The 57,671-nt window shown below is 73.1% G+C and carries 39 protein-coding genes (1 of these 39 running past the window's edge); 16 read left to right on the forward strand and 23 right to left on the reverse strand.

Features of this window, described 5'->3' with window-relative positions; all coding sequences use genetic code 11:
* Window positions 1-156 precede the first annotated feature (156 nt).
* From AB0P07_RS13195 to AB0P07_RS13215, 5 genes are all read right to left on the reverse strand, one after another.
* Window positions 157-1,467 carry a DUF58 domain-containing protein gene (locus AB0P07_RS13195; RefSeq protein WP_365549299.1) on the reverse strand — a complete coding sequence of 437 codons (1,311 nt, stop codon included), beginning with the start codon at window positions 1,465-1,467 and terminating at the stop codon, window positions 157-159.
* Window positions 1,467-2,456: a MoxR family ATPase gene (locus tag AB0P07_RS13200; protein WP_365550295.1), complete on the reverse strand. Its 990-nt coding sequence runs from the start codon at window positions 2,454-2,456 to the stop codon at window positions 1,467-1,469. Before AB0P07_RS13200 ends, AB0P07_RS13195 begins: the two co-directional genes overlap by 1 nt.
* Window positions 2,456-3,673, reverse strand: coding sequence for a DUF4350 domain-containing protein (locus AB0P07_RS13205; RefSeq protein WP_365549302.1), 1,218 nt, complete (start codon window positions 3,671-3,673; stop codon window positions 2,456-2,458). Before AB0P07_RS13205 ends, AB0P07_RS13200 begins: the two co-directional genes overlap by 1 nt.
* Window positions 3,670-4,401 (reverse strand): DUF4129 domain-containing protein, encoded by a 732-nt coding sequence (locus tag AB0P07_RS13210; RefSeq protein ID WP_365550298.1) that lies wholly within the window; start codon window positions 4,399-4,401, stop codon window positions 3,670-3,672. The genes AB0P07_RS13205 and AB0P07_RS13210 overlap by 4 nt, the downstream gene beginning before the upstream one ends.
* 61 nt (window positions 4,402-4,462) lie before the next feature.
* Window positions 4,463-5,845, reverse strand: a complete 1,383-nt coding sequence (locus AB0P07_RS13215; protein WP_365549305.1) for a glycerophosphoryl diester phosphodiesterase membrane domain-containing protein — start codon at window positions 5,843-5,845, stop codon at window positions 4,463-4,465.
* A 140-nt stretch (window positions 5,846-5,985) separates the two neighbouring features.
* Here AB0P07_RS13215 and mtnA point away from each other — a divergent pair, with 140 nt between their 5' ends.
* The 7 genes from mtnA to AB0P07_RS13250 all read left to right on the forward strand — a co-directional run bounded on the left by mtnA (window position 5,986) and on the right by AB0P07_RS13250 (window position 14,890).
* Complete coding sequence (mtnA, locus tag AB0P07_RS13220) at window positions 5,986-7,128, forward strand: S-methyl-5-thioribose-1-phosphate isomerase (RefSeq protein ID WP_365549308.1); 1,143 nt, start codon at window positions 5,986-5,988, stop codon at window positions 7,126-7,128.
* A 4-nt stretch (window positions 7,129-7,132) separates the two neighbouring features.
* Window positions 7,133-7,822 (forward strand): two-component system response regulator MtrA, encoded by a 690-nt coding sequence (mtrA, locus tag AB0P07_RS13225; RefSeq protein ID WP_003975799.1) that lies wholly within the window; start codon window positions 7,133-7,135, stop codon window positions 7,820-7,822.
* A 1-nt stretch (window position 7,823) separates the two neighbouring features.
* Window positions 7,824-9,917 (forward strand): MtrAB system histidine kinase MtrB, encoded by a 2,094-nt coding sequence (mtrB, locus tag AB0P07_RS13230; protein ID WP_365549311.1) that lies wholly within the window; start codon window positions 7,824-7,826, stop codon window positions 9,915-9,917.
* Window positions 9,907-11,754 (forward strand): LpqB family beta-propeller domain-containing protein, encoded by a 1,848-nt coding sequence (locus AB0P07_RS13235; protein WP_365549313.1) that lies wholly within the window; start codon window positions 9,907-9,909, stop codon window positions 11,752-11,754. The genes mtrB and AB0P07_RS13235 overlap by 11 nt, the downstream gene beginning before the upstream one ends.
* 177 nt (window positions 11,755-11,931) lie before the next feature.
* Window positions 11,932-12,891 carry a ComF family protein gene (locus AB0P07_RS13240; protein ID WP_365549315.1) on the forward strand — a complete coding sequence of 320 codons (960 nt, stop codon included), beginning with the start codon at window positions 11,932-11,934 and terminating at the stop codon, window positions 12,889-12,891.
* 313 nt (window positions 12,892-13,204) lie between these two features.
* On the forward strand, window positions 13,205-13,897 hold the full coding sequence (raiA, locus tag AB0P07_RS13245; protein WP_365549318.1) for a ribosome-associated translation inhibitor RaiA: 693 nt from the start codon (window positions 13,205-13,207) through the stop codon (window positions 13,895-13,897).
* A 228-nt stretch (window positions 13,898-14,125) separates the two neighbouring features.
* On the forward strand, window positions 14,126-14,890 hold the full coding sequence (locus AB0P07_RS13250) for a response regulator transcription factor (RefSeq protein WP_125631129.1): 765 nt from the start codon (window positions 14,126-14,128) through the stop codon (window positions 14,888-14,890).
* 34 nt (window positions 14,891-14,924) lie between these two features.
* On the opposite strand, the gene AB0P07_RS13255 is transcribed toward AB0P07_RS13250, so the two are convergent.
* Both AB0P07_RS13255 and AB0P07_RS13260 read right to left on the reverse strand, forming a co-directional pair.
* Complete coding sequence (locus tag AB0P07_RS13255; RefSeq protein WP_365549321.1) at window positions 14,925-16,100, reverse strand: crosslink repair DNA glycosylase YcaQ family protein; 1,176 nt, start codon at window positions 16,098-16,100, stop codon at window positions 14,925-14,927.
* 263 nt (window positions 16,101-16,363) lie between these two features.
* The gene (locus tag AB0P07_RS13260) at window positions 16,364-16,933 is read right to left on the reverse strand and encodes a GNAT family N-acetyltransferase (RefSeq protein ID WP_365549324.1); all 570 of its coding nucleotides are present in this window, start codon (window positions 16,931-16,933) and stop codon (window positions 16,364-16,366) included.
* Between the two features lie 281 nt (window positions 16,934-17,214).
* On the opposite strand from AB0P07_RS13260, the gene secA reads away from it, so the two are divergent.
* Window positions 17,215-20,058, forward strand: a complete 2,844-nt coding sequence (gene secA / locus AB0P07_RS13265; protein WP_365549327.1) for a preprotein translocase subunit SecA — start codon at window positions 17,215-17,217, stop codon at window positions 20,056-20,058.
* 106 nt (window positions 20,059-20,164) lie between these two features.
* Here the strand turns inward: secA and AB0P07_RS13270 are convergent, their stop codons facing one another.
* Entirely contained in the window at window positions 20,165-20,647 is a 483-nt protein-coding gene (locus AB0P07_RS13270; RefSeq protein ID WP_365549330.1) for an Rv3235 family protein, read from the reverse strand.
* 810 nt (window positions 20,648-21,457) lie between these two features.
* Between AB0P07_RS13270 and AB0P07_RS13275 the strand changes: the two genes are divergently transcribed.
* The 3 genes from AB0P07_RS13275 (at window position 21,458) to AB0P07_RS13285 (ending at window position 28,134) form a co-directional block, all read left to right on the forward strand.
* The gene (locus AB0P07_RS13275) at window positions 21,458-21,961 is read left to right on the forward strand and encodes a hypothetical protein (protein ID WP_365549333.1); all 504 of its coding nucleotides are present in this window, start codon (window positions 21,458-21,460) and stop codon (window positions 21,959-21,961) included.
* Window positions 21,962-22,019: 58 nt separating this feature from the next.
* Complete coding sequence (locus AB0P07_RS13280) at window positions 22,020-22,691, forward strand: HAD family hydrolase (RefSeq protein WP_365549336.1); 672 nt, start codon at window positions 22,020-22,022, stop codon at window positions 22,689-22,691.
* A gap of 472 nt (window positions 22,692-23,163) precedes the next feature.
* Window positions 23,164-28,134 (forward strand): NAD-glutamate dehydrogenase, encoded by a 4,971-nt coding sequence (locus tag AB0P07_RS13285; RefSeq protein WP_365549339.1) that lies wholly within the window; start codon window positions 23,164-23,166, stop codon window positions 28,132-28,134.
* 337 nt (window positions 28,135-28,471) lie between these two features.
* On the opposite strand, the gene AB0P07_RS13290 is transcribed toward AB0P07_RS13285, so the two are convergent.
* The 4 genes from AB0P07_RS13290 to AB0P07_RS13305 all read right to left on the reverse strand — a co-directional run bounded on the left by AB0P07_RS13290 (window position 28,472) and on the right by AB0P07_RS13305 (window position 34,406).
* Window positions 28,472-30,187: a glycosyltransferase family 2 protein gene (locus AB0P07_RS13290; protein WP_365549342.1), complete on the reverse strand. Its 1,716-nt coding sequence runs from the start codon at window positions 30,185-30,187 to the stop codon at window positions 28,472-28,474.
* Window positions 30,184-32,424, reverse strand: coding sequence for a CDP-glycerol glycerophosphotransferase family protein (locus AB0P07_RS13295; protein WP_365549345.1), 2,241 nt, complete (start codon window positions 32,422-32,424; stop codon window positions 30,184-30,186). Before AB0P07_RS13295 ends, AB0P07_RS13290 begins: the two co-directional genes overlap by 4 nt.
* Before the next feature lie 163 nt (window positions 32,425-32,587).
* Window positions 32,588-33,469: an ABC transporter ATP-binding protein gene (locus AB0P07_RS13300; RefSeq protein WP_365549348.1), complete on the reverse strand. Its 882-nt coding sequence runs from the start codon at window positions 33,467-33,469 to the stop codon at window positions 32,588-32,590.
* Window positions 33,462-34,406 carry an ABC transporter permease gene (locus tag AB0P07_RS13305; RefSeq protein ID WP_365549351.1) on the reverse strand — a complete coding sequence of 315 codons (945 nt, stop codon included), beginning with the start codon at window positions 34,404-34,406 and terminating at the stop codon, window positions 33,462-33,464. Before AB0P07_RS13305 ends, AB0P07_RS13300 begins: the two co-directional genes overlap by 8 nt.
* 172 nt (window positions 34,407-34,578) lie before the next feature.
* Here AB0P07_RS13305 and AB0P07_RS13310 point away from each other — a divergent pair, with 172 nt between their 5' ends.
* Genes AB0P07_RS13310 through AB0P07_RS13320 form a run of 3 tightly spaced genes read left to right on the forward strand, consistent with a single transcriptional unit; the run spans window position 34,579 to window position 36,162 of the window.
* Entirely contained in the window at window positions 34,579-35,211 is a 633-nt protein-coding gene (locus AB0P07_RS13310) for a TetR/AcrR family transcriptional regulator (protein ID WP_365549353.1), read from the forward strand.
* A gap of 41 nt (window positions 35,212-35,252) precedes the next feature.
* The gene (locus tag AB0P07_RS13315) at window positions 35,253-35,675 is read left to right on the forward strand and encodes a nuclear transport factor 2 family protein (protein ID WP_365549356.1); all 423 of its coding nucleotides are present in this window, start codon (window positions 35,253-35,255) and stop codon (window positions 35,673-35,675) included.
* Window positions 35,676-35,724: 49 nt separating this feature from the next.
* Complete coding sequence (locus tag AB0P07_RS13320) at window positions 35,725-36,162, forward strand: glutaredoxin domain-containing protein (protein WP_365549359.1); 438 nt, start codon at window positions 35,725-35,727, stop codon at window positions 36,160-36,162.
* Window positions 36,163-36,249: 87 nt separating this feature from the next.
* Here AB0P07_RS13320 and galE read toward each other — a convergent pair whose 3' ends face one another.
* Complete coding sequence (gene galE, locus AB0P07_RS13325; protein WP_365549361.1) at window positions 36,250-37,230, reverse strand: UDP-glucose 4-epimerase GalE; 981 nt, start codon at window positions 37,228-37,230, stop codon at window positions 36,250-36,252.
* Window positions 37,231-37,307: 77 nt separating this feature from the next.
* A complete protein-coding gene (locus AB0P07_RS13330) occupies window positions 37,308-37,790 on the reverse strand; it encodes a MarR family transcriptional regulator (protein ID WP_365549364.1) in 483 nt (160 codons plus the stop codon).
* A gap of 117 nt (window positions 37,791-37,907) precedes the next feature.
* Between AB0P07_RS13330 and AB0P07_RS13335 the strand changes: the two genes are divergently transcribed.
* Window positions 37,908-38,321 carry an organic hydroperoxide resistance protein gene (locus AB0P07_RS13335; RefSeq protein ID WP_125631158.1) on the forward strand — a complete coding sequence of 138 codons (414 nt, stop codon included), beginning with the start codon at window positions 37,908-37,910 and terminating at the stop codon, window positions 38,319-38,321.
* A gap of 21 nt (window positions 38,322-38,342) precedes the next feature.
* Here the strand turns inward: AB0P07_RS13335 and AB0P07_RS13340 are convergent, their stop codons facing one another.
* From AB0P07_RS13340 to AB0P07_RS13380, 9 genes are all read right to left on the reverse strand, one after another.
* Window positions 38,343-39,896 (reverse strand): hypothetical protein, encoded by a 1,554-nt coding sequence (locus AB0P07_RS13340; RefSeq protein WP_365549367.1) that lies wholly within the window; start codon window positions 39,894-39,896, stop codon window positions 38,343-38,345.
* Between the two features lie 128 nt (window positions 39,897-40,024).
* Entirely contained in the window at window positions 40,025-41,353 is a 1,329-nt protein-coding gene (locus AB0P07_RS13345) for a hypothetical protein (protein ID WP_365549370.1), read from the reverse strand.
* Complete coding sequence (locus AB0P07_RS13350) at window positions 41,350-43,587, reverse strand: CDP-glycerol glycerophosphotransferase family protein (protein WP_365549372.1); 2,238 nt, start codon at window positions 43,585-43,587, stop codon at window positions 41,350-41,352. Before AB0P07_RS13350 ends, AB0P07_RS13345 begins: the two co-directional genes overlap by 4 nt.
* Window positions 43,588-43,594: 7 nt before the next feature.
* The gene (locus AB0P07_RS13355; protein WP_365549375.1) at window positions 43,595-45,814 is read right to left on the reverse strand and encodes a CDP-glycerol glycerophosphotransferase family protein; all 2,220 of its coding nucleotides are present in this window, start codon (window positions 45,812-45,814) and stop codon (window positions 43,595-43,597) included.
* Window positions 45,815-45,959: 145 nt separating this feature from the next.
* Window positions 45,960-48,422, reverse strand: coding sequence for a CDP-glycerol glycerophosphotransferase family protein (locus tag AB0P07_RS13360; protein ID WP_365549378.1), 2,463 nt, complete (start codon window positions 48,420-48,422; stop codon window positions 45,960-45,962).
* 163 nt (window positions 48,423-48,585) lie between these two features.
* Window positions 48,586-49,503: a carbohydrate ABC transporter permease gene (locus AB0P07_RS13365; RefSeq protein ID WP_365549380.1), complete on the reverse strand. Its 918-nt coding sequence runs from the start codon at window positions 49,501-49,503 to the stop codon at window positions 48,586-48,588.
* Window positions 49,500-50,783 carry a sugar ABC transporter permease gene (locus AB0P07_RS13370; RefSeq protein ID WP_365549383.1) on the reverse strand — a complete coding sequence of 428 codons (1,284 nt, stop codon included), beginning with the start codon at window positions 50,781-50,783 and terminating at the stop codon, window positions 49,500-49,502. The genes AB0P07_RS13365 and AB0P07_RS13370 overlap by 4 nt, the downstream gene beginning before the upstream one ends.
* Window positions 50,784-50,859: 76 nt before the next feature.
* The gene (locus AB0P07_RS13375) at window positions 50,860-52,257 is read right to left on the reverse strand and encodes an ABC transporter substrate-binding protein (RefSeq protein WP_365549386.1); all 1,398 of its coding nucleotides are present in this window, start codon (window positions 52,255-52,257) and stop codon (window positions 50,860-50,862) included.
* Window positions 52,258-52,433: 176 nt separating this feature from the next.
* Window positions 52,434-56,564 carry an FHA domain-containing protein gene (locus tag AB0P07_RS13380; RefSeq protein ID WP_365549390.1) on the reverse strand — a complete coding sequence of 1,377 codons (4,131 nt, stop codon included), beginning with the start codon at window positions 56,562-56,564 and terminating at the stop codon, window positions 52,434-52,436.
* A gap of 407 nt (window positions 56,565-56,971) precedes the next feature.
* Here AB0P07_RS13380 and AB0P07_RS13385 point away from each other — a divergent pair, with 407 nt between their 5' ends.
* On the forward strand, window positions 56,972-57,671 hold the beginning of the coding sequence (locus AB0P07_RS13385) for a protein kinase (protein ID WP_365549392.1). It continues 965 nt past the right edge of the window; 700 of the gene's 1,665 nt are visible here — the first part of the coding sequence; it begins with the start codon at window positions 56,972-56,974; the stop codon falls past the right edge of the window.

A 57,671-nucleotide genomic window follows, 5' to 3' on the forward strand; every position in this document is an offset into this window, starting at 1 on the left:
GTACTGCAGGGGGGACCCTGTGGGAGAGTAGGACGCCGCCGAACAATTATTGCGAGGAAGCCCCGCACCGGGAACGGTGCGGGGCTTTCTGCGTTCACGGGTCGTTGAAGTGATGAAGGGGCGGGGCCTTTCGGCCCCCGTGCCTCGCCCCGCCGTTTACAGGCGGCCGGCTGCTTTGAGTTCCAGATAGGCGTCCGCGAGGGACGGCGGCAGCTCTTCCGGGGTCGCGTCGACGACGGTGACGCCCTGCCGACGGAGTTGGTCGGCGGTGCGACGGCGTTCCGACTGGGCCTGTGCGGCCGCCGCGGCTTCGTAGACGGCGTCCGTATGGCCGCGGGCCTGGGCCATCGCAGCCACGTGCGGGTCGGCCACCGAGGCCACGAGGACCGTGTGGCGCTGGGTCATCTGCGGCAGGACGGGGAGCAGGCCTTCCTCGATCGGGGCCGTGTCGAGAGTCGTGAAGAGGACGATCAGGGAGCGGCGAGGGGCCGACCGCAGGGCCGTGGCGGTAAGGCCGCGCGCGTCGGTCTCCACGAGCTCCGGCTCCAGAGTCGCCATGGCATTGACCAGGGTAGGAAGGATGTCGCCCGCCGTGCGCCCCTGGAGCAGGGCGCGTACTCGCCGGTCGTAGGCGAGGAGGTCGACGCGGTCGCCGGCGCGGGAGGCCAGGGCGGCCAGGAGCAGAGCGGCGTCCATGGAGGCGTCGAGGCGCGGGGCGTCGCCCACGCGGCCGGCCGAGGTGCGGCCGGTGTCGAGGACGAGCAGGATGTGCCGGTCGCGTTCGGGGCGCCAGGTGCGTACGGCGACGGTGGACTGGCGGGCTGTCGCGCGCCAGTCGATGGAACGGGTGTCGTCGCCGGGGACGTACTCACGCAGGCTGTCGAACTCCGTGCCCTCTCCGCGGGTGAGGACGCTGGTGCGGCCGTCGAGTTCGCGCAGGCGGGACAGTTTGGAGGGGAGGTGCTTGCGGCTGGTGAACGGGGGGAGGACGCGTACTGTCCAGGGAACTCGGTGGGTGCCCTGGCGGGTGAACAGGCCCAGGGGTCCGTACGAGCGGATCGTTACGCGGTCGGCGTGGCGGTCGCCGCGGCGGGTGGGGCGCAGGCGGGTGGTCACGCGGCGGCGTTCGCCGGCGGGCACCGCCAGGGTGTGACGGGAGGCCGCCGTTTCCGTGCCGGCCTGCCAGCTGCTGGGCGGCCAGGCGTCGCGCAGCCGGGCCCGGAGTGGCCGGCCCGACGGGTTGGTCACCGTCAGGGTGACGTCGGCGGTGTCGCCGAGGCGCGCGGACGTGTCGCCGGAGCGGGTCAGACCGAGGCGGCGCACGGGGGCGGCCAGGGCGAAGTCGCAGGCGCAGGCGGCCGCCAGCGGGGCGTTCACCGCGAGGATGCCCGTCCAGCCGGGGTCCCAGATGCCGATGGGAACGGAACCCAGGGCCGCGATGAGCGCGGCGCGTCCGGTGAGTGCCATCAGCGGGGAACGGGAAGGTGGGCGAGGATCGCGTTGATGACCGAGTCCGCGGTCACGCCTTCCATTTCGGCCTCCGGGCGGAGCTGGACACGGTGCCGGAGGGTGGGGAGGGCCAAGGCCTTCACGTCGTCCGGGGTGACGTAGTCGCGGCCCGTGAGCCAGGCCCACGCGCGGGCGGTCGACAGCAGTGCGGTGGCTCCGCGCGGGGAGACGCCGAGAGCGAGGGACGGCGACTCGCGGGTGGCGCGGCAGATGTCGACGACGTAGGCGGTGATCTCCGGGGAGACGGTCGTCTTCGCGGCCTCCGCGCGGGCGGCCTCCAGGTCGGCGGCGCTCGCGACGGGGCGTACGCCGGCGGCGCGCAGGTCGCGCGGGTTGAAGCCGGCCGCGTGGCGGGTGAGGACGTCGATCTCATCCTGGCGGGTCGGGAGGGGGACGGTGAGCTTGAGGAGGAAGCGGTCCAGCTGGGCTTCCGGGAGGGGATAGGTGCCCTCGTACTCGACCGGGTTCTGGGTGGCCGCGACGAGGAAGGGCTCGGGGAGGGGGCGGGGCGTGCCGTCCACCGTGACCTGGCGTTCCTCCATGGCTTCCAGGAGGGACGACTGCGTCTTCGGGGGCGTGCGGTTGATCTCGTCGGCGAGGAGGAGGTTGGTGAAGACCGGGCCGGGCTGGAAGGAGAACTCGGCGGTGCGGGCGTCGTAGACCAGGGAGCCGGTGACGTCGCTCGGCATCAGGTCGGGGGTGAACTGGACGCGTTTGGTGTCGAGTTCGGTGGCCTCGGCGAGGGTGCGGACGAGGAGCGTCTTGGCGACTCCGGGGACGCCTTCGAGCAGGACGTGGCCCCGGCAGAGCAGGGCTACGACCAGCCCGGTCACGGCGGCGTCCTGGCCGACCACGGCCTTGGCGATCTCGGCGCGCAGGGCTTCGAGAGCGGCGCGGGCGTTGCCCGGGACCGCGGTCTGCCCGGCGTTGTCAGTGGTCGGGTCCATCATGGACGGCGTACCTCTCTTTCGAGGGCGTCGAGTTGGTCGGCGAGGGCGATCAGGGCCGCGTCGTCGCCGGGCGGCGGGCCGAAGAGGAGAGCGTGCAGGGACTGTCCGTCGCCGGGGGTGCCGCGGAGGTGGGCGGACAGGGCGGGGAGCAGGGACTCGGGTGCGTGCGCCTGGGAGACGGGGACGCCGGTGAGGGGGGCGAGGCGGGTGCGGGTGGCGGAGCGAAGAGCGGTGGCGGCGCGGTCGCGGGCGTTCGCCTTGCGGTAGAGGCGGGCGCGGCCTTCGACGGTTTCGGAGGCGCGGATCGCGACGGGGAGTTTTTCGGGCACCAGGGGGCCGAGTCGGCGTGCCCGCCACAGGGCGGCGAGGGCGGCGGCGATGAAGAGCTGCAGGGTGCCCCAGAGCCAGCCGGACGGGATCAGGTCGAAGAAGCCGCGCTCGTCGTCGGGGTCCGGGATGTCGGAGAGGGAGGGGAGGTACCAGACCAGATGGTCGCGGGAGCCGAGGAGTTGGAGGGCGAGCGAGGCGTTGCCGTGTTCGTCGAGGTGGTTGTTGAAGAGGATGTCGCGGGCGCCGAGGACGACGGTGTCGCCCGGGAGGTCTTCCGGAGAGGCCTTCGCCGTCGGGTCGGGGATGCGGAGCAGGGTGGCCAGGCGTCGGCTGGGGTAGCAGGCGTCGGCTTCCAGATGGGTGCTGTAGCGGATGCCGCCCGTGTCGGCGTTGCCGGCGCGTCGGGCGGCGGGCAGGGCGCAGGCGGGGGCCAGGGTCGAGTCGAGGCTGAGCGCGGGGTCGGCCGTGACGCCGGGAGCGAGGCGCTCGACGGCGCCGCCGCCGGGGGCGACCAGGACGGTGCGTCCGCCGGAGCCCGTCGTCGCGGAGCGGAGTCCCGTCTGCTGGCGTTCCGTCAGGAGGTCGGGCACGGCGACCAGCAGGGTGGTGTCCGGACCTGCCGCGGCTCGCGCTTCGTCCAGGGTGGTGACCACGCGCGTGGAGACCCCCCGGTCGGCGAGGAGTTCGGCGACGGCACGGCTGCCGTAGGGGTCGGCGGAACGCGGGTCGAGTTCGCCGTGCCGGGCGTCGGAGCGGACGGCCGCGATCGCGACGGCTCCGACGAGCAGCAGGACGAGCGCGAGCGCGATGCCGCGCGTGCGGGTCCACACCTGGCGGGCGGTGGGCGAGGCCGCGGTGGTGGGGAGCGTGGCCTCGGTGGTCATTCGGCGGCTCCCCGGGCGGTGTCCCGGTCCGCGTCGCCCGTGGCTCCGGCGGTGCTGTTCGCCAGGTGCGGTTTGCTGCGTTCCAGGTCGTGGTCGAGTTCGGCGAGGCGCCGGTATGACTGTTCGCTGCCGGGTCGGCCGCCGTATGCGACGTCGTCGAAGTCCCGGGCGGCGGTGCGCAGGCGGTCCCTGTGGTCAGGCATGGCGTGGCCGGCCTCGGTGGCCGCCTCGTCGGCGGTGCGGCCGGGGCGGGTGTCGAGCAGGGCGCGTTCCTCGAGGGCGCGGACGACGGCCCGCATGCGTTCCTGGACGGCCTGGCTCCAGTGTCCTTGGGCGGCGTGCGCCTCGGCGGCGGCGCGGTGGTCGGCGGCGCTGCGGGGGCGGTCGTCGAAGAGGGCGGGGGCGGAGACGGGACTGCGGCGGGGGGTGCCCAGGCGCCACCAGAGGGCGCCCAGCAACGCCACCACGGCCAGGATGACGACGACCAGGCCGAGTGTCCCGCCGGGTGTCGCGGTGGAAGCCCTGCTGAACAGCTCTCCGATCCAGTCCCAGAAGGCGTTCAGGGCCCGCTGGAACCAGCTGGGGTCGTGCTCGTGGTACATGCGCTTGGACAGCTCGCGCCGTGCCGCCTCCCGCGCGGGGTCGCGCGGGATCGTCACCGGCGGCTCGTCGCCGGAGCGCGTCAGCGACGGTGCCGACAGCACGGAGGTGTCGCCGGCGTGCGACACCGTTCGTGCGGCGGCGCATGACAGCACCTCCGTGAGAACTCCCCCCGACGTGCTCACCGCATCAGCTCCCCGGGACGGCGCCGGAGGCGCCGGGGCCAGGGGCGCCGGCGGCGCGGGACAGTTCGAGGTCGAGGGCCTCGCGGCGAATGCGCTGGTCGATGTACAGCAGGACGGTCACGCCCGCCGTGATCGGGAACGTGATCATGGAGCCGATCACCGAGCCGATGCCGCTGACGACGAGGAACGTCCAGCCGAGGTCTCCGGTGCCCTCCAGGAAGCCGCCGATCCCGTCGCCACCGAGGGCCGCGGCGAGGAAGGTGAACGGGATGACGATGATCGACGCGACGACGTTGGCGATGACCGTGGCGAGCAGTTGGATGCCGAAGACCCGCCACCAGGAGCCGCGCACCAGCTTCACCGAGCGGCCCATCGCCTTCTTGATGCCCTGCTTCTCCAGCATCAGCGCGGGGGACGCGAGCGAGAAGCGGACCCAGAGCCAGATCGCGACGACGCCGCCCGCCATGAAGCCCAGGGCGGACAGGGCGACCCCGGCCTCGCCGCCCGCGGTGGCCGAGATGATCAGACCGGGCGTCATGCCGGCGGTGAGGAGGCCGGCGGCGATGAGGATCAGCAGGAGGATCAGACCGAAGAGCTTCAGCACCTGGGGGCGGGCGTCCCGCCATGCCTCGCCGGTGGTCACCCGCCGACCGAGCACGGCGCGGCTGGTGACGGTGGTGAGCAGGGCGGTGGCCAGGACGGTGCCGATCAGGGAGAACAGGAAGATGACACCTGAGTTGATCGTGGTGTCGGCCAGCGCGTCGCCGAGTTCGCTCAGGGTGGCGTCGGGGTCGTTGAGGGCCTCGGTGCCGGTGTTGTCCAGGACGAGGCCCTGGAGCAGTACGACGATGACCTCGGTGAAGATGGCGACGGTCAGCGAGATGCCGAGGACGGTGCGCCAGTGGGTGCGCATGGTCGAGACGGCACCGTCGAGGATCTCGCCGACGCCGAGCGGCCGGAGCGGGATCACGCCGGGCTTGGCCGCAGGCGGGGGACCGCCCCAGCCGCCGCCCCAGCCGCCGTGTCCACCAGGGGCGCCGTAGCCGCCGTAGCCGCCGCCCGGGCCGCCGTAGCCGCCGGGGCCTCGGTAGCCGCCGTAGCCGCCTCCAGGAGGCCCGGGAGGTGGGGCGCCCCAGCCGGGGCCGGGCGGCGGAGGAGGCGGGGCCTGGCCCGGTGCGGCGGATCCGGTGGGTGCGGACCACTGGCCGGTGGGCGGCTGCTCCTTGGACCACTTCGTGCCGGGGCTCGTCGGTTCCGCACCCGGCCGGTCCGCGGACGGCGCGGGCTGATCGGGGCCGGCGGGGCGGTCGGCGGGGCCGGACGAGCCGGGCCCCGGCCCGTCGGACGGGGCGGATCCGGGCGATGCCCAGCCCGGAGTGTCGTTCATCGTCGCTCCTTCACGGTGCCCTTCCGCGGTCGCGGCGGCAGGTTGGCAGCCATCGTGCCATGGGGGCGTCGGGTGCGGACCGGGCGCGGTAGGGGCTGCGCACCTTCAATTGTCCGTCGTACAGGGGGCACACTGACCGCATGGCTGATCAGGACGCGCGAAGCGGCGAGGACAAGAGGCCGACCGGGATACCGGTCCTTCGGTGGGAGGAACCCCCCGAGGGCCCGGTGCTGGTGCTGCTGGACCAGACCAGGCTGCCGGCCGAAGAGGTCGAGCTGGTCTGCACGGACCCGGCCGCCCTGGTCGAGGCGATCCGCTCGCTCGCCGTACGCGGTGCACCGCTGCTGGGCATCGCCGGCGCCTACGGGGTCGCGCTCGCCGCCGTGCGGGGCTTCGAGGTGACCGAGGCCGCGGCCGCGCTGGAGGGCGCCCGCCCCACCGCGGTGAACCTCGCCGTGGGCGTACGCCGGGCGCGGGCCGCCCATCAGGAGGCGCTCGTCAGAACCGGTGACCCCCGGCAGGCCGCCGCCGCGGCGCTGGCCGCGGCACGGGCGCTGCACCGGGAGGACGCCGAGGCCAGCGCCCGGATGGCCGCGCACGGACTGGCGCTGCTCGACGAGCTGCTGCCCGCCGGAGGGCACCGCGTCCTCACGCACTGCAACACGGGTTCGCTGGTGTCGGGCGGTGAAGGGACCGCGTTCGCGGTCGCGCTCGCGGCGCACCGGGCGGGGCGGCTGCGCCGCCTGTGGGTGGACGAAACGCGTCCCTTGCTGCAAGGTGCTCGCCTGACGGCATACGAGGCGGCCCGCAACGACATGGCGTACACCTTGCTCACCGACAATGCGGCGGGTTCGCTGTTCGCGGCGGGTGAGGTCGACGCGGTGCTGATCGGCGCGGACCGCATCGCGGCCGACGGTTCGGTGGCGAACAAGGTGGGGAGCTATCCGCTCGCGGTGCTCGCGCGGTACCACCATGTGCCGTTCATCGTGGTGGCTCCGGTCACGACGGTGGATCCGGGCACACCGGACGGGGCGTCCATCGAGGTGGAGCAGCGCCCCGGACATGAAGTGACCGAGGTCACAGCACCCCAGGTGCCGGTGGCGGGAGCGGGAGGCGGGATTCCGGTGGCACCCCTGGGGAGCCAGGCGTACAACCCGGCGTTCGACGTGACTCCGCCCGAACTGGTGACGGCGATCGTCACCGAGGAGGGCGTGGTTTCGCCCGTGACGGCCGAGGCCCTGGCCGCGCTGTGTGCCAGGTCACGCCAGGTAACGATTAGCTAATGGGATGATGTCGTTTATGAAGGGACGAGTCCTTGTCGTCGACGACGACACCGCACTGGCCGAGATGCTCGGCATTGTGCTGCGTGGTGAAGGTTTTGAGCCATCTTTCGTAGCCGACGGCGACAAGGCGCTGGCCGCCTTCCGGGAGACCAAGCCCGATCTGGTGCTGCTCGACCTCATGCTGCCCGGCCGGGACGGCATCGAGGTGTGCCGCCTGATCAGGGCGGAGTCGGGTGTGCCGATCGTGATGCTGACGGCGAAGAGTGACACCGTCGACGTCGTGGTCGGTCTCGAGTCCGGTGCCGACGACTACATCGTGAAGCCGTTCAAGCCGAAGGAGCTGGTGGCCCGTATCCGGGCACGGCTGCGCAGGTCCGAGGAACCGGCGCCGGAACAGCTCGCCATAGGCGACCTGGTCATCGACGTGGCCGGTCACTCGGTGAAGCGGGACGGGCAGTCGATCGCGCTGACGCCGCTGGAGTTCGACCTGCTGGTGGCGCTGGCCCGCAAGCCGTGGCAGGTGTTCACGCGCGAGGTGCTCCTCGAGCAGGTCTGGGGCTACCGGCATGCCGCCGACACCCGCTTGGTCAACGTGCACGTCCAGCGGCTGCGCTCCAAGGTCGAGAAGGACCCGGAGAAGCCGGAGATCGTGGTGACCGTCCGCGGTGTCGGTTACAAGGCCGGACCGAGCTGACATGACCAGGGACAGTGCCGCTTCGGCGCCCGGGTCCGGGGCCCGCGCCGGGCGGCCTGTCGGCCCCGAGCTCGCCGGCCGCAAGCCCTCCGGTTCGCGCTTCGGCCGCGTGCTGGAGGGCGGGCTGCTGCACGGCGGGGTGCAGGGCAGCCCGGTGCTCCGGCTGTTCATGCGCTGGGTGCGCCGCCCCCTGCTGCCGGTCATGCGGCTGTGGCGGCGCAACATCCAGCTCAGGATCGTCGCCACCACCTTGCTGATGTCGCTGGGCGTGGTGCTGCTCCTCGGCTTCGTGGTGATCGGGCAGGTCCGCAACGGGCTGCTCGACGCCAAGGTGAAGGCCTCCCAGAGCCAGGCCACCGGTGGTTTCACGGCGGCCAAACAGAAGGCAGAGGAGGCGGCGAGCACCAACGGCGACGACACCACTCCCGCGGACGGCCGCCCCTCGCAGAACGTCATCCAGTGGATGAGCGAGCTGGTGAAGTCGCTCTCCAGCGGCGGTCAGAGCGCGTTCGACGTGGTCACCCTCCCCATGGGCGGGGAGAGCGGCAGCGGACGCGGTCCACGCGCCTCCGGGACGGTCGACTGGGCGGCCAGCGTCCCCGAGTCCCTGCGGGAGCGCATCGACGGCGACACCGCGGCCGCCCAGAGCTACACCCGGATCGTCTACAACTCCGACCAGGCATCCCAGCCCGGACTGGTCATCGGCAAGCAGGTCAACGACCCGAACGGCGAGCCCTACCAGCTGTACTACCTCTTCCCGTTCACCCAGGAGGAGAAGTCGCTCAGCCTGGTCAGGGGCACCCTGGCGACGGCCGGCCTCTTCGTCGTCGTGCTGCTCGGCGCCATCGCATGGCTCGTGGTGCGCCAGGTCGTCACGCCCGTACGGATGGCGGCGAGCATCGTCGAGCGGCTGTCGGCGGGGCGGCTGCAGGAACGGATGAAGGTCACCGGCGAGGACGACATCGCCCGGCTCGGTGAGGCCTTCAACAAGATGGCGCAGAACCTCCAGCTCAAGATCAGCCAGCTGGAGGACCTGTCGCGGATGCAGCGGCGGTTCGTCTCCGACGTCTCGCACGAGCTGCGGACGCCGCTGACCACGGTGCGGATGGCCGCCGACGTCATCCACGACGCGCGCGTGGACTTCGATCCGGTGACCGCGCGGTCGGCCGAGCTGCTCGCCGATCAGCTGGACCGGTTCGAGACGCTGCTCGCGGACCTGCTGGAGATCAGCCGCTTCGACGCGGGCGCCGCCGCCCTCGAGGCCGAGCCGATAGACCTCAGGGAGGTCGTACGGCGGGTCGTCAGCGGTGCGGAGCCGCTCGCCGAGCGCAAGGGCACGCGGATACGGCTCTCCGGCGACCAGCAGCCCGTCGTCGCCGAGGCGGACGCCCGGCGGGTCGAACGCGTACTGCGCAACCTCGTCGTCAACGCCGTCGAGCACGGCGAGGGCCGGGACGTCGTCGTCAAGCTCGCTGCCGCCGGCGGCGCGGTCGCCGTCGCGGTGCGCGACTACGGCGTCGGACTCAAGCCGGGCGAGGCCACCCGGGTGTTCAGCCGCTTCTGGCGGGCCGACCCGGCACGTGCGCGTACCACCGGCGGTACGGGGCTGGGCCTGTCGATCGCCCTGGAGGACGCGCGCCTGCACGGCGGCTGGCTGCAGGCCTGGGGGGAACCCGGCGGTGGCTCGCAGTTCCGGCTGACGCTGCCCAGGACGGCGGACGAGCCGCTGCGGGGCTCGCCGATACCGCTGGAGCCGGCCGACTCGCGCCGCAACCACGGGCTCCAGGACGCGGGCCTGGGCGGCACCGCACGGCCGCACGGCATGGACAAGGCGGTCGGCGTCCCGGCCCAGGCGCCCGCCGGGCAGGCGTCCACGGTCTCCGCACGGGGGCCGATAACGCCGCGGCAGGCCACGGCCGCCCCCACGGCGGACCCGACGGCGCTGCCCGGCAACGGGGCGCGCGTGGTGCCGAGACCGACGTCGGGTGCCGCGCGGAGACAGGACGACGGGTCGGCGTCGGGGGCGGCGGCGAGCCGTCCGGAGGCCGGTTCCGAGGAGTCGAGCAGGCAAGGGGAGGCATCTCGTGGGCGCTGACCGCGAGCGGAGCGGTCGGCGCGGGCCGGCACGCGTGATGGCGTACACCGCCTGCGGTTTCGTGCTGCTGGCGGGATGTGCGTCCATGCCCGACAGCGGGGACCTGCGCGGAGTGGAGTCCACGCCCCGCCAGGACCCTCAGGTGCGGGTGTTCGCGATGCCGCCGCAGGAGGACGACCCGCCCGCCGACATCGTGCAGGGCTTCCTGGAGGCGCTGACCAGCGACGATCCGCACTACGAGACGGCGCGGAAGTACCTGACCGGCGACGCCGCGAAAAACTGGCGGCCGGACCGGTCGACGACGGTGCTCGCGGACGGACCGGGGGCGGTGTCGGACCACTCGGGCAACCGCGAGGAGGCCAACGACTACTCGGTCAACCTGACCGGTACCAAGGTCGCCACGGTGGACGGACAGCAGTCGTACTCGCCGGCCGAGGGGCGGTACCGCGAGTCGGTGCACCTCACCCGCAACCCCAAGACCAAGCAGTGGCGCATCGACGTGCTGCCGCAGGGCGTCGTCATGGGCAAGTCGGACTTCCAGCGCAACTACATGTCGGTCAACCGGTACTACTTCGCGTCGAACGCAGTGACGCGGGCGGACGCCGACACCGGCGCGGTCCGGGAGCCGGCGGCCGTCGCCGACCCCGTCTACGTGCGCCGGCGTGTGGATCCGCTGACCCAGGTGGTGCGCTCCCTGCTCAGCGGTCCGACGAGTCTGCTGGACCCCGTGGTCAGGTCCAGCTTCCCGACCGGGACGGCGCTGGCGGACGACGTCGTCTCGCTGACGCCCGACGACCGCAACAAGCTGACCGTGCCGCTGAACGACAAGGCGGCCGCGGCGGGCGACGACAAGTGCGACGAGATGGCCGCGCAGCTCCTGTTCACGCTGCAGAACCTCACCCCGGCGGTGGAGGAGGTCGAGCTGCGCTCGAACGGGGAGCAGATGTGTTCGCTCTCCGAGGACCGGGCCGAGACGGTCGCGACGCGCGGCTCGGCGCAACGGCCCGACTACCTGTATTTCCTCGACGACCAGGACCGCCTGGTGCGGATCGCCGCCGGCAGCAACGGGACCCGGGCCGAACCGGTGCCCGGCCCACTGGGCGAGGGGCACCGGGCCATGCGGTCGGTGGCCGTGTCGCGCGACGAACACAGCGCGGCCGGGATCGGCCTCGACAGCAAGTCGCTCTACGTCGGCTCCCTGGTGTCGGGCGGTTCGCTGGGCGATCCCGTGCTGACCAGCGGGGGCGAGGCGGAGACGGACCGGCTGACCCCGCCCAGCTGGGACACGCGGGGCGATCTGTGGATCGCCGACCGTGACCCGGCCGACCCGAGGCTGCTGCTGCTGGAGAAGGGCGCGGGCGATCCGATGGAGGTCCGCACGCCGGGCCTCGACGGACGCGTTCGGGCCGTACGGGTCGCCGCCGACGGAGTGCGGATCGCGCTCGTCGTGGAGAAGGACGGCAAGCGGTCGCTGCTCATCGGACGGATCGAGCGCGAAAAGAGGGCCGGCGAGCCGCCCGTGGTCACCGTGCTCGAACTGCGCTCCGCGACCCCGGAACTGGAGGAGGTCACGGCCATGTCGTGGGCCGGTGACGCCCGGCTCGTGGTGGTCGGGCGGGAGCGCGGCGGCGTCCAGCAGATCGGTTACGTCCAGGTCGACGGCTCGACGCCGGAGGTCACGGTGCCCGCCGCGCTGACCGGCGTCAAGGAGATCGCTGCCACCGAGGACGAGCGGCTGCCGCTGGTGGCGTACTCGGAGGACCTGATCGTGCGGCTGCCGTCAGGGCTCCAGTGGCAGAAGGTGACGGAGGGTACCGCGCCGGTCTATCCGGGGTGAGGTCCTTCCGGGGCGAGGCGTCCGGCCCGTCGAAGGTGGGGCGGAACGGCCGTTTCCGTGCAGCGACGGAGTTTTCCACAGGGCGCGTAGCGGTGTTTTCCACAGGCCTGGCAGGGTTCCGCGGGCGTCGGCACAGTGGTGGCCATCGGGATCGCGGACGTTGCGGAGAGGGTGGCCATGTGGGGAACGCCGACAGTGCGGAGCTGGTGGACCGACCTCACGGACCTGGTGCTGCCGGCCGAGTGCGGAGGCTGCGGCAAGGCTCGAGAGGTGCTGTGTACCCGGTGCCGTACGGTGCTGAGCGGAGCCCCGCCGTGTCGGGTGCGTCCGGACCCGGAGCCGCCCGGCCTGCCGGCGGTGCACGCGGCGGCGCCGTACGCGGACGAGGTCCGGGCGACGCTGCTGGCACACAAGGAGCGGGGGGTGCTGGCCCTCAGGGGACCGCTCGGCGTGGCACTGGCGGGGGCGGTGCGGGCGGGACTCCGGGAGTCGCGCAAGGGAGCCGACGGTGCGGGAGCCGGTGGTGGGGATTCTGGTGACGCCGGCGCCGGTGACATGGGTTCCGGTGGGGCGGGGGCCGTACGGAGGCGGGGACCGGTGCTGCTCGTGCCCGTGCCCTCGGCGCGCAGATCCGTGCGAATCCGCGGACACGATCCGGCGCGGCGGATCGCCCTCACGGCCGCCGGGGAGTTGCGGCGCACCGGGACGTCCGCCCGGGTGCTGGCCGTGTTGCGGCAGCGCTACGCCGTGGCCGACCAGTCGGGACTCGACGCCCCGCAGAGGCTGGCCAACCTCACCGGTGCCCTGACGGTGACGCCCGGCGCCGGCGGGTTGCTGCGCGGCGGAGGGGCGCTCGTCCTCGTCGACGACCTGATGACGACGGGCGCGTCGCTGGCCGAGGCGGCACGTGCGGTGCGCGTGGCGACGGCCGCCGCCGTTGAGTCGCGGGTGGGGCCGGGCACGTACGGGAGGGTGAGATCGGCTGTGTATCCGGCGGAGGCAGGGGAAGGCAGAGAGGAACGGAAGACCGTGCCCCGAATGGCGGGCCGGTACGGAGGCGGTGGCGTGATCAGTGAGGAGATCTGCGGGGCAGTGGTCGCGGCTTCACCAGATTCCTTCGAAATAAACCGGAACTGACTGAGAACTTTCGTCGTTGCAGGTAATGAGAGGTTCAATTCACCGGAACGGAGGTACGCCGCAGTAGAGGGTGACGACATCCGTCCGGGCGAGATATGTTCGGTTGTGAGGCAAAGCCGCAGGCCACACCTCTCACATCAGAATGCCGTGCTGCGGGTCTTACCGTCATCACCCGTACCGGTGGAGTGGAGATCCCGCCCACGGGGGAGGAGGTGGACGTCACCGAGTCCGAGGTTTCGGGAGAGACCGGAACCTGGTGCAAAAAGGAGATGCTCCGCCGTCGAAGTGGAGCGATCCGGGAACGGAGTTCTGCGTGGACATCGTCGTCAAGGGCCGCAAGACCGAGGTGCCCGAGCGGTTCCGGAAGCACGTGGCCGAGAAGCTGAAGCTGGAGAAGATCCAGAAGCTCGATGGCAAGGTGATCAGCCTCGACGTCGAGGTGTCCAAGGAGCCGAACCCCCGGCAGGCCGACCGCTGTGACCGAGTGGAGATCACGCTCCGCTCCCGCGGTCCGGTGATTCGGGCGGAGGCGGCGGCGAGCGACCCCTACGCGGCGCTCGACCTGGCGGCGGAGAAGCTCGGCGCACGACTGCGCAAGCAGCACGACAAGCGCTTCTCGCGCCGCGGAGCGCGCCGGATCCCGGCGGCCGAGGTCGCCGACCACGTACCCGGCGCGGCGACGCTCGACGGGAACGGCGCGGTCGTCCCGACCGAGGAGCAGGACGGCGTTCCCACCAAGAAGATCGGCTCGCTGGAGGTCCAGGGCGACGGGCCGCTCGTCGTCCGGGAGAAGACCCACGTGGCCGCCCCGATGTCCCTCGACCAGGCGCTCTACGAGATGGAACTGGTCGGGCACGACTTCTACCTGTTCGTCGATTCCGAGACGAAGGAGCCCAGCGTCGTCTACCGGCGGCACGCCTACGACTACGGGGTCATCCACCTCACCACGGACACGATGGTCACCCAGGCGCACGCTCCGGACGCGGGCGACGCGCTCGGCGGCTGACATACTCCGCCGGTGACAGTGGTCCGGTGCCCCTGGGGGCGCGTGTGCGCCCCCAGGGGCACCGGTGTGCGACGGTGCGCGTGGGTGTGCGACCCCATCGCTGCCCGTTCGGTCACCCTGCTGTGGGCCGGGCATGGAATCATGGCGACAACGGCCCAACGGGTGGGTCGTTGCTCTGGGTTGGCGATGGCTCAGGACCACGTGCCACAGCCTTCAGGGGGAGGAACGATGGCGGACAGTTTCGGACCGATGCGGGGCGCGGGCGTCGACCACGGGATCGACGACGCGGCGGTCGGCATGGGCCCGGACGCGGACGCGGGCCCCACACGCGAGGAGCCGATCAGGGTGCTGGTCGTGGACGACCACGCCCTTTTCCGCCGCGGCCTGGAGATCGTGCTCGCGGCCGAGGAGGACATCCAGGTCGTCGGAGAGGCCGGGGACGGCGCCGAAGCGGTGGAGAAGGCTGCCGACCTGCTGCCGGACATCGTCCTGATGGACGTGCGGATGCCCAAGCGGGGCGGTATCGAGGCCTGCACCTCCATCAAGGAGGTGGCCCCCAGTGCCAAGATCATCATGCTCACGATCAGTGACGAAGAGGCCGATCTCTACGACGCGATCAAGGCGGGCGCGACCGGTTATCTGCTCAAGGAGATCTCCACGGACGAGGTGGCCACCGCCATTCGCGCGGTGGCCGACGGGCAGTCCCAGATCAGTCCGTCCATGGCGTCGAAACTGCTCACCGAGTTCAAGTCGATGATCCAGCGGACCGACGAACGCCGGCTGGTGCCCGCGCCCCGGCTCACGGATCGCGAGCTGGAGGTCCTCAAGCTCGTCGCCACGGGAATGAACAACCGGGACATCGCCAAGGAACTGTTCATTTCCGAGAACACCGTGAAGAACCACGTCCGCAACATCCTGGAGAAACTCCAGCTGCACTCCAGGATGGAGGCCGTGGTGTACGCGATGCGGGAGAAAATTCTCGAGATCCGCTGAGCCGGTGGGCCAGGGCCGGTGAGCCGGGCCCCGGTCAGTGGAGCAGGAGGGCCAGCTCCCGGGTGAGGGGCTCGCGCAGGCCGGGTGCCTCCACCCGCTCCACGCGTACGTCCGTGCAGTCCACCCAGCTCGCCGCCTCGACCAGGGCCTGGGCCACCGCCGGGGCCGCCTTCCGGCCCTCGAGCGTGACCTGCTTGGCGACCAGGGTGCGTCCCTCGCGCGCCGGGTCCACCCGGCCGACGAGCCGCCCTCCGGCCAGGACCGGCATCGCGAAGTAGCCGTGCACCCGCTTCCGCTTGGGCACGTAGGCCTCCAGGCGATGGGTGAAGCCGAAGATCCGCTCCGTGCGCGCCCGCTCCCAGATGAGGGAGTCGAAGGGCGAGAGCAGCGTCGTGCGGTGACGGCCGCGCGGGGGAGCCTCCAGGGCCGCGGGGTCCGCCCAGGCCGGCCGCCCCCAGCCCTGCACCGTGACCGGCACCAGGCCCGAGTCGGCGATCACCGCGTCGACCTGCTCTGCCTTGAGGCGGTGGTAGTCCGCGATGTCCGCGCGCGTGCCGACGCCCAGGGACTGACCGGCGAGGCGGACCAGGCGGCGCAGGCACTCCGTGTCGTCCAGGTCGTCGTGGAGCAGCGCGGCCGGGATCGCGCGCTCCGCCAGGTCGTACACCCGCTTCCAGCCGCGGCGCTCCACGCACACCACCTCGCCGTACATCAGCGCGCGCTCGACGGCGACCTTCGTGCCCGACCAGTCCCACCACTCGCTGGTCTTCTTCGCACCGCCCAGGTCGGTCGCGGTGAGGGGGCCTTCGGCGCGGAGCTGTTTGATGACGCGGTCGTAGTCGCCCTCCGGGAGGTGGTGGTTCCAGTGCGGGCGGTTGCGGAGCGCGCGGCGGCGGAAGGCGAAGTGGGGCCACTCCTCGATGGGGAGGATGCAGGCGGCGTGCGACCAGTACTCGAAGGCGTGGGTGTCCTTCCAGTAGGCGTCGTCGACGGTTTTGCGGCCGACGGCGCCCAGGCGGGCGTACGGGATGAGCTCGTGGGAGCGGGCCAGGACCGAGATGGTGTCGAGTTGCACCGCGCCCAGGTGACGGAGGACGCCGCGGACGCCGGCGCGGCGGTCGGGGGCGCCGAGGAAGCCCTGTGCGCGGAGGGCGAGGCGGCGGGCCTCGGCTGCGGACAGTTCCGTGGCGGGGGGCGGGAGGGTCGTCATGCGTCCGCACGATAGGGGGTGGGTCTGACAGTGGGTGGGGTGTGGGGAGGCGGGTGCGGTGGGCCGGGGTTCGGGTGGCGCCCGGCGCGGGGTGGGCGGGGGCGCGGGCCGGCGCTGGCCGGGTGCCGCCGCGCCCACCCGTGCCGCCTCAGCGGCACGACTGCCCGCAGCTGTGGCGGCATGTGACGGCCCGCGGCTGCGGCGGCGCGACTGCCCTCGGCTGCGGCGGTGCGAGCGCGCGCGGCTGCGCGACTTGCCCGCAGCTACATCTGCGCGGGCAAGTACGGGGACGTCGAGGGGAGGGCGAGGTCCGAGGGGAGGAGGGAGCCGATCCAGCAGTCGCGGCGTGTGCCCTGGTTGTTGATCCCGGAGCGCAACGTGCCCTCCATGGTGAAGCCCGCGCGCTGGGCCACCGCGCGGGAGGCCGTGTTGCCGACCTCGGCACGCCACTCCAGGCGGTCGACGGCCCGGTCGGTGAAGGCCCAGCGGGCGACGGCGACGGCGGCCTCGGTGACGTGGCCCCGGCCGCGGTGCTCCTTGGCGCCCCAGAACCCGATCTCACCGACCCCCAGGGAGATCATCGTGACGCCGAGCATGCCCACCAGATCCCCGGCGGGGAGGAAGAGGCCGAAGGTGAACATCGAGTCGTTCGCCCAGCCGTCGGGGACCATCTGCTCCGTGAAGCCCCGCGCGTGCTCCGGGAGGTAGGGCGAGGGGATCGTCGTCCAGCGCTGGATGTCGGCGTCCTGGCAGGCGGCGTACACGGCCTCGGTGTCCTGCGGGCCGACCGCGCGCAGGACCAGGCGGTCGGTGGTGAGCGTGACGGGTTCCATCGGCCGATTCTGCTCGGCGTCCCGTGGCGGCGCCAATGTTTTGCCCTCCGTGAACACCCGGTTACCTCAGGTGCGATTCGTCGGCGGGGCGCGGCACCATCCGCGGGGCCCGGACGTTGAAAGGGGTGACAGCAGACAGGGATGCTGGATGCAACGGAGTGGACGGTCCCCGTTACGGCAGGCCTCCCGGTGCGGCGGGGTCCTCGCATACGATGGCCGTTGCCCGATCCGTCTCAGGAAACCGACCGTCCCAGGCCCGACCGGCAAGGAGACCAACCCCCGTGTCCGTCCTCTCGAAGATCATGCGTGCAGGCGAAGGCAAGATCCTGCGCAAGCTGCACCGCATCGCGGACCAGGTCAACTCCATCGAAGAGGACTTCGCTGACCTCTCCGACGCCGAGCTGCGGGCCCTCACCGACGAGTACAAGCAGCGCTACGCCGACGGTGAGAGCCTGGACGACCTGCTGCCCGAAGCCTTCGCCACCGTCCGCGAGGCCGCCAAGCGCGTCCTGGGCCAGCGCCACTACGACGTGCAGATCATGGGCGGCGCCGCCCTGCACATGGGGTACGTGGCCGAGATGAAGACCGGTGAGGGCAAGACCCTCGTCGGCACACTGCCCGCCTATCTCAACGCCCTGTCCGGCGAGGGCGTGCACATCGTCACGGTCAACGACTACCTGGCCGAGCGCGACTCGGAGCTGATGGGCCGCGTCCACAAGTTCCTGGGCCTGACCGTCGGCTGCATCCTCGCCAACCAGACGCCGGCCCAGCGCCGCGAGATGTACGGCTGCGACATCACCTACGGCACGAACAACGAGTTCGGCTTCGACTACCTGCGCGACAACATGGCGTGGTCCAAGGACGAACTCGTCCAGCGCGGTCACAACTTCGCCATCGTCGACGAGGTCGACTCCATCCTCGTCGACGAGGCCCGTACTCCGCTGATCATCTCCGGCCCGGCCGACCAGGCCACCAAGTGGTACGGCGACTTCGCCAAGCTGGTCACCCGCCTGAAGAAGGGCGAGGCCGGCAACACCCTCAAGGGCATCGAGGAGACAGGCGACTACGAGGTCGACGAGAAGAAGCGCACCGTCGCCATCCACGAGTCGGGCGTGTCCAAGGTCGAGGACTGGCTGGGCATCGACAACCTCTACGAGTCGGTGAACACCCCGCTGGTCGGCTACCTCAACAACGCCATCAAGGCCAAGGAACTCTTCAAGAAGGACAAGGACTACGTCGTCCTCGACGGCGAAGTCATGATCGTCGACGAGCACACCGGCCGTATCCTCGCCGGCCGCCGTTACAACGAGGGCATGCACCAGGCGATCGAGGCGAAGGAAGGGGTGGACATCAAGGACGAGAACCAGACGCTCGCCACGATCACCCTCCAGAACTTCTTCCGCCTCTACAAGCGCCACGACCACAACGGCAAGGAACAGCCCGGTCTGTCCGGCATGACCGGTACGGCGATGACCGAGGCCGCCGAGTTCCACCAGATCTACAAGCTCGGCGTGGTGCCCATCCCGACCAACCGCCCGATGGTCCGCAAGGACCAGTCGGACCTGATCTACCGCACCGAGGTCGCCAAGTTCGAGGCGGTCGTCGACGACATCGAGGAGAAGCACCGCAAGGGGCAGCCGATCCTCGTCGGCACCACCTCGGTCGAGAAGTCCGAGTACCTCTCGCAGCAGCTCAGCAAGCGCGGCGTCCAGCACGAGGTGCTCAACGCCAAGCAGCACGACCGGGAGGCGACGATCGTCGCCCAGGCCGGTCGCAAGGGCGCGGTGACGGTGGCCACCAACATGGCCGGCCGCGGTACGGACATCAAGCTCGGCGGCAACCCCGAGGACCTCGCCGAGGCGGAGCTGCGCCAGCGCGGCCTCGACCCCGAGGAGCACATCGAGGAGTGGGCCGCGGCCCTGCCCGCCGCCCTGGAGCGGGCCGAGCAGGCGGTCAAGGCCGAGTTCGAAGAGGTCAAGGAGCTGGGCGGCCTCTACGTCCTGGGCACCGAGCGGCACGAGTCGCGCCGCATCGACAACCAGCTGCGCGGTCGTTCCGGCCGTCAGGGCGACCCCGGCGAGTCCCGCTTCTACCTCTCCCTGGGCGACGACCTGATGCGGCTGTTCAAGGCCCAGATGGTCGAGCGCGTGATGTCCATGGCCAACGTGCCGGACGACGTGCCGATCGAGAACAAGATGGTCACGCGCGCGATCGCGTCCGCCCAGTCGCAGGTCGAGACGCAGAACTTCGAGACCCGTAAGAACGTCCTGAAGTACGACGAGGTCCTCAACCGCCAGCGTGAGGTCATCTACGGCGAGCGGCGCCGCGTCCTGGAGGGCGAGGACCTGCAGGAGCAGATCCAGCACTTCATGAACGACACGATCGACGCCTACGTGCAGGCCGAGACCGCCGAGGGCTTCCCCGAGGACTGGGACCTCGACCGGCTGTGGGGCGCCTTCAAGCAGCTCTACCCGGTGAAGGTCACCGTCGAGGAGCTGGAGGAGGCGGCCGGCGACCGGGCCGGTCTGACCGCGGACTACATCGCGGAGTCCATCAAGGACGACATCATGGAGCAGTACGAGGCGCGGGAGAAGCAGCTCGGCTCCGAGATCATGCGCGAGCTGGAGCGCCGGGTCGTCCTGTCGGTCCTGGACCGCAAGTGGCGCGAGCACCTCTACGAGATGGACTACCTCCAGGAGGGCATCGGCCTGCGCGCGATGGCGCAGAAGGACCCGCTGGTCGAGTACCAGCGCGAGGGCTTCGACATGTTCCAGGCCATGATGGAGGGCATCAAGGAGGAGTCCGTCGGCTACCTGTTCAACCTGGAGGTCCAGGTCGAGCAGCAGGTCGAGGAGGTCCCCGTCGAGGACAAGGCGCCGTCGCTGGACAAGGGCGCGCAGGACGCGGTCCCGGCCCAGGCGGGCGCCCGTCCGGAGATCCGGGCCAAGGGCCTCGACGCGCCGCAGCGTCGGGACCTGCACTTCTCCGCGCCGACCGTGGACGGTGAGGGCGGCGTCGTCGAGGGCGAGTTCACCGACGGCGAGGCCGCCCAGGCCCAGTCCGACGGGCTCACGCGTGCGGAGCGCCGCAAGCAGGCCAAGGGCGGACGCCGCCGCAAGAAGTGACGACGCGGTGCCCTGCGGGCACCGTGGGGGTGGAAGGGCCGGTCACCCGGGGGTGACCGGCCCTTCGGCCTGTTCCGCGGGCCGGTGGGCGGGTGCGGGCGGCGCCTCAGTCGTCGTCGGCGCGGTGCCTGCGGGGGCCGCCCACTTCCACCGCCGTACAGCGCCAGCGCAGGTCACGGCCCTGCTCCAGCCGGAAGGCCAGGGCACGCAGCCGGTCGCCCGCGCCGATGCGGGCGAAGACCTCCAGGGCGCCGGGCCGGGGCTCGAAGTACCCGATGTCGCGGACGACGGGAGACGCGCCGCGGGTGCGCAGCGGTCCGCGTTCGGCCAGGTGGGCCAGGTCGTCGTAGGCACGGCCGATGGTGTGCCGGAGCATCGAGTGGACGGGACGCCGCCCGCTGAGCACGCCGAGGAGGAGCTCGGCGAAGTGGTCGGTGGGGCGTAGCTGCGGAACGGGGCGGCGCGGGGTCTGCGCGGGGACGAGAGGTGCTGCATCGGACCGCGCGGCCCGGTGGACCGCCGGTGCGGGCACCCCGGCCGTGCGGGCCGCGGCGGGGTTCCCGGTGCGCGTCGGAACGAGGGCCGCCACTGGGCCGGGACCGGGACCGGTGGCCGGGTCCGACACCGGCCCAGGGGCGGGTGAGCCCGGCACGGCGACGGCCCCGGGCTTGGCGCCCGGTCCGGGGCCGGCTGTGGGCGGACGGGTGTCCGCCGGGCGCGTACGGGACCGCTGGGACCGGCCCGGAGAGCCCGGCGGCCGCCCGCCAGGTGCGGCGGCACGAGCCCCGCGCGCGCCCGGCCTGCGGGGCGGCACCCCGCCGGGCGCACGGGGCGGCGCACCCTCGGGGGCGCCGGACGGGAGGCAGACGGACCCGTCGGCCGGGACGTGGGCGGAGGCGGCGCTCAGGGGCGCGTGGCCGGGCGGGGTGGTGCCTCCCGGGCCTCGGGACGGGGCGTCGCCGGGCTCGCCGGGCGGGGCGGGCCGTGCGGATCGGGGGAGTGGGCCCGTTGGGGTCGGGCCGAATGTCGGGCTGAGTGGGGTGGTGGGGCGGAGCCGGTTCCTGGTCATGACCTTGCGCATGGGGGTCCCCGTTCGGCGGGCCCGGAGATACCGGGCAGTAACTTCGCGGTCGGGGATCTTGTACGGGCTGGAGGGGTGGCGCGGCAAGGAGGCGGACGACCGCGTCGCGAGGGCGGGAGATTCACCTATCCGAGTGGTTGAAGGGGTTCAAGGGCCCGGACGGCAAGGGGGAACAGGGTGAATTCCGGGACCGGGGTGGACGTGTCCGACGCCCCGGGTGGGGACCCGAAAGGGGACCCCCGCACGTATCCTGAAGGCTCTCCCGCCGGGTCCACCGAGCGCCCCGGCGGCGTCCCCGACCACGAAAGCGGCAGACTCATGCGCGTCTACGTCCCCCTGACCCTGTCCGGCCTCGCCGAGGCGCACCGGGCGGGGGAGCTGGGGGCCGGGCCGCTCGTCGCCTACGCCGTCACGCCGGCGCTGCGCGAGTGGTACCTGTCGGACGACATCGAGGAGCTGGAGTACGCCGCCCTGAACCGCGCCGCGCTGGCCTCCCTGCGCCTGCTGGCGGCCGACCCCGCCGCGGCGCGGCGCCGGGTCGTGGTCGCGGCCGACGTGTCCGACGGCGCCGCCGCGGCCGACCCGGACCGGGGACTCGCCCCGGCGGCGCCGGGCGAGGTCCGGGTCACCGGGCCGCTGCCGCTGGCCAAGGCGGCCGCGGTGCACGTCGACTCCGCCGACGCGGAGGCGGACGTGAGCGCCGCGGCCGAGGCGCTCGCGGCGGCGGACGGCGGGGACGACGACGCTCAGTTCGTCGTGGACGGCGCGGAGGACCACGAACTGCTCTGGTACGCGACGCAGGAGCTCCCGAACCTGGTCTGACCAGGAAGTTCGCGCCTCAACGTCCCGATTGTCAGTAGTGGCGGGTACGTTTTCGAGCATGGGGACGCAGACGGGCGCACACATCGTGTGGGACTGGAACGGCACGCTGTTCCACGACAACGACGCGATCATCGGGGCGACGAACGCGGCGTTCGCCGAGCTGGGGCTGGCGCCGATCACACTGGAGCAGTACCGGGCGCTGTACTGCGTGCCGGTGCCGAAGTTCTACGAGCGGCTGATGGGAAGGCTGCCCACCGACGCCGAGTGGCAGCTCATGGACGCGGCCTTCCAGCGGCACTACGGCGCGCACCGGGGCCGTTGCCGGCTCGCCGACGGTGCCGCCGAGCTGCTCGCGGGGTGGCGGTCCGCGGGGCGCAGCCAGTCGATCCTCAGCATGTACGGCCACGACGAGCTGGTGCCCCTGGTCAAGGGACTCGGGATCGAGGCGCACTTCATACGCGTCGACGGGCGCACCGGGCCGTCCGGGGGCAGCAAGGCCGAGCACATGGTGCGGCATCTCGCGCAGCTGGCGCTGTCCGGGGTGGAGCCCACCCGCACCGTGGTGATCGGAGACGCCGCGGACGACGCTCTGGCGGCGCACCACGTGGGGGCGGGGGCGGTGCTGTACACCGGCGGGTCCCACAGCCGGGCCAGTCTCGAGGGGATCGGGGTGCCGGTGGTGGACACGCTGGGGGAGGCCGTCGTGGTGGCGGAGCGGCTGGCGGGATGACGACGGCGGCGGCCGGTGCCGCAGCCGCGCCGTTACCGGTAGGTAGCTGTGCGGAACGTCCAAGTCGAGGGCCCGGTTTTGTACACATGCGGCTCATGACGGGAAGCCCACGGGGAGCGATAGCCTTGTGGCGTGATCAGCGCGATAGCTCGCGGGGGCGCTGGTGCCCCCGCCCCGCGCCCGGCACACACGGACGACATCCGTGCCCGGGCGGCGGTCGCTGATCCTCGCGGGCGGGACGGGGTGGCACAGACCCCCGGCAGGCCGCCGCACACTCCCCGGACGGTGACGGCGAGAGCGAAGTCACACCCGGTGGGAGCGGCGACATTGGCGGATATGCCCCCGCTCCTCTCGTCTTGCGGCATAGCGTCGAAGTGGACCGGACACCCCGTGTCCCGACGTCATGCCGGAAGGCAGGAGACCGTACTTCCTTCTACGTCACGCAACGGCGCGCGACAGGAGTCAGAGGACAATGCAGACCAAGCTGGACGACGCCAAGGCCGAGCTGCTCGAAAGGGCTGCGCGGGTAGCTGAGAACAGCCCGGTCGGGGGCCACCTACCGACTGGGACGACGGGCGAGGGCACTCCGGGCACCCCGGGCACGCCGGACGGCCCGGACGGCGCCCCGGACTACGCATCCGTGTTCGCGTTCCTCCAGCGCTACTACCGGCACACCGCCCCGGAGGACCTGGCCGACCGCGACCCGGTCGACGTCTTCGGAGCCGCCGTCTCGCACTACCGGCTGGCGGAAAACCGCCCGCAGGGCACGGCGAACGTCCGGGTCCACACCCCGACGGTCGAGGAGAACGGCTGGACGTGCAGCCACTCCGTCGTCGAGGTGGTCACCGACGACATGCCCTTCCTCGTCGACTCCGTGACCAACGAGCTGACCCGTCAGGGCCGCGGCATCCACGTCGTCGTCCACCCGCAGATCGTGGTGCGGCGCGACATCGCCGGCAAGCTCGTCGAGGTGCTGGCCGGTCCGCCCACCGCCGATCTGCCGCACGACACGCACACCGAGTCCTGGATCCACGTCGAGATCGACCGCGAGACCGACCGCGGCGACCTCAAGCAGATCACCGCCGACCTGCTCCGCGTCCTCAACGACGTCCGCGAGACCGTCGAGGACTGGGGCAAGATGCGGGACGCGGCCGTCAGTGTCGCCGACCAGCTGTCGACCGAGACCACCCCCGAGGACCTCCCCGCGCGGGAGCTGGAGGAGGCCCGCGAGCTGCTGCGCTGGCTGGCCGACGACCACTTCACCTTCCTCGGCTACCGCGAGTACCAGCTGCGCGAGGACGACTCCCTCGCCGCCGTCGCCGGCACCGGCCTCGGCATCCTGCGCTCCGACCCGCACCACGCGACCGACGAGAGCCACCCCGTCAGCCCCTCCTTCGAGCGGCTGCCCGCCGACGCCCGGGCCAAGGCCCGCGAGCACCGGCTGCTGGTGCTGACCAAGGCGAACAGCCGTGCCACCGTGCACCGGCCGTCGTACCTCGACTACGTCGGCGTCAAGAAGTTCGACGAGAACGGCAACGTCGTCGGCGAGCGGCGCTTCCTCGGCCTGTTCTCCTCCGCCGCCTACACCGAGTCCGTCCGCCGGGTGCCGGTCGTGCGGCGCAAGGTGGAGGAGGTGCTGGAGCGCGCCGGGTTCTCGCCCAACAGCCACGACGGCCGGGACCTGCTGCAGATCCTGGAGACGTATCCGCGCGACGAGATGTTCCAGACCTCCGTCGAGGAGCTGGAGCCGATCGTCACCTCCGTGCTCTACCTCCAGGAGCGCCGCCGCCTGCGTCTCTACCTGCGCCAGGACGAGTACGGCCGCTACTACTCGGCTCTCGTCTACCTCCCCCGCGACCGCTACACCACCGGTGTCCGGCTGCGGATCATCGACATCCTCAAGGAGGAGCTCGGCGGCACCAGCGTCGACTTCACGGCCTGGAACACCGAGTCGATCCTGTCCCGGCTGCACTTCGTGGTCCGGGTCCCGCAGGGCACCGAGCTGCCGCACCTGTCCGACTCGGACAAGGAGCGCGTCGAGGCCCGTCTCGTCGAGGCCGCCCGCTCCTGGGCCGACGGATTCGGCGAGGCGCTCACCGCCGAGTTCGGCGAGGAGCGCGCCGCCGAGCTGCTGCGCCACTACGGCTCCGCCTTCCCCGAGGGCTACAAGGCCGACCACGGCCCGCGCTCCGCCGTCGCCGACCTCGGCCACCTGGAGCAGCTCGACGAGCAGAAGACCTTCGCGCTGAGCCTGTACGAGCCGGTCGGCGCCGCGCCCCAGGAGCGGCGCTTCAAGATCTACCAGAAGGGCGGCTCGGTCTCCCTGTCCGCCGTCCTGCCGGTGCTCAGCCGGCTCGGCGTCGAGGTCACCGACGAGCGGCCCTACGAGCTGCGCTGCGCGAACCGCACCACGGCCTGGATCTACGACTTCGGCCTGCGGATGCCCAAGGCCCCGTCCGGCGGCGTCGACTACCTCGGCGACGACGCCCGCGAGCGCGTCCAGGACGCCTTCGCCGCCACCTGGACCGGCAAGGCGGAGAACGACGGCTTCAACGCCCTCGTCCTCAGCGCCGGCCTGACCTGGCGCGAGGCGATGGTGCTGCGCGCCTACGCCAAGTACCTGCGCCAGGCCGGTTCGACCTTCAGCCAGGACTACATGGAGGACACCCTCCGCAACAACGTCCACACCACGCGCCTGCTGATCAACCTGTTCGAGGCGCGGATGGCGCCGGAGCGGCAGCGCGCCGGGCGGGAGATCGTCGACGCCCTGCTCGAAGAGGTCGACGCGGCCCTCGACCAGGTCGCCAGCCTCGACGAGGACCGGATCCTGCGGTCCTTCCTCACCGTCATCAAGGCGACGCTGCGCACGAACTTCTTCCAGGAGGCGGCGGGCGGCAAGCCGCACGACTACGTCTCCATGAAGTTCGACCCGCAGGCCATCCCCGACCTCCCGGCGCCGCGCCCGGCGTTCGAGATCTGGGTGTACTCGCCGCGCGTCGAGGGTGTGCACCTGCGCTTCGGCAAGGTCGCCCGCGGCGGTCTGCGCTGGTCGGACCGGCGCGAGGACTTCCGCACCGAGATCCTCGGCCTGGTCAAGGCGCAGATGGTGAAGAACACCGTCATCGTGCCGGTGGGCGCCAAGGGCGGCTTCGTCGCCAAGCAGCTGCCCGACCCGAGCGTCGACCGCGACGCCTGGATGGCGGAGGGCATCGCCAGCTACAAGACGTTCATCTCGGCGCTGCTCGACATCACCGACAACATGGTGGCCGGCGAGGTCGTGCACCCCGCGGACGTCGTCCGGCACGACGAGGACGACACCTACCTCGTCGTCGCCGCCGACAAGGGCACCGCGAAGTTCTCCGACATCGCCAACGAGGTCGCCGAGTCCTACAACTTCTGGCTCGGCGACGCCTTCGCCTCCGGCGGCAGCGCGGGCTACGACCACAAGGGCATGGGCATCACCGCCCGCGGCGCCTGGGAGTCCGTCAAGCGGCACTTCCGGGAGCTGGGCGTGGACACCCAGACCCAGGACTTCACCGTCGTCGGCATCGGCGACATGTCCGGCGACGTCTTCGGCAACGGCATGCTGCTCAGCGAGCACATCCGCCTGGTCGCCGCCTTCGACCACCGGCACATCTTCATCGACCCGACGCCGGACGCGGCCACCTCGTACGCCGAGCGCCGCCGGCTGTTCGAGCTGCCGCGCTCGTCCTGGGAGGACTACAACACCGAGCTGCTCTCGGCGGGCGGCGGGATCTTCCCGCGCACGGCCAAGTCCATCCCGGTCAACGCGCACGTCCGCGAGGCTCTCGGCATCGAGGCGGGCGTTACCAAGATGACCCCGGCCGACCTGATGAAGGCGGTCCTCAGCTCCCCGGTCGACCTGCTGTGGAACGGCGGCATCGGCACGTACGTCAAGGCGTCCACCGAGTCCAACGCCGACGTCGGCGACAAGGGCAACGACGCCATCCGCGTCGACGGCAAGGACCTTCGCGTCCAGGTCGTCGGCGAGGGCGGCAACCTGGGCCTGACCCAGCTGGGCCGGATCGAGTTCGCGCTGCGGGGCGGCCGGATCAACACCGACGCCATCGACAACAGCGCGGGCGTGGACACCTCCGACCATGAGGTGAACATCAAGATCCTGCTCAACGGTCTCGTCAAGGACGGCGACATGACCGTCAAGCAGCGCAACAAGCTGCTCGCCCAGATGACCGACGAGGTCGGTGCGCTGGTCCTGCGCAACAACTACGCGCAGAACACGGCGATCGCCAACGCGCTCGCGCAGTCCAAGGACATGCTCCACGCCCAGCAGCGCTTCATGCGCCACCTGGTCAGGGAGGGCCACCTCGACCGCGCCCTGGAGTTCCTGCCCACGGACCGCCAGATCCGCGAGCGGCTGAGCGGCGGACACGGCCTGACCGGCCCGGAGACGGCCGTGCTGCTGGCGTACACGAAGATCACGGTCGCCGAGGAGCTGCTGCACACCTCGCTGCCGGACGACCCGTACCTCAAGGGCCTGCTGCACGCCTACTTCCCGACGGCGCTGCGCGAGCAGTTCGCCGAGCAGGTCGACGGCCACCCGCTGCGCCGCGAGATCACGACGACCGTCCTGGTCAACGACACGGTCAACACGGGCGGTACGACGTATCTGCACCGGATGCGCGAGGAGACCGGCGCGTCGCTCGAGGAGATCGTGCGGGCGCAGACCGTGGCCCGGGCGATCTTCCGCTCCTCCTCGGTGTGGGACGCGGTGGAGGAGCTGGACACCAAGGCCGACGCCGCCGTGCAGACCCGGATCCGGCTGCACTCGCGCCGCCTGGTCGAGCGCGGCACGCGCTGGCTGCTCAACAACCGGCCGCAGCCGCTGGAGCTGGCCGAGACGGTGGACTTCTTCGCCGAGCGGGTCGAGCAGGTGTGGTCGCAGCTGCCGAAGCTGCTGCGCGGTGCGGACGCGGAGTGGTACCAGCACATCTACGACGAGCTGACCGCCGCCGGCGTCCCGGACGAGCCGGCCACGCGGGTGGCGGGGTTCTCCTCGGCCTTCGCGACGCTGGACATCGTGTCGGTGGCCGACCGCATGGGCAAGGAGCCGCTGGACGTCGCCGAGGTGTACTACGACCTCGCCGACCGGCTCGGCGTCACCCAGCTGATGGACCGCATCAGCGATCTGCCGCGGAACGACCGGTGGCAGTCCATGGCCCGCGCGGCGATCCGCGAGGACCTGTACTCGGCGCACGCGTCGCTGACCGCGGATGTCCTGGCGGTGGGGAACGGTACGTCCACGCCGGAGCAGCGGTTCAAGGCGTGGGAGGAGAAGAACGCGGCGATTCTCGGGCGGGCGCGGACGACGCTGGAGGAGATCCGGTCGTCGGACGAGTTCGACCTGTCGAATCTGTCGGTGGCCATGCGGACGATGCGGACGTTGCTGCGCACGCACGCGTAGGAGGCGGTGCGGTGTCGCGCCGCTCGCTGTGTGAGGCGCCCCGGGCCGGGTTCGGTCCGGGGCGCCTTGGCGTGTGCGGGCGGGTGGGGCTGGGCGCGGGGGTGGGTGTGCGGCCCGGCGCCGACGGGGTGCCTCCCCCAGTGCCTGAACGGTGTCTGAACGGCCTGGGAGGTGCCCCCAGCGCCCACCCGTGCCGCCCCAGCGGCACGACTGCCCGCAACTGCGGTGGCTTGGCGGCCGGCCGCGGCTGCGGCGGCTTGGGCGACTGTCCGCGGCTGCGGCGGCTTGGCGGCCGGCCGCGGCTACGTGCGTCCGCGACCGTCCGCGGCTACATCGGTCAGTGGAGGATGTTGGCGGCCAAGCGGGCTGCTCTTCGGGTTCGGGGGGTGGACAGGCGGCGGGCTGCTGGACGGAGGACTGCGGCGGTCGGTCCCGTCGGCTGCCAGGTGATCTGGAGGCGGCCCGGGTTGTGGCCCTCCGGGCGGAGGGTGACGCGGTGGGGGGTGAGGCCGGCGCGGTGGGGGACGCGGGCCGTGAGGGGCGGGAAGGTCAGCGGCGCCAGCAGGATGCCCGTGTGGGTGCGGCCGCGGTGCCGGAGGCGGAGGACGGGATGGCGGGTGCCCTCGAAGCCGTGGAGCGGGAGACGGGCCGCCGCCAGGTCCAGGCGGACCCGGCCCTCGAACACCCCGGGGCGGACGGGCGACAGGCGGAAGGGCACCGTGAGGCGCCGGCGGCCGGGGGAGAGGTGGAGCACCGCGCGCTGGGGGCCGACGGGGAGGCGCAGGGCGGGGTCGTAGGTGCGGACGGTGAGGTCGACCGACGCACCCGGGCCGCGCGCGATCCGCGTGATCTCGTGCCGGAGCAGGGCGGTGAAGAACGGCCGGGTGTCCAGCTCCAGGTCGGTCAGGTCCAGCTCGCGGCGGGCCTGAGGGGACTGGGGAACCACCTCGCCCCAGTACACGCGGCCGCTCTCCTCGTCCGGTGTCACACAGCGCGGTGCCACGTCGTGGCCGAGGCCCCGGGCCGCCGTCCGGACGTCGGACAGGCGCCGGTCGCGCAGCAGGCGCAGGACGACCCGTTCGGAACGGGGCAGCCGGGCGCAGGCGCCCTCGGCGAGCGTGTCGAGGTAGGGGTTCATCAGGTCCGCGAAGGAGGCCAGCCAGGTGTCGTCCCGGTAGGGGAGGTCACCGGCGTACATCCGGAAGTCGTGCTTGAGGAACTTGAAGTCCTTGTCCTCGCGCAGCCCCTCGTGCCCGCTCTCGGCCAGGAACGCGTCGATGAGGCGCTGCACGTGGACGCGGTCGCGGACGTTGGTGAGCTTGTGCCGCTGGTTGGAGATGGAGGCGGCCTCGGAGGCGGCGTAGGGGGCGATGTACCAGCGGTAGACCGGGTCGGGGACGACGGTGAACGTCTTGGCCAGGCAGTACGCCTGGGCCGAGAAGAGCTGGTCCTCGTAGTGGATGCCCTCGGGGAAGCGCAGGCCGTGCCGGTCGAGGAAGGCGCGGGCGTACATCTTGCTGGTGGAGAGGTGCTCGAAGAACAGCCGCGGGTCGGCCTCGATGCCGTCCAGGGTGCGGCGCTCGGCGACCAGGTGCGGCATCCAGGTCGTACGGCGTCCGCCGTCCACGCGGATGCGGTGCACGGCGCCCATGGCGAAGTCGAGGTCGCGTTCGCGGTGGGCGGCGAGCAGGACCTCGACGGCGCGTTCGGGGAGTTCGTCGTCACTGTCCAGGAACATCAGGTACGGCGCCCGGGCGATCTCCAGGGCGCGGTTGCGCGGGGCACTGCACCCGCCGCTGTTCTCCGGCAGCCGGAGGTACACGATCCGCGGGTCGTGGGCGGCCAGTTCGCGGGCCACCTCCTCGGTCGCGTCGGTCGAGTGGTCGTCGCTGATCACGACCTCGATGTTGGTGTGGGTCTGGCGGAGAACGGACGCGACGGCGCGGGGGAGGCGTTCGGCGTCGTTGTAGACGATGACCGTGACGGTGACGTCCGGGACCCGCAGGGGGAGGGGGGCGGTGCCCGCGGCCGGGCTCGTGGTGGCTGTCCTCATGACGCGGTGGCCTCCTCGGGGCTCGGGGCCGGGATGCGGTCGTCGACCGGCACGACCGGGGGCAGCGTCCGCTCGTCCTCGCCGAGGAAGACCCGGCGCACGACGCGTTCGGCGGCGTGGCCGTCGTCGTACTCGCAAAAGCGGCGCCGGAAGGCGGCCCGTGCCTTGGTCGCGCGTGCGTCGTCCCAGGCGTCGGTGGTGAGGATCTCCGTCAGCTCCGCCTGGGTGCGGGCGACCGGTCCCGGAGCCTCGGCCATCAGGTCGAAGTAGACGCCGCGCGTGGTGCGGTACGTCTCCCAGTCGTCGGCGTGGACGACGATCGGGCGGTCGAGGTTGGCGTAGTCGAACATGATCGACGAGTAGTCGGTGACCAGTGCGTCGGCGGCCAGGCACAGCTCCTCGACGGGTTCGTAGGAGGAGACGTCGACGAGGCGGCCGGTGCGGCGCAAACTCCCCAGGGGGGAGGCGGTGCCGTCGTAGAAGTAGTGCGCTCGCACCAGCAGGACCGTTTCCTCGCCGAGCCGGTCGGCGAGGGCGGCGAGGTCGAGGCGCGGGGTCCAGCCGGCCTCGTAGTCGCGGTGGGTGGGCGCATAGAGGATCGCGCGGCGGCCGGGCGCGATGCCGAGGCGCGCGCGGGCCGCTCGGACCTCGGCGGCGCCGGCGGTGTAGTAGACGTCGTTGCGCGGATAGCCGTGGTCCAGGGAGACGTGATGGGAGGGGTAGGCCCGCTGCCACATGCGGGTGGAGTGGCTGTTGGCGGAGACGCTGTAGTCCCACTTGTCGACCCGCTCGAGCAGGGCCTGGAAGTCCAGGCCGTGGGCGGCGGCGGGGTAGGGCAGCTGGTCCACGCCCATGCGTTTGAGCGGGGTGCCGTGATGGGTCTGGAGGTGGACGGTGCCGGGGCGCTTGACCACCGCGTCGGGGAAGTTGACGTTGTTGACGAGGTACTTCGCGCGGGCCAGCACCTCCCAGTAGCGGCGGGTGCCGGGCACGACGTGGTCGGTGCCGGGCGGCAGCAGGGCCGCGCCCTGCGCCGTGACCACCCACACGGGGTGGATGCTCGGGGCGAGTTCCGCGAGCTCGGCGGCGACGGCGGCCGGGTTGCAGGCCATCCCGCGGTTCCAGTACGCCGAGAAGACCGCGAGATGTGGATCGACCGGGCGGGCCAGGGCGCCGCGGTACTGGAGAGAGCGCAGCCGCGTGCCGGCCCGCCGCCTGCCGGTGCGTACGGCGGAGCGCAGCCCGCGGCGGGCGTGGTTGGCGGTCTGCAGGGCGCGGTACTTGCCGTAGGCGCCCTCCTCGAGGAGCGACCGGCGCGTCCCTTCCAGACCGGCGGGCTGCCGGTGGCCGTCGGGGCGGTGGCGCCGGGCGGTCTCGGACGCCCGGTGGAAGAACTCCCGGGCCACGTCGTCGGGCATCCCGGCGCGGGCGAAGGTGCGCAGGCAGTCGCGGACCATCAGGTCGTACAGGGCGCGGTGGACGGCGGGCCGGCCGGCGGTGAGACCGAGCAGCGCCTCGTAGCGGTCGACCAGGGCGTACCGCTGCGCCGGCGTGGGCGGCGGGAGGCTCTCCGGGCGCAGCCTGCGGTCCTCGTACGCCGGGTGCGGCAGGCAGGCGACGCGGTCGGCGAGCAGCAGGGCGGCGTAGGCGGCGAACGGCTCGTCCTCGGTGGTCAGGAGGCGTTCGTGGGCCCGCCAGAACCCGGCGCGCACGGCCCGGTTGCCGAGCAGCGGGGCGAGCCGGAGCAGCCCCGCGCGGTCGTCGAGGGCGAGGCCCTCCTCGGCGCGGCCCGCGCGGGCGAGGCGGGGCCCGTCGGGGGAGGGCAGGCCGGAGGCCTGCCAGGAGCTGCGGACGTGGTCGAACAGCAGGACGTCCACCGGGTCGGGCAGACCCGCGGTGTGCCGGGCGACGGCGGACGGGGCGCCGGCCGGCAGCCCGTCCTTGGCGTGCACGAAGTGCAGCCACCGGCCCCGCGCCCGGGCCGCCCCGGCGGAGCGGGCCGCCGCGTCCCCCGCACCGTCCGGGAGCGGCAGCACGGTGAAGGCGGGGGCGTGCCGCTCGGCCGTCTCCCGCGCCCAGTCCCCGACGGCGGCGACGATCACCTCGATGCCGGTGAGGGGGTGGGCGTCCAGGGAGTCGAGGAGGGCGGGCAGGTGGTCCTGGACGTTGCGGCCGTGGACCACGACGCTGAGGTCGGGGGCCGTTTCGGGGAACGGATCGGGGACCGTCTCGGGCATCGCGGGACTCCTTCGCCTCGGCCTTCGCTGCGTCGCTTCCGGAGCACTCCTGTGGGTCGGTTTCTATTCGGTCATAGTGGCATTAATCGAGCAAAAGGATTAATCGGGAGGGCGGTGAGTACGCCTTCCGAGGGAGCCGCCCCCGTGCGGGGGGGGCGCGGGCTCACACGGCCGCCGGTGCCTTCGGCGCCGGCGCGGCGGGCTGGGCCTGCGGTTTGGGAGCCGCCTTGGGAGCCGCCTTGGCCGGGCCGCCGGTGAACTTCTCGTACTCCTTCAGGACCTCGTCCGTCGGCCCGTCCATCCGCAGCTCGCCGCGCTCCAGCCACAGCACCCGGTCGCAGGTGTCGCGGATGGACTTGTTGCTGTGGCTGACCAGGAAGACCGTGCCGGCGTGCTCGCGCAGCTCCCGGATGCGTTCCTCGGAGCGCTTCTGGAAGGAGCGGTCGCCGGTGGCCAGGGCCTCGTCGACGAGGAGCACGTCGTGGTCCTTGGCGGCGGCGATGGAGAACCGCAGCCGGGCCGCCATGCCGGAGGAGTACGTGCGCATCGGCAGGGTGATGAAGTCGCCCTTGTCGTTGATCCCGGAGAAGTCGACGATCTCCTGGTACCGCTCCTTGACCTGCGCCCGGGACATGCCCATCGCCAGACCGCCGAGGTACACGTTGCGCTCGCCGGTGAGGTCGTTCATCAGGGCGGCGTTGACGCCGAGCAGGGAGGGCTGCCCGTCGGTGTAGATCCGGCCGTTCTCGACCGGGAGCAGGCCGGCGACCGCCTTGAGCAGCGTCGACTTGCCCGAACCGTTGGTGCCTATCAGGCCGATGGCCTCGCCGCGGTACGCCACGAAGGACACGTTCTTCACGGCATGCACCCGGCGTACACCGGCCGCCTTCTCGGTCTTCCTGCGGCGCAGGATGCGGTTGAGGGCGGCGGTCGCGGAGCCGCGGCCGGCGCCGGTGCCGTTGACCCGGTAGACGATGTCGACACCGTCGGCGACGACGGTGGGCACGCGCTCGGCGGGGGTGTTGTCAGCGGGGGTGTCAGCCACGACCGTACGTCTCCTCGGCCTTCCAGAAGTAGATGAAGCCGCCGATCCCGGCGACCAGGGCCCAGCCCAGGGCCAGCGCCCAGACGTGGTCGGGCAGCATGCCGCCGCCGAAGCTGTCGATCAGCGCGAACCGCATCAGGTCGATGTAGACGACGGCGGGGTTGACCTGGAGCAGCGGGCCGACCCAGGACGGCAGGCCGCTGTCCGGGCCGGTCATGTGGTGGATGCTGAACATGACGCCCGAGGCGTACATCCAGGTGCGCAGCAGGAACGGCATCAGCTGGGCCATGTCGGGGATCTTCGAGCCCACCCGGGCCATGACCATCGCCAGGCCCGTGTTGAACACGAACTGCAGCGCCAGCGCCGGGACGGCGAGCAGCCAGGAGGGGCCGGGCGGCACGCCGAACGCCAGCAGGATCACGACGAGGGCGCCCATCGAGAACAGCAGCTGCTGGAGCTGCTGGAGGCAGAAGGACACCGGCAGCGCCGCCCGCGGGAAGTGCAGGGCGCGGACCAGGCCGAGGTTGCCGGAGATGGCCCGGGTGCCCGCCATGATCGAGCTCTGCGTGAACGTCCACACGAACACGCCGGTCACCAGGAACGGGACGAAGTCCTCCACGCCGCGGCTGGTGTTCATCAGCATGCCGAAGATGAAGTAGTACACCGCCGCGTTGAGCAGGGGCGTCATCACCTGCCAGACCTGGCCCAGCTTGGCCTGGCTGTACTGGGCGGTGAGCTTGGCGGTGGAGAAGGCGCCGATGAAGTGCCGGCGTGCCCACAGCTGGCGGACGTACTCGGGCAGGGAGGGGCGGGCGCCGCTGACCGACAGCCCGTGCCGGGCGGCGAGTGCCGCGAGGTCGTCCGGGTCGGGGGCGGGTGCGGGGGCGGCCTGGGCCGACGCCTGGGTCGGGGGCGGGGGGTCGAGGACCTGGCTCACATCCGGTGCTTTCACTCGGGGGAGGGGGCGAGAGGGCGCCGCCCGTCGTTCACCCGGGTGACCGTGTGTGTTCACTTACGTCGGGACGGCACCGTATCGTCGTGACGTGAGCGTAGGGCGTGGCGACGCCGGAACGCAACCGTTTCGTCGTGACGCCCTATGCTTGACGCGCATGACGACCAACGCCGCCGCCGACGAGCCGACGCCGCGCCCGCGCCGCCGGGCCCCCGCCGGGGCGGCGGTGCTGCGCGAGGACGTGACGGAGGCCATCCGGGCGGCGGTCTTCGAGGAACTGGCGGCGGTCGGCTACGCCCGGATGTCCATCGAGGGCATCGCGCGCCGCGCGGGCGTCGGCAAGACGGCCGTCTACCGGCGCTGGCGCTCCAAGCTGCACCTGGTGCTCGACATCGTCTCCGCCCTCGCCGTCCAGGGCCTGCCCGCGCCGGACACCGGCTCCCTGGAGGGCGACCTGCGGCTGCTGTACGAGGTGACCTCCCGTGCCCTGCGCCACCCGGTGGCCTCGCAGATCATCCCCGACCTCCAGGCGGAGGCGGCCCGCAATCCCGACATCGCCGAGGCGCTGCAGAAGACCCTGCGCGAGGGCCAGGACGGCGTCGCCAGCCGGATCCTCGCGGCGGCGACCGAGCGCGGCGAGCTGCATTCCGCCCTCGACACCGACCTGGCCCTCGACCTGATCTCGGGCCCGCTGTACTGGCGTGCGGTGGTCGTCCGCAGCCCGAAGCTGCCGAAGGGCTACCTGGGCTCGCTGGCCCGGGCGACGGCGCAGGGCCTCAAGGCGATCTGAGTCCGGGGCGGACTGTCAGTGGTGCCTGTCACGATGCCTCCATGAAGCCGACGGAACCGAAAGACCCGACGACCCCGGGGGACGTGCCGGACCCCGCGGCGACCGTGCGGGAGTTCTGGACCCGCATGCAGGCCCGCGACTGGGCGGGCCTCGGCGCGCTGCTCGCCGACGACCTGGTGGTGGAGTGGCCGGCCAGCGCCGAGCGGATCGAGGGCCGCGCCGACTTCGTGAGCGTCAACGCACAGTACCCGGAGGGCTGGTCGATCGAGGTGCTGCGCGTCGTGGCCGACGGCGAGACCGTGGTCTCCGAGGTCCAGGTCCCGCACGAGACGATGGGCGTCCACCGGGCCGTGTCCCTGTGGACGGTCCGGGAGGGGCGGATAACCGGCGGCCGGGAGTACTGGACGGCCCTGGGCTCGGACCCGTCGCCCGAGTGGCGGGCGCAGTTCGTACGACCGCTGTAGGCGGGACCGACGGGGGTACGACGGGACGGGGTACGACGGGAGGGTGGACATGAGACGGGCGTGGACGGCGCCGGTGCTGTTGCTGATCGCCGGGGCGGGTGCCGTGACCGGGCCGTTCGTGCGGGGGCGCACCGGGACGGGTGTCGTGCTGCTGGTGGTGTTCGTGTTGCTGGCGTTGGTGGTCTCGCCGCTGGTGTTCCCCCGGTCGGTCGGTGCGGTGGAGGCGCGGCGGCGCAGTGCCGTGGACGGGCGGCCGGTCGTGTTCTGGCGGCCCGGGTGTGCCTACTGCATGCGGCTGCGCGTCCGGCTGGGCCGGAGGGCGCGGCGGTTGCACTGGGTCGACATCTGGCGGGACGAGGCCGGGGCGGAGCTGGTGCGGGAGGCCAACGACGGCAACGAGACCGTGCCCACGCTGCTCGTGGCGGGCCGGGCGTACACCAATCCCGACCCCGCGTGGGTGCGTGAGCAGGTCTCCTCGGCGCGGTGACCCGGCGCCCCGGTGACGGGTGATGACCCGTCACCGGGGCGCCGGGTGTCCCGGGCGTGGACGCCCCGTGCCCCGTGCCCCCCCGGGTCAGTCCCGGGCCGCCTCCGGGTGGAGGCGTACCCAGCCCGCCCAGGCCGACGTGATCATGTCCTCGACGTCGTACTTGGCCTTCCAGCCCAGTTCGACGGCGGCGCGGTCGGCCGAGGCGACGACGCGGGCCGGGTCGCCGGGGCGGCGCGGGGTGACCGTCGGGGGCTGGTCGTAGCCGGTGAGGGCGTTGATGCGGTCGATCATCTCCCGGACGGAGACGCCCTCGCCCCGGCCGATGTTGACGGTGAGGGTGCGGCCGGGGGAGGACTGCAGGGCGCGGGCCGCCGCCACGTGGGCCTCGGCCAGGTCGACGACGTGGATGTAGTCGCGCACGCAGGTGCCGTCCGGGGTCGCGTAGTCGTCGCCGAAGATGCGCGGAGCCGCCGACTCCGTCAGCTTCTCGAAGACCATCGGGACGAGGTTGTAGACGCCGGTGTCGGCCAGCTCGGGGCTCGCCGCACCCGCGACGTTGAAGTAGCGCAGGGACGCCGTGGCCAGACCCGAGGCCTTGCCGGTGGCCCGGACCAGCCACTCGCCGGCCAGCTTGGTCTCGCCGTACGGCGACATCGGCACGCACGGCGTCTCCTCGGTCACCAGGTCGACGTCGGGCATGCCGTACACGGCGGCCGAGGAGGAGAAGACGAAGGACGGGACCTCCGCCTCCGTGACCGCGTCCAGCAGGACGCGCAGGCCCTCGACGTTCTGCCGGTAGTAGTGCAGCGGCAGGTCCACCGACTCGCCGACCTGCTTCTTGGCGGCCAGGTGCACGACGCCGGTGACCGAGTGGTCGGCCAGGGCGCGCGCGACCCGCTCGCCGTCGAGGACCGAGCCCACCACCAGGGGGACGCCGTCGGGCACGCGCTCGGCGATGCCGGTGGACAGGTCGTCGTAGACGACGGCCTTCTCGCCCGCCTCGGTCATCGCCCTTACGACGTGCGCCCCGATGTATCCGGCGCCGCCGGTGATCAGCCAGGTCATTGCGGCCGTCCCCTTACGTTCGGTGGTTCTTGGTCCCATGATCCGTCATCCCGGCAGCCGCCGGGCGTCCGCACCCGTCAGGACGGTACGGACCGTGCGGGTGCCGGATCGGTACCGTACGCGTCCAGGGCCGCCGTGAGCCGGTCGAGGCGGGCGCGCAGGTCGCGGACCTCGGTGAGGTCCAGGCCGGTCGCCACGGCGATCCGGCGCGGCACCTCGACGGCCCGCTCGCGCAGCGCGGCGCCCTCCCCGGTCAGCCGCACCTCCACCGAGCGCTCGTCGCGCGCGCTGCGCTCACGCCGGACCAGACCGGCCGCCTCCAGCCGCTTGAGCAGGGGCGACAGGGTGCCGGAGTCCAGGCGGAGGTGCTCGCCGAGCTTCTTCACGGGCAGCTCACCGTGCTCCCACAGCACCAGCATCACCAGGTACTGCGGGTACGTGAGCCCCAGCTCCTTGAGGACCACGCGGTAGACGCCGCCGAAGGCGCGCGACGCGGCGTTCAGGGAGAAGCAGATCTGCTGGTCCAGGCGGAGCCAGTCGGTTGCGGGCGGCGTGGTCATGCCTCCCAGGGTAGCGGACGGGATTTGTGCACCATTTAGTTGTGCGCAATTAAATTGCGTGCTCTACTTGTGGGCGTCAAGCCACGCAGTCTCCTTCCGAAAGGGACGGTCTCTCCCATGGACGCGATCTACACCGCCGCCGCCACCGCCACCCACGGCCGTGACGGCCGCGCCGTCAGCTCCGACGGCACGCTCGACCTCGCGCTCGGCATCCCCGTCGAGATGGGCGGCAACGGGCAGGGCACCAACCCCGAGCAGTTGTTCGCCGCCGGTTACGCCGCCTGCTTCGGCAGCGCCCTCGGTGTGGTCGGCCGCGCGGCGAAGGTCGACGTCAGCGACGCCGCGGTGACCGCCGAGGTCGGCATCGGCAAGCAGGGCGAGGGCTTCGCGCTCGCCGTCACCCTCCGGGTCGAGCTGCCCGACGGCCTCGACGAGGAGACCGGCCGCAAGCTGGTCGAGCAGGCCCACCAGGTCTGTCCCTACTCCAACGCGACCCGCGGCAACATCCCGGTCGACCTCGTCATCGAGTAGTCCCCCGCCGGGGAGCGGTGCTCAGCCGACCCGGGCCAGTACTTCCCCCGTCCGTTCGCTCCACGCCACCACCACCGCCTCCTCGGGCACGGGGTGCCAGCGGGTCAGCAGCAGCCAGCGGACGTGGTAGCGGCGGACGACGGCGGCGCGCTCGGCGCGGGTCGAGTCCGGCGCGAGGTACGCCTGGACGTCGGCCACCCGCCGCCCGCGCTCCCGCTCGTCCAGCGACCGGTCCGGCCAGGCGGGCGCCGCGAGGTTCGGGCCGTACCCGGCGACGGCGTGCCCGGCGTAGTAGCCGTCGGTGATCACGACCTCGCCGGGGGCGATGTGCCGGGCCGCCCACGCGTACGTCGGCCACCGCGGCGGCTGCTCGAAGCCGACCGGGTCCAGCGCGCGCGGCACCACCGCCCCCGCGTGGACCGTGAGGAACCCGAGCAGCGCACCGGCCGTCGCCGTCCGGCCCAGCACCGCCCGCCACCGCCCCCACGGCCGGGGCGCCGCCAGCTCCACCGCCGGCGCGAACTGCAGCGGCACCAGGGTGAGCCCGAGGATTCGCCCGTAGGTGTAGTGGCCGCTGAACCAGCCGTACGCCACCACCGCGCAGTCCAGCGCGAACATCAGCACCAGCGGGTCCCGGCGCGAGCGGCGTCCGCGCGCCCACAGGGCCGGCAGGCCGAGCAGCGCCAGCCAGAACTCCCCGGGCAGGTCGAGGTACAGGACCCGGTGCATGGCGTCCACGCTGTCGTCGCCGGCCAGCGCGAACACGTCGAAGTACGGCCAGGCCGCCGCGGCCCCCACCGCCACGGCGCCGGTCAGCGCCCACCGCCCCGCGACCGGCCCGCGCCACCCGCGCTGCCATCCGGTCACCAGTGCCACCGCGCCGAGCACCGCCGCCACCGAGGTGATCGGGTGGACGAGGAGGATCAGCGCGTAGAGGCCGCCCAGCGCCGCGTATCCCGGCATGCCCCGCAGCCCGCTCGGGCCCACGTAGCGCACCCGGCGCGTGTCCCTCGCCCGCGCGCCCGTCAGCGCCCAGGCCCAGAAGGTGAGCCCGATCGCGAACGTCGACGGGTATCCGAGGTTGCCCGTCATCGACATCAGCCCGAGATAGCCGCTCCACCAGGCCCGCTCCGTGCCCCACAGCAGCGTCATCGCACCCAGCGCGAGGACCGGTGCCCACGGCCTCGGGGTCAGCACCCGCACGAAGCGGTTCAGGCCGGTCAGCAGCGCCAGCAGGTTCAGCGGCCCGGCGAGTCGTACCACCTCCCAGCCGCCCAGCCCCGTCAGCCGGGCGAGCACGCCCTCGGCCACCGCGTACGGCGAGTAGTACGCGCTGCCCTCGCCCGGCAGGTCGGCCATCGGGTGGCGGGGGTGGAGGAGGTCGGCCTTCAGGCGCTCGACCACGGCCGCGTGCTGGCCGGCGTCGCAGCACAGCGGTACCGCCCAGTACGCCAGCGTCATCACAAGGAAGAAGCAGAAACCGGCGACCTGGTACGGGGTGGGGCGCCAGATGCGGCCGCCGCGCAGCGCCGTCGCGCCACGCCCCGGCCGCCGGACGAGGACGCCGGCGCTCACAGGACGGACAGGGAGAAGTGCATTCGGGACATTTGCCGTATGTTCCCGATGTCCCCGAGGGGATCGGCCCCATGAACCCAAGTCACCTCAACGGGTGACGCTCGGCCCGGTCCGTCCGATCCGTCCGGTCAGCCCACCGCCTCCGCCCGGTCCCGCTCCTCCCGCTCCCCCCGCGCCGGCAGCGGCACCCGGCCGCCGCCCCGCACCACCGGCTCCAGCAGCAGCGGCACCCCCACCACCGGCAGCAGCCACGCCAGTACGATCAGTCGCTCGCCCCAGATGTTGATGTCCGGATGCCCGGCCTGCGTGAGGATCCCGGTGCACGCCGCCGCGACCAGGAAGCCGCCGGCCGCGCCCCCGCGCCGCAACGCGCCCCACAACCCGGCACCCAGCGCCGCCACGAACAGCGGCTGCCAGGCCTGCCGGCGCAGCCACTCCACCCAGAAGTTGCCCTGCAACTGCCAGAACTCCGGCCACGGGTGCTTCCGGTCGGGGCGGGCGAAGTGGTCGGTGAGCAGGTCCTGGAGGCTGTCCGACTCGGAGGGGTAGTGCAGCAGCCGCGCCAGCAGCAGGGTGACGGCCACGCCCGCCAGGCCCACGGCCGCGAGCGCGAGCACCTCCCGGGGCGCCGCGCCGCCCCGCCCCCGTGCCCGTCGCCGGTGTCGCCGCAGGGCGATCGCCGCGCCCGCCGCCGCGAAGCACACGCCCAGGAACAGCGCCTGAGAGTGCTTCACCGTGAACAGGGCGAGCAGCGAACCGGCGGCCAGCGCCAGCCCTGCCCTCGGCCGCCCGGCCCGCAGCACCAGCGCGCAGCCCCACACCGCCGCCAGGGTCAGCGCCATCAGCAGGCCCTCGGTCATCGGGCGCATCGCCGTCGTCCCGCACGGCAGCACGTAGTACAGCGCCTGGCCCGTCAGGGCGAGCGGTACCGGCACCGCCAGGGTGCGCAGGACCAGGAAGACCAGGACCCCGCCCACGCACGCGATCACGACTCCCGCCGCCCACAGGCCCCACGTCACTCCGAAGGCCAGGACGAACGGCACCAGGAACGCCGGGTAGCCGGGCCGCGCCTCGAAGATCGCCGTGAAGCGCTCCGGCATGTACGGCACGGTGTGCCCGCCGGTCTGCCCTGCCGCCAGCCTCGGCCGGACCACCGCCCACTCCTGCTCGCGGCACTCGGCCAGCACCTCGTCGGTGGGGTCGGCGCGGTGGAAGCGGACCACGTGCACGCTCTGGTCCCGGCGGGCCCGCTCCGCCCGGCTCGCGCACACGTAGTCGATGGTGGCCGTCGCCGCCGCGTGCTTGTCCAGGCCGGTCAGGCTCAGCGCGTACGACAGGTAGTTCTTGGTGTCGGGGGTGTCCCGGCCGGTGACGTTCGCGAGCTGGAGCGCGGCGAACACGGCGGCCAGGACCAGCACCCCCAGGAACCGGCCGCCCAGCCGGCTGCCGGATCTCATGTGGAGGGCAGCAGGTCGCGTCCGGACGGGACGCCCCGGGCGCCGGGGACACCCGAGGGCTCGGGACCGGGCATCGGCTCGCCCAGGAACAGCGTCCGCACCACCCGCTCGGCGGCCCGGCCGTCCTCGTACTCGCAGTAGCGCGCCCGGAAGGCCGCCCGCAGCCGCGCCGCCTCCTCGTCCCGCCACGCCCCGGACGCCAGCAGCCAGGTCAGCTCTCGGTAGGAGCGCGAGACGTGGCCGGGCGCCTCCTCGGTGATGTCGAAGTACGCGCCGCGCGTCGCGGCGTACGGCCCCCAGTCGTCGGCGTGGATCAGGATCGGCCGGTCGAGGAGGACGTAGTCGAACATCAGGGCGGAGTAGTCGGTGATCAACAGGTCGGAGGCGAGCATCAGGTCCTCGACGTGCGGTTCGTCCGTCACGTCGACCACCACGCCCCGCCGGTGCAGCTCGGACAGGCCGAGGCCCCGCGCCGGGCCGGTGGCGAGAGAGGGGTGCAGCCGGACCAGCAGCGTGTGGTCCGCGCCGAGGTCGGCGGCGAGCCGGGCCACGTCCAGGCGCTCGACGAGCCCCCCGCGCCGGTACTCGCGGCGGGTCGGCGCGTACAGCACGACGGTGTGGCCGTCGGGGACGCCGAGCCGCTCGCGGACCCGGCGGCCGTCCTTTGGACCGGCGTTGACCAGGACGTCGTTGCGCGGGCTGCCGGTGCGCGCGGACGTGAAGTGGCAGGGGTAGGCCCGCTCCCAGATCCGTTCCGCGTACCGGCCCGCGACCAGGCTGTGGTCCCAGCGGTCGGCCCGGCGCAGCATCTGCGGCACGTCCACTCCGAGCCGGGCACCCGGCCTGCCCAGCAGGTCGACGCCCATGTACTTGAGCGGCGTGCCCTGGTGGGTGTGGAGGTGGACGCTGCCCTCCCGCTTCGCCACCGTGCCCGGCCAGTTGACGTTGTTGACGAGGAACGCCGCCCGCTCGGTCACCCGCCGGTAGGCGGCGCTGCCCAGCATCACGTGCTCGATGCCCGGCGGCAGCAGGGCGGGGTCCGCCGCGCACCCCTCGTCGCGCAGCACCCACACCCCGCGCAGGTGCGGGGCGTGCTCCCGGGCCGCGCGGTGGATCGCCGCGGGGTCGCCGAGCACGCCCCGGTGGGAGAAGGCCGAGTACACGACGAGGTCCGGGTCCAGCGCCCGGCGGGGGAGCACGGCGGCCGCGGCCCGGCGGGCCCGATGGGCGGCCGTGCCGCGTGCCTGCCGCGTCCGGCGTTCCAGCTCCCGGACCGCCCGCCCGGACTGCCGACGCAGCCGGTAGGCGGCGTACGGACCCTCCAGCACCCGGAGTTCGGCCGGGACCGCCGCGTCCCTCGGCCGGTACGCGCGGAACATCTCCGCCGTGCGGTGGAAGAACTCGGCCCGGTCGGACGGCGGCAGGCGGTCCGGCTTGGACAGGATGTCCAGGCAGTGCTCGCCCATCTTGGCGTGCAGGAACGCCCGCCACCGGTCCGCCAGCTCCGGGCGGGCGTCGAGGAAGGCGAAGACCCGCTCGTACTGCGCGTGGACGTCGAAGTGCTTGCGGCTGGTGGTGGACAGGATGTTGCCCTGGCGGCGCTGGCGGTAGTTCAGGCAGATCCGGTCCAGCGCGGCGATCCGCTCCGCGCTGAACATGACCGGGAAGGTCCAGGGCGTGTCCTCGTAGTAGCCCGGCGGGAAGGTGAAGCCCTCGCGGTCCACGAAGTCGCGGCGGTAGAGCTTGTTCCACACCACCATCAGCAGGTCGAGGATCTCCGGGTGCCCGGCCGCCGTGAACGTGCCGCCGCCGGCCTCCGCGAGCACCCGGGCCAGGACGTTGCGCCGGGTGCCGCCCCACCAGTAGGTGCGCGCGTAGTCGAAGACCAGCACGTCCGGGTCGTCCGTCTCCGCGAGCTGGTCGGCCATCGCGCGCAGGGCGCCCGGGGTGAGGGAGTCGTCGCTGTCGAGGAAGAAGAGGTAGTCGCCGGTGGCGTGCGGCATCCCGGCGTTGCGGGCCCGGCCGAGGCCGACGTTCTCCTCCAGGTGCAGCACGCGCACCCGCTCGTCGCGGGCCGCGTACTCGTCCAGGATCGCTCCCGAACCGTCCGGGGAGCAGTCGTCGACGGCGATCACCTCGATGTCCCGGAAGGACTGGTCCAGGACCGAGTCGAGGCACTCGCGCAGGAAACCCTGCACCTTGAAGCACGGGACGATGACGCTGAAGCGGGGCACGGCTGGGTCAGCTCCTTGCGAGGCTCTCGTGGGTGGCGGCGGCGGGCGCCGGGACGCGCCGGTCGAGCGGGACCACGGGCGGCAGCGCCTCGGGCGGCTCGCCGAGCAGCACCCGGCGCACGACGCGCTCGGCGGCCCGGCCGTCGTCGAACTCGCAGAACCGCTCCCGGAACGCCGCCCGCAGCGCCGTCGACTCCGGGCCCGCGTAGGTGCCGTCGGCGAACACGCGGGCCAGCTCCTCCGGGGTGCGCGCCACCGGTCCGGGCGGGGCCGCCGTGAGGTCGAAGTAGACGCCGCGGGTCTCCCGGTAGACGTCCCAGTCGTCGGCGTACACGACGATCGGACGGTCCAGGTTGGCGTAGTCGAACATGATGGACGAGTAGTCGCTGACCAGCGCGTCCGCGGCCAGGCACACGTCCTCCGAGGAGCGGTGCGCGGTCACGTCGAGGATCCGGCCGGTGCGTTCCCGCTTCCCGCCCCGGTCGTAGAAGTAGTGGGCGCGCAGCAGCACGACCACGTCCTCGCCGGCCGCCTCGCAGAACGCCTCCAGGTCCAGGCCGCCCGCGCCGAACCCGGTCTCGTAGTCCCGGTGCGTCGGCGCGTACAGGACCGCCGTCTTCCCTTCCGGGACGCCCAGTTCGCGCCGCACGCGGGCGACGTCCTCGGCGGTGGCCGTGCAGTAGACGTCGTTGCGCGGGTAGCCGTACTCCAGGTGCTCGTAGGAGCCGGGGAAGGCCCGCTCCCACATGTGGGTGGAGTGCCGGTTGGCGGACAGGTTGTAGTCCCAGCGGTCCACGCGGCCCAGCAGCTTGGTGAAGCTGCCGGTGGCCGCCGCCACCACCGGGTACGGCGACTGGTCCACGCCCATCGTCTTCAGCGGCGTGCCGTGCTGCGTCTGCACGTGCACGCTGCCGGGGCGCTTGACGACGCCCTCGGCGAAGTTGGCGTTGTTCACCAGGTACGTGGCGCGGGCCAGCACCTCCCAGTACCGGTGGCTGCCGATGACGGCGTGGTCGACGCCCGCCGGGAGCGTGTGTGCCTGGTCCGGCTCGACCAGGAACACCGACTTCAGGTGCGGGGCGAGTTCGCGGGCCTTGGCGTGGATCGCGGCCGGGTTGCAGGCGTAGCCGCGGCCCCAGTAGGCGCAGTACACGACGAGGTTCGGATCCAGCGGGCGGCGCAGGTGCCGGCGGTAGCGCAGCCGGGTGCGCAGTCCCCGCGGCCACGGCAGGCGGCCGAGGACGCCGGTCGCGGCCCGGTTGGCGGCGCGCAGGGCGCGGAAGCCGGCGTACGAGCCCGACGCCAGCAGCCGGTGCTGCACGCCGAGCCGCCCGCCCGGCGGCCGGAAGCCCGCGGGGCGATGGCGCCGGTACAGACGGCTCGCCCGGCGGTAGAAGGCGCGGCGCCCCCGCCGGGGCAGCCGCCGGGGGTGGGCGGCCGTCTTGAGGACCTGCGCGAAGAGCTGCTCGAACAGCGGGCCGAGCCGCTCGGGCGGCAGACCCCGCTCGGCGGCGTAGGTGAGCGCCAGTTCGGCCTGGTCGAGCAGGTCCGCGTGGTGCTCGCCGGGCAGGTTCAGCCGGTTGCCCTGGCGCCGCACCCGATGTCGTACGACCACGGAGCGCAGCACCGCCACCCGCTCGGCGCGCACCGCGACGCGGGCACCGAAGCCGACGTCCGTGAAGTGTCCGTCGGTGAAGTCCAGTCCGCGCTCGGCGAGGAAGGTGCGCCGGTGCACCGCGCTCCACGCGGGCAGGTGGACGCCGGTCAGGTGCGGGGCGCGGTCGGGGGCGAAGGCGCCGTCCGGGGCCTTCGCCAGCAGCGGGGCGGCCGGGTTGGTGGTCTCGCCCTCCCACCAGGGCACGCGCTCGTACTCGCAGTACAGGACGTCGACGCCGCCGGTGTCGGCGAGGCGCGCGTCCAGCGCCGCCAGTGCGCCCGGCACGAGGAGGTCGTCGCCGTCGAGGAACAGCAGGTACGCGCCGGTCGCCGCCCGCATCCCGGCGTTGCGCGCGCCGGCCAGACCGGCCGACGGCGGCGAGTGCACCGGCGTCACCCGGCAGTCCTGCTCGGCGTGCTCCCCGGCGACGTCCGCCGCGGCGCGGTCCGGGCCGTCGCAGACCGGGATCAGCTCGAAGTCGCCGAAGGACTGGGCGAGGACCGAGTCCAGGGCCTGGGAGAGCCGCCCCGCGACCCCATGGGACGGGACGATGATGCTGAAGCGGGGCATGCTGCTCTTTCTCTTCTTTCGTTCGTGGTCCCGGCAGGCCGCGACGGCGGCCCCGGCCGCCCCGCCGGCCGCCACGTGGGCGGCCGGGACGGAGTGGGCCGCGACGAACCGCGGGACATGGGAACTCCCGGTGGACAAACGGCGGTCAGAGGCTGTCGGTGACGGTCCGGGGCCCCGCCGGTTGCGGCACCGTCGCCGGCGGGGTGCGGGCAGGCCCTGTCGTCATGCTCCCGTCGTCCGACCGCAGAGCGGGCCTTGCGGCGTCAGGCGCGTGCTCTCGGCGTGCCGGGCCCTGAGCCCTCGTACTGGATGTACGTGGGTCAGGGCCCGGTGCGGCGAGGGTGCGTGGAGGGCGTCGCGAGGCAGACGGGAGCGTGACGACAGGGCCTGGGGCGGATGCGGCCGAGGGAGCCGGGCGGCGCTCGGCGAGCGGCACGACCGGCGGCAGGTCGCTCTCGCCCAGGACGACCCGGCGTACGACGCGGTCGGCGGCGCGGCCGTCGTCGTACGGGCAGAACCGCTCGCGGAAGGCGGCCCGCAGCCGCGCCGTCCGGGCGCCGTGCCAGTCGCCGCTCGCGAAGACGCCGATCAGCTCGTCCTCGTCCCGGGCGATCGCGCCGGGCGGGAAGGACCGCAGATCGACGTAGGTGCCGCGGACCGCCTCGTACGCCTGGGGCTCGTCGGCGTGGAGCACGATCGGGCGGTCCAGGCCCGCACAGTCGAACATCAGGGACGAGTAGTCGGTGACCAGGGCGTCCGAGGCCAGGCAGAGCGACTCCACGTGCGGATGGTCGCTGACGTCCAGCACCCGGCCGGCGGAGGCGGTGAGCGGGCCGCCGTGGGCGGGGTGGGCGCGGGCCAGCACCATGAAGCGCGGGCCGAGCCGGCGCACGACGCGCTCCAGGTCCAGGGCGGAGCGCTGGGTACGCCGGTAGTCGCGGTGGGTGGGCGCGTACAGGATCGCGACCGTGCCCTCGGGGATGCCGAGGGTCTCGCGCAGTCGGGCCACGTCCGCCGCCGTCGCCCGCTGGAGGACGTCGGTGCGCGGCTGCCCGTGCTCCAGGGCGGTCCAGCCGCCGGGGTGGACGCGTTCCCAGGTCAGGGTGGAGTGGCGGTTGGCGGAGACCACGTAGTCCCACGTGTCGACCTCGCGCAGCAGCCGGGCGAAGTCGGTGCCGCGCGCGGCGCCCGGGCGCTCCTGGAGGTCCAGGCCCATGTGCCCCAGCGGCGTCCCGGCCTGCGTCTGCACCAGGACCTGGCCCCGGCGCCGGACCAGGCCCGCGTCGAAGGCGGCGTCGGACACCAGGTAGCGGGAGCGGGCCAGGGCGGTCCAGTGGGCGGCCGTGCCCGGCGTCAGGCGGCGGGTGCCGGGCGGCACGGTGTGGTGGTGGGCGGGGGCGGCGGCCCACGCCGTGCGCACGTGCGGGGCGAGCCGGCGGAACGCCTCCTCCAGCGCCCCCGGGTCGCGGCCGTACCCCCGGTGGCCCTCGACGGCGAAGACGGCGCGGTCGGCGCGGAGCGGGAGGCAGCGCTGGACGCGGTAGTGCAGGCGCAGGGCGCCGGTCCGGGCGGCGCGCAGCAGCCCCGCGGTGACGTTCGCCGTACGGCGGCGCAGGGCCGACGCCAGGCGCAGGGCGGCGTAGGTGCGGCGCAGGCCCAGGCGGAGCAGGGCGTGGCGGATGCGGACGGGCAGCGGGGCGGGGGCGCCCGGGACCCGGTAGCGGCGGCAGTGGACGCGGGCCCGGCGCAGGAACTCGGCGCGCAGGGAGCGCGGGAGGCGGTCGGGGCGGGTGTACACCGTCGTCAGGTGGTCGGCCATCCGGCGGTACAGCAGGGGGCGCCAGCGGTCCAGCTCCCGGCGCGAGGCCGGGTGCGTCTCGGCGCGCGCGTCCAGGAACGCGAAGACGCGGTCGTACTGCGCGAAGACGTCCAGGTGCCGCTCGCCCGGCGTGCCGAGGATGCTGCCCCGGCGGCGTTGCCGGTAGTGCACGCAGACCCGGTCCAGGGTGGCGACGGACCCCGCCGTGAGCAGGACCGGGTAGGTCCACGGGGTGTCCTCGTAGTAGCCCGGCGGGAAGGCGAGGCCCTCGCGCTCGGCGAACTCCCGCCGCACCGCCTTGTTCCAGGCCACCATCAGCAGCTTCAGCAGCTCCGGCCGGTCGGCGAGCCGGAACGGCGCCGGGCCCTGCTCGGTGAGGTGCGCGGCGGCCTGGTTGCGGACCGTCTCGCCGGTCCAGTACGTGCGCGCGTAGTCGTAGACCAGGACGTCCGGCTCGCCGGTCTCCTCGATCCGGTCGGCGATGCCGCGCAGCGCGTGCGGGGTGAGGGTGTCGTCGCCGTCGAGGAAGACCAGGTAGTCGCCGCCCGCCCGTTCCATCCCGGCGTTGCGCGCGGGGCCCAGGCCCTCGTTGCGCGTCAGGCGCACGACGCGGACGCGCTGGTCGAGGGCCGCGAACTCGTCGGCGATCGCACCGCAGGCGTCCGGCGAGCAGTCGTCGACGACGATCACCTCGAAGTCCGGGTACGACTGGGCCAGCACCGACTCCAGGCACGCGTGCAGATACGCCTGCACCTGGTACGCGGGAACGATGACACTGAACCGGGGCACGGGGACATCCATGGGTCGGCGGGATCGGCGCGGGCGTTCTGCCCGGCAACGGCCGCCGACGCGACTTGGTTACGGTCCCCGGGGCATTCGGGGGACGTTGTGCCCGTACGGATGAGGGGCGGACCGGAGACCGGCCCGCCCCTCAAGGATGCTGTCGCAGTGCCTACTTGACGGCGCCGGCCATCACTCCGGAGACGAACTGCCGCTGGAACGCGAAGAACACGGCCAGCGGGACCACCATGGAGATGAACGCTCCCGGTGCCAGCACGTCGATGTTGTTGCCGAACTGCCGCACCTGGGTCTGCAGGGCGACCGTGATCGGCTGGCTCCCGGAGTCCGAGAAGATCAGCGCGACCAGCATGTCGTTCCACACCCACAGGAACTGGAAGATGCCCAGGCTCGCGATCGCGGGCCCGCCGAGCGGCATCACCACCCTTACGAACAGCCGCAGTTCGCCCGCGCCGTCCAGCCGGGCCGCCTCCAGCAGCTCCCTCGGGATCTCCGCGAAGAAGTTCCGCAGCAGGAACACCGCGAAGGGCAGGCCGAAACCGACGTGGAAGAGGATCACGCCGAGCATCGAACCGAACAGGCCGATCTTCCCGAAGAGTTCGGCGATCGGGATCAGGGCCACCTGCACGGGCACGACGAGCAGCCCGACCACGGCCAGGAACCACCAGTCGCGGCCCGGGAAGTCCATCCACGCGAACGCGTACCCGGCCAGCGCCCCGACGACCACGACCAGGACGGTCGCCGGGACGGTGATCAGCGCGGTGTTGAGGAGGGACGAGGTGATGTCGCCGTTCTTCAGCAGCTCCTCGTAGCTCTGGAAGGTGAGCCGCGAGGGCTCGGTGAAGACCCTCCACCAGCCGCCGGCCGCCATGTCCTCGGGCGTGCGCAGCGAGGACAGCAGCAGCCCGATCGTCGGGACCAGCCAGAACAGGCCCACCACGATCAGGAACACCCGGACGAGCCCGCCGCCGGCGGCCTCGGCGAGCCGGGATGCGAGCGGCTGCCTGGCCTTGACGGCCGTCTCGGGCGGCCGGGTGGCCGCCGGGGTCAGGGAACCCGCGTCCGCGGTCATCGCCGCACCTCCCGCCGCAGTCGCCGTACGTTGAACCACATCACCGGGATGACCAGGAGCAGCAGGAACACCGCGATGGCGCTGGCGACGCCCGGCTGGTCCGAGGCGAAGCCCTTGCGGTACAGCTCCAGGGCGAGCACGTTGGCGTCGTCCTGGGAGGAGCCCGGGGCGATGATGAAGACCAGGTCGAAGACCTTGAGCACGTTGATCATCAGGGTGACGACGACGACCGCGAGGACCGGCGCCAGCAGGGGCACCGTGACCCGTCTGAAGACCTGCCACTCGTTGGCGCCGTCGACCCGGGCGGCCTCCAGCAGCTCTCGGGGCATGCCTGCCAGCCCCGCCGCGATCAGCACCATCGCGAAGCCCGCCCACATCCACACGTACGATCCGATGATCGCCGGGGTGACGAGGGAGGGGCCGAGCCAGTTCAGGCCGTTGTACGGCTCCTTGAAGTTGCCGGCGGGCAGTCTCAGCAGTGCCCCGTCGGCCGCCGCGGGCAAAGTGAAGGTGCCGTCCCCGGCCGCCGTGGTCGTCGCGACGACCTCGCCGTCCTTGACCGCCTCGATCTTCATCCCGGCATAGCCCAGCTCGGCCGCGTCGACGCCGCCCGGCTTTCCGACGCCCTTGCCGCGGGTGAAGTCCTGCCAGGTGGTGCCGGTGACCTTCCCGTCCTCGGGCTCGGCGGACGCCGCCTTCTGTGCGCCGTCGGGCATCAGGTCGGGGGCGACGCCGACGAGGGGGAGGGCGACCGGGGTGCCCGCGCTGACCGGCTGCCTCGTGATGAACGCACCGCCACCGGCCGGTTTCAGCGGCGAGTCGCGGCCCGGGTGCGCCTTCGGGAACGCGGACGACTCGGCGAAGGTGTCGTGCACCCCGACCCACACCGCGTTGGCGACGCCCTTGTCCGGGTCCTGGTCGTACACCAGGCGGAAGATGATGCCGGCCGCGAGCATCGAGATCGCCATCGGCATGAAGACGACCAGTTTGAACGCCGTGCCCCAGCGGATGCGTTCGGTCAGCACCGCGAAGATCAGACCGAGCGCGGTGGCGACCGTCGGCGCGAACACCACCCAGATGACGTTGTTCTTCAGGGCGGTGCGGATGCCGTCGTCGGTGAACAGCGTCTCGTAGTTGTCGAATCCGGCGAAGGAGTCGCCGGACTGGTCGTAGAAGCTGCGGATCAGCGAGTACCCGATCGGGTAGACCACGAGCGCGCCGAGCAGCACCAGGGCGGGCAGCAGGAACAGCGCCGCCACGGACCTTCGGGTGCCGGTCACGCTCCTGCGCGACGTGGGTGACTTGGGGGCGGCGGGGCCCCGTGGTGCTCCCGCCGCCGTCGCCGACGTCATCGCGTCAGCCTCCGTAGGCGGCGGCCGCGTCCGCCTCCAGCTTCGCCTGGGCGCCCGCGACGTCCTTCGGGTTCTTCAGGAAGTCCTGCAACGTCTTCCACTCGCCCTTGCCGGGGGTGCCGCCGAAGGCCTGCGGGGCCTGGTCCGACATGTCGAAGCGGAAGTCGTCACCGGCCGCGACCAGCGCCTCGGCGATCTTCTTCTGCACCTCGTTCGGGTACACGGAGGCGTCCACGCTCTTGTTGGGCGAGAGGAACCCGCCGAGCTTCGCCTGGATCGCCGCCGCGTCCGGCGAGGCCAGCCAGGTGGCCAGCGCCTGCGCCGCCTTGGAGTCCTTGAAGACCACGGCCGCGTCGCCGCCGGACACCACCGGCGCGGTGTCGCCCACGGCCGGGAACGGGAACACCTTCGCGTCCGTGCCGACCTTCGCCTTCGTCTCACCGATGTTGACCTGCACGAAGTCGCCCTCGTAGACCATGCCCGCCTTGGGCTGGGCGCCGCCGGTGAAGGTCTGCGTCACCGAGGCCGGGAACTCCGTCTGCAGCGCCCCGGACGCACCGCCCGCGACGAAGTCCTTCTTGCCCCAGATCTCCGCGAGGGTGGTCAGCGCCTGCTTCACGGACGGTTCCGTCCACTTGATCTCGTGCTTGGCCAGCTGGTCGTACTTCTCCGGGCCCGCCTGCGAGAGGTAGACGTTCTCGAACCAGTCCGTGAGCGTCCAGCCGTCCGCGCCGCCCACGGAGAACGGGGTGACGCCCGAGTCGTAGACCATCTGGGCCGTGTTGAGCAGCTCGTCCCAGGTCTTGGGCTCGGACGCCCCCGCGTTCTCGAAGACCTGCGCGTTGTACCAGATCAGCGACTTGTTGGCGGCCTTGTAGTACACGCCGTACTGCTTGCCGTCGACCTTGCCGATGTCCTGCCAGCCCTGCGAGTAGTTCTCGCCCAGTTCCTTGGTCGCCTCGGCGCCCAGCGGCTTGGCCCAGCCCTTGTCCACGGCCTGCCTGATGGCGCCGGGCTGCGGGAGCATCGCCACGTCCGGCGGGGCGCCGCCCGCGATCTTCGAGCCGAGGAAGTTGATGATCGGGTCCTGGGCCGGCACGAAGGTCACCTTGGCGCCGGTGCGCTTCTCGAACTCGGCGAGGACCTTCTTGAAGTTCTCCTGCTCGGTGCCGGTCCAGACGGCGGCGACCTCCAGGCTCTCGCCGTCCAGCTTCGGGAGGGTGACGGAGGAGGCCGGTGCCTTGGTGCCGCCGCCCTTGTCGCCCTTGTCACCGCCGCCGTTGTCGTCGTCGCCGCCGCACGCGGTGAGCGAGAGGGCGAGTGCCGCCACGGCGAGGGTGGCGGCCACGCGGGTGGTCCTCTTGACGGTTCTGCCTGTCCGGATGGTGCTGCTCATGCGCATCACTGCCCCGTTCTTCGTTCATCGTCGAACGCTCGGCGCTGTCCCGTGCGCTCTGGTGTACGCCAGGGGGGTGAGGGCGGCAAGGGCGCGTCGGCCGCCGAACGGGGTTTCGTGACCGCGTCGTGACCGTGATCGGGCCCCCGGCACGGGTGTGGGCGTCGTGGGCTGCTCCGGCACTACAGGAGTGACGGGACCTCCGCCGCCGAGACCTCGCGGGCCGCGCGTTCCAGGGCGCTGGCCAGGAGGGCCAAGTCGGTCGGTCCGTTGCCCAGTTCGCGCACCGGGCGGCGGGTGGGCGGGTCGCCCATGCGGTGCCACTCCAGGGGGACCACCGTGGGGCGCAGCGTCGCCGTGCGCGGGATGCGGCCCGTGACCCGGCCGCCCTGGAAGGCGGTGGTGCGTCCGTCGGGGCGGGCCAACCGGCCGCGTCCGGGAGCCGGTTCGTCCGGGCCCGGCACCGGCGCGTCCAGCGTGACGCGCAGGGTCGCGCGCAGGGCGGGCTCCGTGTTCTCCGTACGGCCGCCGGGAGCGGTCGCCGCCACCAGGTGGACGCCGAGCCGCTCGCCCTCCCGCGCGACGGCCTCCAGGGCCCGCATCACCGACCCCGCGGCGGGGCGTCCCGGGGAACCGAGCGGGGGAGTGACGAGGGCGTCGAGGTCGTCGACGACCACGACCAGGCGGGGCAGGGGCGGGACGGGGTCGGTGCGGTGCTTGGCGGCGGGCCGCAGGCGCAGGGTGGAGCTGGGCGGGGACTCGACGTCCCCGGAGTCGGAGGCCGGCGCGGTCCCCGCCGTGGCCGCCGTGCGCTGGGCCACCAGCCGGCCCGACACCTCGCGCCCCGTGTGCCACTCGGCGAAGTGCGACCGTCCGAGCAGCTCGGCGCGCCGCTTCAGCTCGGCGCTCAGGGACTGGGCGAACTCCCGCATCCGCACGGGGTCGTTGGCGGTCAGATGGGTGGTGACGTGCGGTACGTCCGTGCACACGCGCAGGCCCTCGCCGTGGGCGCCGCCCGAACTCACGCCGTCGCGGCCGTCCACGAGGACGACGCCGAGCCGGTCGGGTCGTTCGGCCGAGGCGAGCGAGGCGACGAGCGCCCGCAGCAGCTCGGTGCGACCGCTGCCGGGCGGGCCCTCGATCAGCAGGTGCGGTCCCTCGGCGGCCAGGTCGACCGGGACGGGGCCGCGCGGACCGGCGCCCAGCACCGCCTGTGCGCGTCCCCCGAGGGACTCGGTGTCGTCGGCGGCGGCGGCCCAGCGGGCCATCAGGGAGGCGGGGGTGGCGCGGGCCAGGCCCAGCTCGTCGAGGAGCCGGGCCGTCCGGGGGAGCGGTGCGGACACGCGCGCGTGGTGCTCGCCGCCGGTGGCGGTGTCCGTGCGCAGCGGGGCCAGGGCACGCGCGAAGCGCTCGGCCCACGGAAGGGAGACGGCGTCCAGCGTGCCGAGGGTGCCGTGCCCGACCGGGCCGGCGGGTGCGGCCGGGGTGCCCGGGTCCGAGCCCGGTCCGGCGCCGGGTCCGGTGTTCGTGCCGGTGCTCGTCCCCGTGCGGGCGACGCGCAGCAGGCGCAGGGTCGTTGCCACGTCGCCGCTGAGCAGCGCGACGGCGCCGCACTCCCGGAACACCGGCGACACCGCGCAGGCCGCCTCGTACGTCCGCGTCACCGGGGACGTGGGGGAGGCGGCGGCCGTCTCGGCGAGGCACACGACGTGGATGCCGGCCCGCGACCCCTCCAGGGCCAGCCGCGCCACCGCCTCGCGCACATCGGCACCGCCGGGGTCCCCGTCGACGACGACCACGGTGTACGGGCCGGTGAAGCCGCCGGCCGGGTCGGTCCCGTCGCTGCTTCCGTCGGCGGGGCGGGCCCAGGAGGGCTGGTGACGGGCGGTTCCGCCGGTCGCGTCCAAAGCCGCGTCCTGGACGCGTGCTCCGGACCGGGCCCGGTCCGCGTGGTGGTCGTCGAGGCGGCGGAGGAGCTCCTGCGCGCGGGCCGTGGCCTGTTCGCCGTCGTGGGCGAGCAGCAGGCGGCAGTCCTGGCCGTGTCCCGGGCGCACCTGCGGCAGCCAGCCGAGCCAGGACCACTCGGCGTTCCGCTCGGCGAGCGGACGGGAGCGGTCCGCGCTGATCAGGACGATTTCCAGGGTGTCGGCGGAGTGCAGCGCGGCGAGCTGGGCCAGCACCGAGCGGGCCAGCCCGCTGAGCCGCTCGCGCGGGCCCGCGAGGCCGAGCGCGCCGACCTCGCGCAGGTCGGCGGTGACCGGGACCGCGGGCAGCGGGGCGGCACCGCCCGGCGCCATCCGGTCGGCCGTGCCGAGCCGCACGGTGAGCGCCTCCGGGTGATCCGGGCCGCGCTCCCACAGCCGCGGCCCCGGGCCCAGCGCCGTCAGCAGCAGCGAGGCGGGGTCCGGCCAGGTCTCCTGGGCGCGCGGGGTGCCGGGCGGGGCGTCCGGCGCCGCTCCGGCGGCCGTCGTCTCGTCGTACGCCCGCGCGCCGGACACGCCGGTCTCCGGAGCGCCTGCGCGGCCGCCGGTCAGCCGCCGGGCCCACGCCCCTATCCCACCGCGCCTGCGCACCTCCTGCGGCACATCGGTGCCGCGCAGAGGGGTGCCCTTGCGGCCGGTGCGGGCCTCGCGGCCGGGGCGGTCGTCGGCGCGCTGTCCGGTGCCGGGCTCCCGGCCGGTGTGGTCGTCCGGGCCTGCGCCGTCTGTCCACCCGCGTGCGTCGGAGGAACGGCGGGGGGCCTCACCGGCGCCACCCGTGCGGGAAGCACGCGCACCGGCGGAGCCGCCGCCGGGCCCGCCCACGCCGACGTCGCCGTACGCGCTCGTGCCGGGACTGCCCGGCCGGTACGGGGTCGGTCCGGAGGTGCCGGTGCGGTACGCGTCCTCGTCGGTTGTGCCGGTGCGGGCCGCGCTTTCGCCGGGCTTACCCGGCCCGTAGGCGTGCTGTGCGGAGGGATCGGTGCGGTATGTGTCCTCGTCGGTTGTGCCGGTGCCGTACGCGCCCCCGCCGCGTGTGCCGGTGCGGGGCGCGGCACCGCCGGGCGCGTCGGCCCCGTACCCGTCACCGCCGACTGCGTCGGCCCCGTACCCGCCCGGCGTGGAGGGACCCCGGCCGCTCCCGTGCTCGCCGGGTGTGGCCGGTGCGGGAGGGCGGTGCCCGGGCGCGCGCTGGCCGTCGGCCGCGTACGACCCCGCGCCCTGCGCGCCGCCGTGTGTCTCGCCCGCGGCGGGGGACTGCCGGGGCAGGCCCGGCGTGGGGCCGGTGCCATGACTCTCGATGCGGGGGGCGCCGCCCTGCCCGGGGACCTGCGGCGGCTCGGGGGGTGTCCCGTCCGTGCCGTACGCCGAGGTGCCGTACGCGTGGTGGGTCCGCCCTCCGGCCGCGGGGGTGCCGTCGACCTCCGTGTCCCGGGTGCCGTGGGCGCCGGAGTGCGGCGCGGTGCCCGCCCCGTCCGACGACCCGCGGGTGGCGGGAGCGGCGGCATCGGCCGCCCGCGCGGCTCCGGACGGTCCCGTCGCGCGGGAGCGGTCGCCCGCGGCGCCGGGTCCCTCCGCCCCGTCGGCCACGCGCGCGTGGGACATCGCGTCGCCGACCCCGCCGCCCGGTGCGGGCGTCCGGTACCCGGACAGCCGTACGTGTCCCTCCCCGTCCGGCGCCGTCGCCACCCGCACCTGCGCCGCCGGCGGCACCGGCACGAGCCGCAGGGCGGACTCGCCGATCCGCAGCAGCGCACCCGGCGCGAAGCGGACCGGGCGGTCGCCCACACGGGTGCCGTCCAGAGTGGTGCCGTTGGTGGAGCCGAGGTCGGCGACCGAGACGCGGCCGTCCGGACGGACGGTGACCGCGCAGTGCATGCGGGAGACGTCCGGGTCGTCGAGCGCGACGTCGGCGTCGGCGGAGCGGCCGAGCCGGATCTGGCCGCCGTGCAGGAGGTGGACGCCGCCCGCGTCGGGCCCCGCGACCACGTGGAGCTGGACGGGGACGTCCGCCGGCTCGGTGTGCGGGTCGGGCTCGCCCGGCGCGCCGAGGCAGAGCACGGCGCCGTCGACCAGCGGAGGCTCGCCCAGGGTGCTGCGCTGGGCGTCGAGGCGCTGTGCGCCGGAGTACAGGACCACCTGGCCGGAGCCCGCGCCCTCGCCGGGGAGCGTGGCGGCCAGCGCGGAGGCGACCGCGGCCAGCGCCGTGCCGGCCGGCGCGGTGACGAGCACGTCGCAACGCGCGGCGCGGCCCCCCGCCGAAGCGGCCGGGGCGGCTGGGACGGCCGGTGCATGCGGGCCCAGCGGGTCCACGACGGTCAGCCGGATCTGCATCGCCGCAAGCGGTCCCTTCGCGCGGGCGCCCGCACGCCGGGACGGAAGCCGCCACCACGGTCCCCCACCGCGGACTTCCCCCACCGTCACACGAGCACGTCGGCCAGTACTGCACGCATCCTCGCACCTGCCACCGACAACGCGCCCGCCGCCCGCCGTCAAATGATCTTGATTGGTCGGCTCTGCCCCCAAAAATGCCTGACAGCTGCTCCGCGGATGATCGAAAGCCGCCCGCTTGAGATCGGTCACGTCCGGGCGGCGGCAACCAAGGGACCGGGTCGAGCGTCTTTCCTTCGAACGTGGCCCGGGGGCGGCACTACAGTTGGGTCCGACTGGGACCCACCGTCGACCGACCGCTTCTGCGACAGTGGGTCCGAACAGCCAGCAAGCAACTAGGAGCGCATGACGTGCGGCCCGTCGGCAGCAAGTACCTCCTCGAGGAGCCCCTCGGCCGCGGCGCCACGGGCACCGTCTGGCGTGCCCGCCAGCGCGAGACCGCGGGCGCCGAGGCGGCCGTGGCCGGACAGCCCGGCGAGACCGTCGCGATCAAGGTGCTCAAGGAAGAGCTCGCGAGCGACGCCGACATCGTGATGCGCTTTCTGCGCGAACGTTCCGTCCTGCTCCGGCTCACCCACCCCAACATCGTCCGGGTCCGCGACCTGGTCGTCGAGGGCGAGCTGCTGGCCCTCGTCATGGATCTCGTCGACGGCCCCGACCTCCACCGCTATCTGCGCGAAAACGGGCCGCTCACCCCGGTTGCGGCGGCCCTGCTCACCGCGCAGATCGCCGACGCGCTCGCCGCGAGCCACGCCGACGGCGTCGTCCACCGCGACCTGAAGCCGGCCAACGTCCTGCTGAAGCAGACCGGCGGCGAGATGCACCCGATGCTCACCGACTTCGGCATCGCCCGCCTCGCCGACTCACCCGGCCTCACCCGCACCCACGAGTTCGTCGGCACGCCCGCGTACGTCGCGCCGGAGTCCGCCGAGGGCCGCCCGCAGACCTCCGCCGTCGACGTCTACGGCGCCGGCATCCTGCTGTACGAGCTGGTCACCGGCCGTCCCCCGTTCGGCGGCGGCTCCGCCCTCGAGGTGCTGCACCAGCACC

The sequence above is a fragment of the Streptomyces sp. NPDC085944 genome (genome assembly GCF_040686295.1).
GTDB lineage: Bacteria > Actinomycetota > Actinomycetes > Streptomycetales > Streptomycetaceae > Streptomyces > Streptomyces salinarius.

Bases quoted from the DNA above. Each gene is read 5' to 3' on its own strand.
- mtnA (WP_365549308.1), top strand. From the start codon at position 5,986: ATGGCTGATCAGGACGCGCGAAGCGGCGAGGACAAGAGGCCGACCGGG.
- AB0P07_RS13200 (WP_365550295.1), bottom strand. From the start codon at position 2,456: ATGGACCCGACCACTGACAACGCCGGGCAGACCGCGGTCCCGGGCAAC.
- AB0P07_RS13290 (WP_365549342.1), bottom strand. From the start codon at position 30,187: ATGAGGACAGCCACCACGAGCCCGGCCGCGGGCACCGCCCCCCTCCCC.
- AB0P07_RS13335 (WP_125631158.1), top strand. From the start codon at position 37,908: ATGGACGCGATCTACACCGCCGCCGCCACCGCCACCCACGGCCGTGAC.
- AB0P07_RS13240 (WP_365549315.1), top strand. From the start codon at position 11,932: ATGTGGGGAACGCCGACAGTGCGGAGCTGGTGGACCGACCTCACGGAC.
- AB0P07_RS13260 (WP_365549324.1), bottom strand. From the start codon at position 16,933: ATGGAACCCGTCACGCTCACCACCGACCGCCTGGTCCTGCGCGCGGTC.
- AB0P07_RS13250 (WP_125631129.1), top strand. From the start codon at position 14,126: ATGGCGGACAGTTTCGGACCGATGCGGGGCGCGGGCGTCGACCACGGG.
- AB0P07_RS13205 (WP_365549302.1), bottom strand. From the start codon at position 3,673: ATGACCACCGAGGCCACGCTCCCCACCACCGCGGCCTCGCCCACCGCC.
- mtrB (WP_365549311.1), top strand. From the start codon at position 7,824: ATGACCAGGGACAGTGCCGCTTCGGCGCCCGGGTCCGGGGCCCGCGCC.
- AB0P07_RS13320 (WP_365549359.1), top strand. From the start codon at position 35,725: ATGAGACGGGCGTGGACGGCGCCGGTGCTGTTGCTGATCGCCGGGGCG.
- AB0P07_RS13295 (WP_365549345.1), bottom strand. From the start codon at position 32,424: ATGCCCGAGACGGTCCCCGATCCGTTCCCCGAAACGGCCCCCGACCTC.
- AB0P07_RS13280 (WP_365549336.1), top strand. From the start codon at position 22,020: ATGGGGACGCAGACGGGCGCACACATCGTGTGGGACTGGAACGGCACG.
- AB0P07_RS13380 (WP_365549390.1), bottom strand. From the start codon at position 56,564: ATGCAGATCCGGCTGACCGTCGTGGACCCGCTGGGCCCGCATGCACCG.
- AB0P07_RS13275 (WP_365549333.1), top strand. From the start codon at position 21,458: ATGCGCGTCTACGTCCCCCTGACCCTGTCCGGCCTCGCCGAGGCGCAC.
- AB0P07_RS13375 (WP_365549386.1), bottom strand. From the start codon at position 52,257: ATGCGCATGAGCAGCACCATCCGGACAGGCAGAACCGTCAAGAGGACC.
- AB0P07_RS13355 (WP_365549375.1), bottom strand. From the start codon at position 45,814: ATGCCCCGCTTCAGCATCATCGTCCCGTCCCATGGGGTCGCGGGGCGG.
- mtrA (WP_003975799.1), top strand. From the start codon at position 7,133: ATGATGTCGTTTATGAAGGGACGAGTCCTTGTCGTCGACGACGACACC.
- AB0P07_RS13215 (WP_365549305.1), bottom strand. From the start codon at position 5,845: ATGAACGACACTCCGGGCTGGGCATCGCCCGGATCCGCCCCGTCCGAC.
- AB0P07_RS13315 (WP_365549356.1), top strand. From the start codon at position 35,253: ATGAAGCCGACGGAACCGAAAGACCCGACGACCCCGGGGGACGTGCCG.
- AB0P07_RS13285 (WP_365549339.1), top strand. From the start codon at position 23,164: ATGCAGACCAAGCTGGACGACGCCAAGGCCGAGCTGCTCGAAAGGGCT.
- AB0P07_RS13255 (WP_365549321.1), bottom strand. From the start codon at position 16,100: ATGACGACCCTCCCGCCCCCCGCCACGGAACTGTCCGCAGCCGAGGCC.
- AB0P07_RS13365 (WP_365549380.1), bottom strand. From the start codon at position 49,503: ATGACCGCGGACGCGGGTTCCCTGACCCCGGCGGCCACCCGGCCGCCC.
- AB0P07_RS13345 (WP_365549370.1), bottom strand. From the start codon at position 41,353: ATGAGATCCGGCAGCCGGCTGGGCGGCCGGTTCCTGGGGGTGCTGGTC.
- galE (WP_365549361.1), bottom strand. From the start codon at position 37,230: ATGACCTGGCTGATCACCGGCGGCGCCGGATACATCGGGGCGCACGTC.
- AB0P07_RS13330 (WP_365549364.1), bottom strand. From the start codon at position 37,790: ATGACCACGCCGCCCGCAACCGACTGGCTCCGCCTGGACCAGCAGATC.
- AB0P07_RS13310 (WP_365549353.1), top strand. From the start codon at position 34,579: ATGACGACCAACGCCGCCGCCGACGAGCCGACGCCGCGCCCGCGCCGC.
- AB0P07_RS13195 (WP_365549299.1), bottom strand. From the start codon at position 1,467: ATGGCACTCACCGGACGCGCCGCGCTCATCGCGGCCCTGGGTTCCGTT.